The following is a 57671-nucleotide window of genomic DNA, read 5'->3' on the forward strand; positions in this document are numbered from 1 at the left end:
ACCGGTCCAACGCCCGCACTGTACGATCCGGCCAAGCCGCTCATGAAGTACGTGGCGTTCGCAGCCGGGGTCACCACGCCGCGACACGTGGTGGTGTCCAGCCTTGACGAGGTCACCGCTCGGGTCACGCATGCCGCCAACCCGCTCACGTTCCCGCTGTTCGTCAAACCGGCGCACGCCGGCGACAGTCGGGGCGTGGACGACGACTCGCGGGTGGCGACGCCGGCCGCGCTCACCTACGCGGTCTCCCGGCGTTTGGCCGAGTTTCCGACGTTGTTGGTTGAGGAGTACATCGATGGCCGGGAGTTCACGGTGCTGGTGGCTGCGACGGCCGATGGCGGCGTTCGTGCCTTTCGACCGGTCGAGTACGATTTCGGCGATGGCGTGCATTTCAAGACCTACGCGCTCAAGACGTCGGCCCTGCACCCAACCGCCAACCGCCCGGTCACCGACGAGGCCGTGGCCGCGCGCCTCGCCGATGCGGCCATAAGGATCTTTCGCGGCTTCAGCGGAGTCGGCTATGCGCGCCTTGATTTCCGCCAGGATGACGCCGGCGCCCTGCACTTCCTCGAGATCAACTTCACCTGCTCCGTGTTCTATCCCGAAGGGTTGGAAGGCTCGGCCGATCACATCCTTCGGTTCGACGGCATTGGCCCCGCCGCGTTTCTGGAGTTGATCACGGCCGAGGGGATGGCGCGGCACCGACGAAAGCAGCCGGTGACCGAAATGCGAGGCGACTCCATCGCCGGCTATGGTACGTTTGCGTTGCGGGACTTTGCGCCGGGCGATGTGGTGTTCGAGGGCGAGGAGCGTCCGTTCAACGTCGTCACCCTCCCCCACGTGCAACAGCACTGGACGGCCGAACAGCAACTGCAGTTTCGACGCTATGGCTATCCGCTCAGCCATTTCGTGTACGCGCTCTGGTCAGACGATCCCAATGCCTGGCGTCCGCAGAACCACTCATGTCTGCCCAATACCACCTTTCGCGGATTGGATGTGGTGGCCTTGCGCGCCATCGCCAATGGCGAGGAGTTGACGCTGGATTACAGTGCCGCGATGAATGAACTGAGCGAACCGTTTGACTGTCGCTGCGGGCTACCCAACTGTCGGGGGCGCATTGCCGGCACCCCCGGCAACTCCGTCACCGAACGAACCCGGCCCATCGGAACATGACCGACGCGCGGTCACCGATTCGGCGCGTATTGCGCGAGTATCGGTGGTCGCTGGCTTTCACCTACGCCTTGTTCGGCCTCGAAATGCTGGGCAGTCTGGCGCGACCGTACTTTCTGGGCGCCGCCGTGGACGGCCTGCTGGGCGGACAGTTCCTGGGACTGTTGCAGCTCGTGGCCGCGCATCTGGTCTGGCTGGTGGTCGGCGTGGCGCGTCACGCCTACGACACGCGCACCTTCGCCAGCGTCTACACCACCTTCATCACGCGATTGCTTGACCGCTCGGCATCGGGTGTCGATGTGTCCAGGCGGAGCGCGTATTCCTCGCTCTCACGCGACATCATCGAGTTCCTGCAGTACGATCTCGTCTACGTCATCGAGGCCGCCTATAACGTCTTCGGCTCGCTCATCATTCTCGCCTTCTACGATCGTCTGGTGGTCGGCATCTGCCTGGCCGCGCTGCTGCCGGTCGGAGCATTCAGTCTGCTCTACGGCAAGCGCACCGCCACACTCAACGCGCACAAGCATGATGAGCTTGAGCGACAGGTGGACATCATCACCTCGGAAGATCCGGTCCGCATCCGCGAGCACTACGATCACCTGCGGCACTGGCAGGTGAAACTGTCCAATCAGGAAGCATGGAATTTCGGCGCCAACGAACTCGTCGTGATCCTGGTGCTGGCGGCGTCCTTGTATGTATCGACGGTGCTTGGTGGCGCGGTGCATCAGGCCGGCGCGTTGATCGCGCTCTACAACTACGTCTTGCGCTTCACCACCGGGCTGGACACGATTCCCTATACCATTCAACGGGTGGCCGCGTTGCGCGACATCCTCCGTCGCGTCAATCGCGTGGACGCCCAGGTGAACAGATGATGGCATGCACTGCTGCCGGCGCCCTGAACATCCGAGCCGCAGCCATCGCCAGCGTGCTGGCGTGGAGCCTCACCGCCTGCGCGCACCAGCCATCGCCTGCGGCGGCGCCGTCAACCACACCCCCCGTCGTGGCCTCGCTGCTCGACACGCGCGCCGCACTCGGCGTGCCGACCGTCGACCTGGCGGCCGACACGGCGCGGCAGACCGTGGTCGACAAGGAATCGGGTCAGTACCTCGGGCATCCCACCACGGTCCTGCTCGAGGATGGTCGCACGATGCTGGTGGTCTATCCGCGCGGTCATGGCGCGGGCGCCATTCAGCTCAAGCGCAGCACCGACGGTGGACGCACCTGGAGTGCGCGTCTGGCCGTACCGGAGAACTGGGCAACGTCGAAAGAGACGCCAACCATCCACCGCGTGGTCGATCGGCAGGGCGTCAAGCGGCTCGTGTTGTTTTCAGGGCTGTATCCCATTCGGATGTCGGTCTCCAGTGACGACGGTGAGCATTGGTCGGCGCTTGAGCCGATCGGCGACTTTGGCGGCATCGTCGCCATGGCGTCCGTGGAGCGCCTGAACAACGGCGACTACCTCGCACTCTTTCACGATGACGGGCGCTTCATTGCCAACAGCGGCAAGAAGAGCGGGCCCTTTGTCGTGTATAAGACACTGTCGCATGATGGCGGGCTGCATTGGGACGCCCCCATCGCCATTGCTTCGCGCCCCGACATCGACCTGTGCGAACCGGGATTATTTCGCTCGCCCGACGGCAAGCGCCTGATGGTGTTGTTGCGCGAGAACCGGCGCGCCCTGCCGTCGCATCGTATCACGTCCGACGACGAAGGGGTTACCTGGAGTGCGCCCGTTCCGCTCTCACCGGCGTTGACCGGCGACCGGCACGTGGCCACCTATCTCCCCGACGGTCGGCTGTTCGTCACCTTTCGCGACATGGCCCCCGAGAGCCCAACCAAGGGCGACTGGGTGGCCTGGGTTGGCACGTATGACGAACTGCTGCGTTCTTCCTCCGCGGGGTTCCGTGTTCGATTGATGGACAACACCGACCAGTGGGACGCCGCGTATCCCGGTCTCGTTCGGCTACCCGACGGCAGCGTGGTGACCACCACCTACGGGCATTGGACTGCGGGTCAGCCACCCTGGATTGCCTCCATTCGATTGCAGCCTGCAGTACTCGATCGCACTTTGCGCCACCTTTTGCCTAATCGCTGAGATGAGAAAGGTCGTCGGGCTGCTGGCATTCGTGGTGGTGGCGTGGATGGTCCTCCGATCGCCGACCACCGCCGTCAACCCCTCCGGGGCGACTCCCGCCGCCGGGGCGTCCGGTCAGGCCCTGTCGCCGCAAACCCAGCCCACGGAGCAGCACTCAACTGTTGGGTTTCGGTCGCCGGCACGTCTTGAGGAGCATTTCCGGAAGCACGGTGCCGAATTTGGCCAGGTGTCTATTGACCAGTACCTCGCCAGGGCCCAGGCACTCCGTGACGCACCAGTAGGCGGCAACGTCCTCGAGGTAGTACGACCGTCAGACGGAGTGGTGTCGCGCTTTGACCGGGAAAGCGGTGCGTTTCTTGCCGCTGATGCGGACGGCACCATTCGCACATTTTTCAAGCCCAACGACGGCGAAGCCTATTTCCGGCGTCAGGTGAAACGCCGGCCGTCGCCATGAGTGACCTGTAATGAACGTGACCCGATGAACCACGCCCCGCACACCACTGTCCCGACCCTGCCAATGCTCGTTGAGCGGTGGGGTCAGGTCGTGGACGAAATCGAGCGCGGCTACACGCTCACGTTCGACGACTACCTCAACGACGTCGACCTGCGGCACCTCATCGCCCGCAGTATTCGAAACGTGCCGCCGGGCCTACGAGAGCAGTTGATCCCCCTGCGCGACGAGCTGACGGCGTTCGACACGCGCTTCGTAGCGGCCACCGAGCCCAGTGACGGGTGCATCTGGGGCGAGGCCAACGCCGAGGACGAAGGCTGGTCAGCGGATGGCGAATGGTGGTACTATAGGCAACCGATGGACCGTCCCGAGGACTGGTAACGAGGCATTCGCAATGATGTTTGACGCCGCGTGGCGAGAGACACGAAAGGATCAGGCCTTGGTGCGTTTCGAGCGTTTGCGTCTCCTCGGACACCGACGATACATGGTTCGCGAGTCGCTGCGGCAGGCTGTGGTATTCGCCATCGTGATGCTGGGGCTCCAGGCTTGGTGGATCTACTCGGAGGGTCGAGCGCTGCCATCGGTCACCCGAATTGTCATCATGGTGACCTACTTTCTCGGTGCCGGTCTGCTGGTTGGATTCTTCTCGTCCAGACTTCAGTGGCGCGTCTTGACGGCCATGGGGGAGAGTCGCCTGCATGGGGAAACCGTTGAGCAGCAGCGGGTCCGAAGTCGCGAAGCGACCGGTCGCCCGGTAATGATCTTTGGCATCATGGCAGCCATCGCCATGGGAACGCTCGCGGTAGTCGTCGCCCTGGAAACCGGAGAAATCTGGATGTGGCTGTGGGGCGCATGCTGCTTGGCAGGCGCCGTGTACTACGCCGTGGAACTCACCCGATTCGCGCCGCCCAGGGACGCATAGCTCCACCCGTTCCCTCCCCCCTTATCTTTCAGGGCTATGTCCCACAGCCCTGACCTTAACGAGCAAATCCGCCAGGCCACCGCGCTGCTCGAATCGCTGGCCAGCGACCGGGCCCGCCTCCTCGACGTCGCCGAGCCCGAGCGGACGCGCTTCCTGAAAGCGGCCGGCCAAGTGTCGCGCCCCGACGCCATCACGCGACGCCAGATGGTGAAGGCCACCAAGCGACATAAGAAGTCGGCGCGACACGAGCACATCCAGAACGCCGAGTCGCAGCTCAACAGCACCGGCATCCGGTCGCTGCGTCGGCAAACGGTGTTCACCACACCCAACTACCTGCTGCCCGGCAGCGACGATCAGGGCACCGTAGACGATCCGGATTTCCGTGAGGCGCTGGAGCCGCAGCACTGTTATGTGTGCAAGCAGTCGTTCAGCGTGCTGCACCACTTCTACGATCAGCTGTGCCCCACCTGCGCGGCCTTCAACTTCGCCAAGCGCAGTGAACTGGCCGATCTCACGGGTCGTGTGGCGCTGCTCACCGGCGGACGCGTCAAGATTGGCTATCAGGCCGGCATCAAGCTGCTACGGGCCGGCGCTCACCTCATTGTCACCACGCGCTTCCCGCGTGACTCCGCTGCGCGCTACGCCGCCGAAGCCGACTTCGAGCAATGGGGTCATCGGCTGGAAATATTCGGACTCGACCTGCGGCACACGCCCAGTGTCGAGTTGTTCTGTCATCAGTTGAACGAAACGCACGATCGGTTGGATTTCATCATCAACAACGCCTGTCAAACCGTGCGTCGTCCGCCCGAGTTTTATCGTCACATGATGGAACTCGAAACGGCCGCCATCGGCCATATGCCCGACCATGTGCGCAAACTGCTGGGCGCCTACGAAGGGGTGCGCGCATACAACATGCTGCCCGACAGCACGGATGCGTCCAGTACCGATGTGGGCGTGGTGGCCACCAAACGCCTGGCCGAAGTGGCGGGGCTCACGCATGCCGCCGAATTGTCACAGGTGGCGCTGCTGCCCGATGACGCCGCACCGCAGGCGCATCTGTTCCCGGAAGGACAGCTCGATCAGGACATGCAGCAGGTGGACCTGCGTGACCGCAACTCCTGGCGCATGCTGATGGCCGAAGTGCCATCGGTGGAACTGCTGGAAGTGCAGCTGGTGAACGCCGTCGCGCCGTTCCTGCTCAACGCGCGACTCAAGCCGCTCATGCTGCGCACGGCAAATCGGGACAAGCACATTGTGAACGTATCGGCCGTGGAAGGACAGTTCTATCGCAAGTTCAAGACCACGCGCCATCCACACACGAACATGGCGAAGGCTGCGCTCAACATGATGACGCGCACCGCGGCGGCCGACTATTTCACCGACGGCATCCACATGAATGCGGTGGACACCGGTTGGGTAACGGATGAAGATCCCGCTGAAATTGCCGCGCGGAAGGTGGCTGAACACCGGTTCCATCCGCCGCTGGATATCGTGGATGGGGCGGCGCGCATTGTGGACCCGATCATCGACGGGATCAACAGCGGCACGCACGTCTGGGGGAAGTTCCTCAAGGACTACCGGCCCACCGACTGGTAGACGCCACAGCGGCATCCAAGCCACCGAAGGAGGAACCGGGTCAGGGCGGGTGCAGAGGGGACGTGCTACGCGGTGAGTACCGCGCATCCCGCATTCTGCGCCCGTGCCAATGCGAACATTCCCGACGGCATGGCGATGGCGCCATTCACAAAACCGGCGCGGAGCGCGCGATGCACCGAGTCAGCCGACTCGCCGGCTTTGGCCGCCATCCGGTTGGCGAGATGTCCCAGCGCGAAATCACAGACAAGTATGATGGCGCCGCGCCGCACGATATCCGTCATCGACCCGGTGGCGGCCGGTTGTCCGTCGGGGACCGTCATCCACAGGTTGCGCCGTGAGGGCTGTTTCGTGAGCGGGTCCGTCACCTGGGCATCCGCGCCTATTTCGTAGCGATTCCAGATGGTGTCGTTCAGCGCCAGCGGAATAGCACGGGTACGAATATTGAGGACCACCTGCGCACGATGCTTGCCGACGCCATACACCGCGTTACAATTGTCGAGATAGCGCGTGGCTATCTGCAAACAGAACCCGTCAGCGATACCGGCGGAGTCAATGACCGCGCGATCACGGGTGTTCTCCACGCGCTTCACCCACGACAGATCCCATTCGCCGGACTCGCTCACCGTCGGCGGCACTCGCACCTCATGGCCAGCATCACCACCAAGCACCGCGGCGACACCCAACTGGCTGATCCGTCCAATGAATGCGCGCCGAGAATCGTGCGTCACCTCAGAACTCCAGCCCCTTCAAATAGTCGAAGTTCTGTTTCGCGCTGGCCATCTCGTCCGTCGGTCCCTCCTGCTCCACAAAGCAGGGCTTCTTGGCCAGATCCGGAATGGCCGCCAGAAACGCCTTCAGGTTGAACGTGCCAGTGGCGAGTTCCGTATCGCTCGACCGATCTGGCTTGACGTTCTTGAGATGGAAGCTCCAGCACATCGACCGGTGTCGCGACAGGAAATCCATCGGGTCGCCGCCGCCCATCAGCATGTTGCCGCAATCCAGCTGCAGTCGCACGTACTTGGGGTCGAGCGCGTTCGCGAACACTTCCAGCGGCACCTCGCCTTGCAGTTTGGCCTGATGATTGGGTTCGTTATGAAAGGCCAGCCAGATCCCGGCGCGACGCGCCACTTCGCCGGCGGAATTGAACCGGTTCGCCCACAGCTTCCAGGCGTCCAGTGACTTGTTGGTTTCCGCTGGCAGACTGGGCACGATCAGGTACTGGTGGCCCAGTTGCCGCGCCGTGTCGAGACTCTGCTCCCAGTCGGTGAGAATCGTCTCGGGCGCCATATGCGCCGACGGGGCCTTGAGTCCCTCTTTCTTGAGGGTGTCGCGCACTTCCTTCGTGCTGCGGCCGAAGTTCTTGAAGCTCCACAACAGCTCGACGTCGGTGTACCCGATGGCACGAAGGGCCGCCAGCGTCCGTTCCGGATCGGCCTTCATGGCCTTTCGCACGGCGTACAACTCAATGCCGATGCGATCGAGGCGATTGGGCAGGACAGAGGGCGTGGCCGCCCAAGCGAGGGACTTCTGTGCGGCCACCAGGCCAGCCGTGCCAGCCGTAAACGCGGCGAGGAATGAGCGTCTTTGCATGCCTCTACGCTACGGCTGGGCAGGCGCAATCGGCAAGCCTTTCTAGTTCAAACGGACCTGCGCCCCGGCGCGTATGTTGTTCAGTCGAGCCGGCACGGTGCCGGCCGCCCTCTGTTTTCGCCCCATTTCGGAGTTGGGCATGACCGCGTTCCCCTCCCCTCGCGTTGCGCGCCTCGTCGTCGTTCGGTTCGGCGCTTTGGCCGTCGCGGCGCTCTTCGGCGTCACGTCCACGGCCTCCGCGCAAGCCAACAGTGCCGCGCCCTCGTGGAATCCGCAGGAGATCCTGCGTACCGAACGATTCGTGAAGCCGCCCGAGAACATCGAGCGGATGATCATGGCGCCACGCGTTGACATCTCGTACACCAACCCGAGCCCCGATCGCAGCTGGTTCCTTCGGCAGTCCGGAACCGATCGCGGCGATATCAAGGCCTTCGGCAAGTCGCACATCTGGTTGGGTGGACTGCAGGTGGACACGCGCGCCAATCGCGCGCGATCGGTGACCACCGGCACGCGTACCGGGCTCACGCTGGTCAACCCGCGTACCGGGGCGTCAAAGTCGCTTGAGGTGCCCAAGGGCGCCACGGTGTCATCACCCATCTGGTCGCCAACCGGCACGCAGATCGCGTACATCGCCAATTTCGATGACGCCTCGTACGTGTACCTGGCCGATGTCGCAACCGGCAAGTCGACGCCGCTTGGCAAGGCCGTACTCAACGCCACCATGGTCACTGACATCGATTACACCGCCGATGGCAAGCAGATCATCGCGACGTTGGTGCCCGAAGGTCGGGGCGCCGCGCCGTCGCACGGCGACGGCAACATTGAAGACGGTCCGCAGGTGCGGCTGACCGAATCACGCGCGCTGCCACAGCCGTTTCACTTCAGCCTGTTGCAGGACCCGCATGACAAGGCACTCGTCACGTACTACACCACGGCGCAACTGGCGTCCATCGACGTCAAGTCGAAAGCCGTTCGGAAGATCGGGACGCCGCGCATGATCCGCGCGGTCGATGCCTCGCCCGACGGCGCGCACTTTCGCGTGACGGTCATGACCGAGCCGTTCTCGTACGTGGTGCCCGTGTCGAATTTCGGCTCCGTGCAGGAGCTGTGGGATGCCACCGGCAAAGTCGTCGCTACACTGGCGCGCACGCCGCTGCGCGAAGGCGCCACCGACGCTGGCGATGCGCCGGCCTTCGGGCGCGGCGGTGGAGCAGGAGCCGCAACGGATACCGGCAAGCGCAACATCCAGTGGAATCCGGTTGGCCCGGGTCTCGTGTATCTGCAATCCGTGTTTGCGGCCAACGGCGCGCCAGCGCCCGGACGCGGTGGAGCCAACGGGCGTGCCGGCGGTCCGGCCGGCGCCAACGCGCGTCCGCAGCCAACCAGCGTGCGCTATGTGAATTGGCTGCCGCCGTACGGCCCGACCGACACCAAGGTGCTGTACGAAGGTGGTCCGCAGCTCTCCACGGTCGCGTACAGCGCCGACGCAAAAACCATGTTCGTCAGTGACAGCGGCGCAGTCATCGCCATCAAGGACGGCAAGCGCCACAACCTTGGCCGAACCGTGACACTCGCCGCGGGCGGCGGCGGTTTCGGTGGTGGTGGGCGCGGTGGCGCCGGTGGCGGGAACGACACCGCGTCTGTTGGCGCACTGCTTACCAGACGTGGTCCCAACGGACAGTCATTCGTAGTGCTCGGCAAGGATGGCAAAACCGTGGCGCTGTCGGGGACCAAGGCGCCCGGAGCGAAGTGGAACACCGAGGCGCCACGGCCGTGGGTGGATCGTCTGGACATCGAATCCGGCGCGCGCACCCGCGTATTCGAAAGCCCGGCCAACGGCTACGACGAGTTCGTCACCACACTCGACGACGACCTCACGCAGTTCATCTACACCCACGAATCCCCCACCGTCATTGCCGACGCCTATCTGCGTGACGTGACGACGAACGCCAGCCGGAAGCTTACGGCCAACGTGGATGTCGGGCCCGAAGTCAGCGGCGCCCAGCTCAAGCGATTCCAGGTCACGCGCCCGCGCGACGGACTCAAATTCTGGGTTGAAGTCACCCTGCCGCGCGACTGGCAACCCGGGAAGCGTCTGCCGGGCGTCATCTGGTTCTATCCCCGCGAATACAACGGACAGACCGACTACGATCGGTCCCGCTTTGCCACCAACATCAACAAGTTCCCCGAGGTCCCGTCGGCGCGTCCCGCGTCATCCACCAAGTTGTGGGTATCGCAAGGATATGCCTTCATCGAGCCCGATATTCCGATTTTCGGCGACACCGGCAAGATGAACGACAACTACACGCGTGACCTCAAGGAGAACCTTGACGCGGTGCTGGATGCCGTCGTCGACATGGGCTTTGTGGATCGCGCCAAGATGGGCATCGGCGGTCACAGCTACGGTGCCTTCAGCACGGTGAATGCGCTGACGCTGGTGCCGTACTTCAAGGCGGGCATCGCCGGTGACGGCATGTACAACCGCACCCTCACACCGTTCGGTTTCCAGAGTGAGCGCCGCAACTTCTTCCAGGCGCAGGATACCTACCTCGACATGTCGCCCATGTTGCGGGCGGACAAGATCGCCGGGGCGTTGTTGATGTACCACGCCATTGAAGATCAGAACACCGGCACATCGCCCATCAGTTCGCAGCGCATGTATCTCGCGCTGCAGGGGCTGGGCAAACCGGCGGCCCTGTACATGTATCCGTACGAGGACCACAGCGTCGCCACCTATGCCAGCGATCTCGACCTGTGGGCGCGGTGGGTAGCGTGGATGGATACCTACGTGAAGGGCACCGGCTCGTCCGCCAAGGCAGTGGTGCCCTGACACGTCGCGCCCCATGGCGTCCCCGCGATTCTTCACGTCGGCCGCACAGTTCCGCGCCTGGTTGAAAGCCCACCACGACTCGTCCACCGAGCTCGTGGTGGGATTCTACCGCGTGAATTCCGGCCAGCCGCACATGACCTGGACCGAGGCGGTGCGTGAAGCGCTGTGTTTCGGATGGATTGACGGACTGGTGAAAAGCCTGGACGAGACCCGATACACACGCCGCTTTACCCCGCGAAAGGCACGCAGCGTATGGAGCGCGGTGAACATCCGGCACGTCCGGGAGCTGTTGGCGGAAGGCCGCATGGAGCCGGCCGGCATCGCCGCGTTCGAAGCGCGCCCGGACAGCCAGACGCACGGATACAGCCTGAAGACACGATCGACCGTGATGCCCGAGCCGTTCGCCGGCATCTTGCAGCGCCACCGATCCGCATCGAAGTTCTGGGAAAGCCAACCGGCGTCATATCGTCAGGCCACCGTATACTGGGTGGTCACGGCCAAGCAGGAGGCCACGCGACAACGCAGGCTGCAGTCCTTGATCGAGCACTCGACAAACGGCGAACGCATCCCGCAGTTCGTCAGTCCAACCGGGAAGTCCACCAACCGCAAACGAGGAACGTCCGCATGATTCACCTGTTCCGCACCATTCACATTGTTTCCGGCGTGATCTGGGTTGGCGGTGTGTTCTTCATGGCCATGTTCCTGCTGCCAAGCGCCAAGGCGGTCGGGCCGGCGGCCGGCCCCATGATGGTCCAATTGACGCAGGTACGTCAGTTCCCGCGATGGCTGCTCATCACGGGATTTCTCACGATTGCCGCCGGGCTCTGGTTGTACATGCTCGCAGGCGGCAGCGCACCTGGATGGATGGCCTCGGGACCGGCCAAGGTGTACGGGGTGGGCGCCGTGTTGGCCATCATCGCGTGGTTTATCGGCATGACGATGAGCATGCCGCTGGCCAAGAAGCTCGGCGCACTCAACGGGCGCATCGCGGCGTCTGGTGTACCGCCAACAGCGGACGAGAAGACGCAGATTGCCGCCATGCAGGCTCGATTGGGGATGTTGGCCGCGATTGCCGCGACGCTGCTGATTATCACCACGGCGACCATGGCAGTAGCCCGGTACGTCACCTGAACCGTGCAGGATGCCCATGCGCCGCCTAACTTGACGCGCATGGGCTCCTACGCGTTTTCCGATCTCGCGCTCTCCCGTCGGCTCGAGCGCGCCGAGGCGGCCGCCAACGCGTCGTTCGTCGATGCCCGCTCGCGGCTGGCACCATCGGTGGGTGCGACGTGGATTGATGTAGACGGCACCTGGGCGATGTTCGACGGTGTCGGTTCCCCGCTCACGCAGACATTCGGCTTCGGCGTGTTCAGCACACCGCTGGACGAACAACTGGATGTGATCGAGTCGTTCTATGCGACCAGACAGTGCGGCGTGATGCACGAAGTCAGTCCGTTGGCCGACGCATCCACGGTATCCCTGCTTGGCGCACGTGGCTACCTGCCACTTGAACTCTCCTCGGTCATGCATCGGCCAATCGACGCCTCGGTCGCGGGCGACTCGTCGTCCGACGTACACGTGCGCGTCACGACCGCCGACGAGGTCTCGGTCTGGGCGAATGCGTCGGCTCAGGGGTGGGGCGAATATCCGGAGTTCGGCGACTTCATGCGCGACATCGGCACGGTCATGGGCACCAGCCGCCACACCGTCTGCTTTCTGGCATGCATCGGCGACGCCATCGCCGCCACCGGCGCAATTGCCATGCATGACGGCGTCGCGCTGCTGGCTGGAGCCAGCACCATTCCCGCGTACCGCGGGCGTGGTGCGCAGAATGCGCTGTTACTGGCGCGCATGGCGTATGCGTCGGCACACGGGTGCGATCTGGCGCAAATGGTGGCGCAGCCGGGCAGTTCCTCGCAGCGGAATGCCGAACGACAGGGTTTTCGCATTGCCTACACGAGAATCAAATGGGGAAAGACATGACCAGAGTGCATGTGACATTGGGCGCGACGCTGATGATGGTGATGGCCGCCTGCGGCGCCGAACCGCCGAACGCGCAAGACAGTGCCGCGGCCGTGCCCGCCGTCGTCGTCGACACTCCGCGCGCCGAATCGCAACCGTATGTCTATGTCACGGAATACGGCATCGGCGATCTGCGCGCCGGCATGACGTTGGCCCAGGCGGCGCGCGCGGCCGCCGGCATTCGTCTCATTCCCGGCACCGATTCCACCGAGTGCAGCTACCTGGAGTGGACCAACGCGCCGGCCGGTGTGCTGGTGATGTTCGATGAGGGAACGGTGGCGCGTATCGACATCGATTCCGTTGGTGTGCGAACGCAGGCCGGCGCGCAGGTGGGCGATAGCGAGGCGCGGATCGATAGCCTGTATGCAGGCCGGGTGACGACCACACCCCACAAGTACGAGGACGGACACTATCTCACGGTGACGTCTTTGCGCGCGGCCGACTCGCTGTTCCGCACCGTGTTCGAAACGGTTGGCGGCAAGGTGACGCGGTTTCGGGTAGGTCGCACCCCGCAAGTCGAGTACGTCGAAGGGTGTTCTTGACCTGTGCCCGTGACGTCAATCGCGGCGCTGGTTTTTCGCGTCGCCCAGACTGACGATGCGGCATCAATTGCCGCGCTGCGCTCCGCATCAGCGCGCGCTGACCGAGCGGTTCGGCATCGGGCACTGGTCCGGTGAACCGTCGGAGCGGGCCGTGCTGGCCGGATTTCGACAGGCCACGGTGATCCTCGCCATCGACGACGGCGGCCTCGTCGCCACCATGCGCCTGTCCACGCGCAAGCCATGGGCCATCGATCGCACGTTGTTCACGCCAGTCCCGCGTCCACTATACCTCACCGACATGGCCGTGCGTCCGTCATTGCAGCGGCGCGGCATCGGGCGGGCCTGTCTGACGGAAGCCGAGCGTGTCGCCCGCGCATTTCCGGCGCAGGCGATCTGGCTTGATGCGTATGACGCCGAGGCCGGCGCGGCGGAGTTCTATGCATCCTGCGGCTATCGCGAATGCGGGCGACGCACGTACCGGGAGACGCCACTGGTCTACTTTGAGCGCGCCGTCGACTCGTACCTGGCGTTCAGTGACTTGCCGTCGCGCAGTTGAGCGATGGTCTTCGCCACGCGCGTGACTTTCGTGTCTTCCCGCTTGGCATCGGCAATCCACTCGCAGTATTCGCGACGATGACTGGGGCTCAGGGCATCGAACGCCGCCTTCGCGGGTTTTGACTTGGAAAAGGCCGCCGCCAGCTCGGGCGGCACCACCACGGGCTTGGGCGTCTTGGCGCGTGGAGGCTTGGCCACGGCGATACCGGCGTCGTTGAGTGCCATCGCCTTTCGGATGTATCCCGTGATGGTCTTTGGCGACGGCAAGTCCTTGACGCTGGTGATGCGTCCGAACTGCCCCATGGCCGCGTCCGTGTCGCTCGCTTCCAGAATCAGCGCGCCTTTCCAGAATCGAAACGCGCAATGCGCCTTGAATGCGGCCATGCTGCACATCATTCCGCCATAGTCAAAGTGCGGGAAGCTCCACTTTATCGTTTCCTGCACGTCCGGACACGCGGTGTGCACAAGAGCCCGCAGGTGTTCAAGGATGGGCTGGGCAAACGGGGCGGACGTGGCGATGTAGGTGTCGATGCGGGGGTCGCGCATGCTCATGGTGCTCCAGAACCAGCGAAGGGTGACTGTTTGAACCGCGTGCGATGAACGACGTGCTCACGGCTGACGCCAGACCGCATCGCCGCTGGCGTTGCCAACTTTGTCGACGGCATTGATCACGATGGCATTGGTGGCACCCCCAACGCCGGTGGATGGAATGAAATGCGTATTCTGCGAGCCCGGCGCCACGCGCTGTGACCACGCCGTGCCGTTTCTCCAGCGAATCAACCACCAGGACAACGGTTTGCCAGAGGTGGCGGTCACGTCCACCCGCAGGGACGATGACGATCCCGACGATTTGTCCACGGCAACCTGCGGCGTCGGTGGTGCCACGCCATCCAGCCATGGTGTTGCGGGAGGAAGAGCAGGCGCGGCAAAGGTCGATGTCGAGAGCGTCGTCGTCAGCGCCCCGTGGTTGTCCCTGATGGACGTGGTGTTGTACAACACGGTGCCGGTTGGACCGCCCGTGGTAGCGCTGCGTTGGCGTGCCAGCTGGATTTGCGATGCGATTTCGGTGGCCGGGAATGCGCTACTGCTGCCGTCGGCCACCCGGTACGCCGCCAGCCCGGGCCACAGATGCCGCTGTCGCGTGTTCTGTTGCGTCCACCAGTCCAGCAATGCCGGAAAGCTCTGGCCGGTGGAGGCGATGCTCCAGTACAGTTGGGGCGCAAAGTAGTCCACCCATCCCTGCTGCAACCAGAAACGCGAGTCGGCATAGATGCTGCCGTAGGCGTCCAGGCCCGTGATCCCCGCAGGATTGCCGGGTCGCCAGATCCCGAACGGGCTGATGCCGACCCGCACCGTGTTGCGCTGCGCATGCGCTTCGACATACAGGCGCTCGACAAAGCGATTCACGTTGGCGCGTCGCCAGTCGGCGCGCGACAGCGCTCCGCCGCCGGCCTGATAGCGCCCGTACGAGGCACTGTCGGGGAAGTCCAGATTCGGGCAGCGCGTGTCGGGATACGGATAGAAGAAGTCATCCACATGCACGGCATCCACGTCATAGCGGGCAATGACGTCACGTACCACGCTGATGGCCTGCTGCTGCACAGCGTCCTCGGCAGGATCGAACCAGAGCTGCGTGCAATAGGGGCGTGTCAATTCCGGTCGGCGTCGCGCAAAGTGCAGCGGGTCCAGTCGCGCGCTGTCGCTGAGATTCGCCGCGCGGAACGGATTGAACCACGCATGTAACTCCACACCGCGCGCATGCGCCTCATTCACCGCATAGGCCAGCGGATCCCACCCCGGATCGACGCCTTGCGTGCCGGTCAGTGACCGGGACCACGGCTCCAGTGTCGACGGGAAGATCGCATCGCCTGCCGCGCGGACCTGCAGGATGACCGCGTTGAGCCCCGTGCTGCGCGCCACATCAAGGATGGTCGCGAGTTCCGTCTGCTGTGCGGTGAGACTCATCCCGGTGCGCGACGGCCAATCGATGTTGGCGACGGTCGCCACCCACAAACCGCGGAACTCGCGATTGATGGCAGGGACGGTCAGCGTCGTGGGCGGAGGAATCACCACGGCGGTAGGTCCGTCACTGCGGCAGGCAGCACTGAACAACAGGGCGATGGCAACAACTGTCAGCTTCGACCGGCGCGGGTATCTCATCCCTTGAAACAAACACCGTTCGGCGTTCCCTTCCATAGTCCCTTCCCGACCGCCCCCCAACCCCGCCTTCCATGCTTCGCGCGACGCGACCACATTCGTCCCGACTCCGTTCCGTCACGTTGCTGGCCGCTGGCATCGCACTCCTCGCCGATGCGGGAACCGGTGGCGCGCAAGGACGCGGCGCTGTGTCAACCGTGGCTCGTCCGCAGGGCACTGCGCAACGGAACGGCTTTTCCACCAGCCGGCTGGCGCGCGTGGATTCGCTCCTCGAGCAGACGGTGCGAGAGAACCGCGTGACCGGCGCCGTGGCGCTGGTCTTGCGCGACGACCGGGTGGTGTATGAGCGCGCCGTGGGCTGGGCCGACAAGGAAGCTGGTCGCCGCATGACCACTGATGCGCTGTTCCGCATTGCGTCGCAAACCAAAGCGCTGACCAGTGTGGCCGCGCTGATGCTGGTCGAGGAAGGGCGACTGACATTGGCCGATCCGGTCAGTCGATTCATTCCGTCGTTCCAGCGCACGCAGGTGGCGACGCGTTCAGACACCGGCGCCGTGCTGGTGCCTGTCCGACGTGCCATCACCATTCGCGACTTGCTCACACATACCGCCGGCATTTCGTACGGCACCGAAGGGCTGGTGGCCGCGCGGTATCAAGCCAAGGCACTCGGGCCGGCGGCTGGCTACGGGTGGTACACCGCCGACAAGGACGAGTCCGTGTGTGAAACGATGGACCGTCTGGGCACCCTGCCGTTCGCCGCGCAGCCCGGTGAGGCCTTCGTGTACGGATACAATACCGATCTGCTCGGCTGCATCGTCGAGCGCGCCTCGGGCCAACCCCTCGATGCGTTTCTGCGCGATCGACTCACCGCGCCATTGGGGATGTCCAGCACATCCTTCTTTGTCGCCCCGTCCTCACGCGATCGATTGAGCGCAGTCTACATGAACGATTCCACCGGCCACTCTGTCCGTGCGCCAGACGGTGCCCGGGGACAGGGTCACTATGTCGACGGTCCACGTCGCAATTTCGCTGGCGGCGCCGGCCTGGTGTCCACCGCGCGCGACTACGCGCGATTTTTGCAGATGGTCGCGCATCGCGGACTGTGGAATGGACAGCAGCTCCTTGCACCGCACACCGTCCGACTCATGACCACGAACCAGGTGGGCACCCTGCATTCCTCGGCGGGACTCGGGTTTGGGTTGGGTTTCGAAACCACTGACCGATACGGTGCCAACGGTCTGGCCTCGGAGGGGGCCTTCGGCTGGGGTGGTGCGTACGGTTCGACCTATCTGGTTGATCCGGCGGAAGGACTCATCCTGGTGTTCATGATGCAGCAGCTCCCGAACAGCAGCGACGTCGCCGCTCGCTTCCGCACACTCGTCTATCAGGCCCTGACCGACTCGCGCCTCAAGTAGCACCGCTGGGCTTGAGCTCAAGCAGCTCACGCACACGCGCCGCCAGATCGCGTATGTCGTATGGCTTTTGCAGGAGCATGACCCCTTCATCGAGCACACCATGATGGGCGATCCCGTCGTCGGCGTAGCCGGACACGAACAGCACGCGCAGGTCCGGACGTTCGCGCACCAATTGCTCGGCGAGCGCCGGACCGCTCATGTGCGGCATCGCCACGTCGGTCACCAGGGCATGAATGCGTCCGCGCTCGGCGCGAGATACTGTCAATGCAGCGGCGCCGCTTTCGGCCTCGATGACCCGATAGCCTTGACGGCGAAGGGCAGTGGCGGTCACGCCGCGCACCGGTGCGTCATCGTCCACCACCAATACCGTTTCGTGCCCAGTGGGTGTGATCGAGGGTTTGCGCTGGCGGGACGGGACAACGGCATCCTCGGTGATGGGCAGCAACACGCGTACGCACGTCCCGGCGCCTGGTGTGCTGTCGATCAAGATCGTGCCACCGGCCTGCGACACGATGCCGTACGAGGTGGCCAGTCCAAGACCGGTGCCCTTGCCCAGCCCCTTGGTGGTGAAGAACGGTTCAAACGCGCGATCCCGCACATCGTCGGGCATGCCCGTACCGGTGTCCCGCACACTGATTTCGGCCAACGGTCCTGTTGGCAACATCAAACTGTCGGCACGGGTCGACAACTCCGGTTCAACACGGCGGGTCTGGATCACCAGCGTTCCACCATCGGGCATTGCATCGCGGGCATTGACCGCCAAGTTCACGAGCACCTGATCCAGTTGCGCCGGGTCGACCCGCACATGCGGCGGATCATCGGCCAGCACCAGCGTCAGCTCGATCGACTCGCCAACAAGTCTGCCGACCAGCGGCGGCACGCGCTTCGCAAGCGTGTTGAGGTCGATCACCTGCGGTGCCACAACCTGCTTGCGGGCAAATCCCAGCAACTGGCGTGTGAGGGCATTTCCGGATTCGGCCGCCGAGCGGATCTGTTGCACACCGTCGGCGTAGCGCACATCACCGCCCAGGTCCATGGACAGCAACTCGGCCTGTCCCATGATCACCGTGAGCAGGTTGTTGAAATCATGCGCAATGCCACCGGCCAGTCGTCCGACACTTTCGATGCGCTGCGCCTGCCGCAGGTCATCCTCAAGCGTCTTGCGGTCGGTGATGTCGATGAAGATGCCGTTCCACAGTACACTGCCCTCGTCCGGCCCGCGTTGCGGCACGGCGTGTCCGCTCACCCAGCGCCAGCTTCCGGTTGAATGCACGTCCTGAATCCGAAACTCGTGAATCCACGGGGCCAATGAGTGATAGGAATGCATCAGGGACTGCTTGGTTGGCGCTATGTCGTCCGGATGCACCAGCGTCCACGCCGACTCCACGGTATCCAGCAGTTGTCGGGCTGACCGCCCCAGCAACTGTTCACTGAAATGACTGACAAAGATGAACCGATCGCGCCCCTGTGCATCGATCACATACTGGTACACGATGCCGGGCATGGCATTGGTGATCTGCTCCAACTGGCGATCGCTCTCGCGCAACGCGTGTTCCGCCGCGAGCGCGTGACTGATATCGTTGACCGCGAACACCACACCCTGCATCTGCCCATCCGCGCCACGCAGCGGCGCGCCGTTGACCGACAAGGGCATGCGGCGTCCGTCGGGCCACACGATGGCCATGCGCACGTCAAACACGGCGGTGCCCGACGCCACCACGCGACGGAAGGGCTGCATCTCGCGTGACCACTCCCCGCCATCGAGGGCGGCTTGCCGCCACACCGGCTTCAGGTAGCTGCGGGAGGACGGCGACGCCTTCTTCAACTGGAGGATGCTCTCCGCCCGGCGGTTCGCAAACACTATGTCGCCATCGGTGTCGACCATCAACACGCCGGCCACACTGGTGGCCAGGATCCCGTCCAGCAGATCACGTTCCGCTCGCTGTCGTTCGGCCTCTCGTTTGCTGTCACCGACATCGCGAATGGACGCCAGCAATCGACCGCCTTGCAGCAACCGCGCCGAGATTTCGATGTCGATGATCGTGCCATCGGCGCGAAACGCCGTACGATCCGTGCGAATCGTCTGTCCCGCGAACAGCGCATTCAACTGCAGGGGCAAATGCGCCTGCGAATCGGGGGTGATGATCGAGTCCACCGTGCGACCGATCGCCGCGCCCTTCGAATACCCGAACAGCCGCTCGGCGCGCGCATTCACATAGGTGACGCGCATTTCACTATCGGTCAACGCAATGGCGTCGCTCGACTCGTCCAGCAGTTCGCGAACACTGGCGGCGGCGCGCTCAAGTCGTTCCTCGCGCTCGTACGTGGCCAGCCGACTGCGGCGAAACAGGCCGGACATGGCTGAGGCCACAATCAGCAGCGTCGTGTTGGCGGCAAGGCGCACCAGTTCGGGCGAAGTGTGCGGGAACATGGCGCCAACGGGAGGCACCAGATGCGCCAGGGCGATGCTGCCCAGCGCCGCGACCACGGTTGGGCCAAAGCCGCCGGCGACCAGGGCCACCATCGCAAAGCCCGAAATGAACGGGTAGTACGCGCCGGTGGCACGGTGGACGGCCGCGGTGACCAGCGCGCCAAGGATGGCAGCCACCACGGCCCCAGCGTACCATCGAATGCGCGTCGTGCGCGCCCGCATCCGCTCTAACGTATCGGTCGCCGCCGTGCGGCCCACGCCTGTCAGTGGCGGTAGTCCTTCGATCGTCTCGAGGACGTCGACGTGCGCTGATCCCATCGCGGACTCCGCCCCGCTGGCCCAACCCCTCCATCGCTCGCTGACACGCCCGTCACCTGCTTCGGTTACGGTGCGGCCACCGGCTTAGGGGACAGTATATCACAGTTTCATGCCAAATTCCCCCCACGTCGGATGCCAACCGCGACTCAACCGACGGATCCTCTTGCACCGGCGCGTCTGACGAGCCATGCTCGGCCTATCATGCGCATCGGAATCGACCTCGGTGGGACCAAAATCGAAGGCCTCGCGCTGGACGACGACGGCACGGAACGCGCCCGACGCCGCGTCCCCACACCGGGCGACTACCCTGGGACCGTCGGCGAGATCGCGGCGCTGGTGGAGGCACTCGAAATCGAGGTCGGCGCCACGACCACCGTCGGCATAGGGATTCCCGGCGCGGTGACGCCCTCCACGGGCCTCGTCAAAAACGCCAACTCGGTCTGGCTCATTGGACAGCCTCTGGCCCGTGATCTCGAACAGCGACTCCACCGTCCCATTCGTGTCGCCAACGACGCCGACTGTTTCGCACTCTCCGAAGCCACGGATGGCGCCGCCGCCGGCGCGGCAACCGTATTCGGCGTCATCCTCGGCACCGGCGTCGGGGGCGGCATCGTGGTCAACGGCCGGTGCCTCGAGGGCCCCAATCTCATTTGCGGCGAATGGGGTCACAATCCGTTGCCGTGGCCAAAGGCCGACGAGTTTGAGGGGCCGTCGTGCTATTGCGGCAAGCGAGGGTGCATCGAAGCCTGGCTGTCGGGACCGGGGTTTGAACGAGATTTCGCGACCCGCTGCGGCGTGACCCGCTCGGCGCGATCGGCCCGAGAGATTGTCGCGGCGGCGCACTCGGGTGAACCGCTCGCGCGGGAGACGTTGGAGCGTTATCACGATCGGCTGGCCCGGGCCCTCGCATCGATCATCAATGTGCTCGACCCCTGGGTGATCGTTCTGGGTGGCGGTATGTCGAATACACCGGACCTGAGCGCCGCCGTCACGCAGCGCCTGCCGCACTGGGTGTTTTCCGATCAGGTGGCCACGCGCGTTGTCCGGAATCAGCATGGTGATTCCAGCGGCGTCCGTGGCGCCGCCTGGTTGTGGCCGCCCGCCACGCCGCCGTGAGTTTCTTCATGACCGTGCGCTCGTGGCCGCACGTGCTGGAGTGGACGCTGGGCATTTCGGCGCTGCTCGCCATAGGCGGTGTGCTGGTGGCGCGCGTGCTGCGACGCGCCGGGCGCCGGACGCTGTTCCGACATCGCGGTCGCATCGATCGCTACAAGTTCACGCGGAAATCGTACGTCATCGCCCATGTGTTGCGTGAGCCCGACGTGGCGCACGCCGTGCGCGTGCACGCCGCGGAACACGGCGAAAGTGAAACGGTGACCTGGGAACGCGTGCACCGGTATCTCGACGAGATTGTCCCGTTCTTCAACATTCTCGCGTACTACCGGCTTGGCTACAACGCCAGCCGGTTCGTGCTGGGGCTGTTCTACAAGGTGTCGGTGGAATACGAGCGACCCGATCCGTTTCGCGGCCTGCCCCGCGACTCGGTGGTGATCTACCTGATGAATCACCGTTCCAACGCCGACTATGTGCTGGTGGCGTACGTGATGATGGGTGCGGTGTCCATCTCGTACGCGGTCGGCGAATGGGCGCGCGCGTTTCCGCTGGAATATCTGTTCAAGAGCTTCGGTTCGTACTTCATCCGACGCCGCTATCGTGAACCGCTGTACCATGCCGTCCTGCAAGCCTACGTCCAACTGATTACGCGCAATCAGGTCACGCAGGGCATCTTTCCCGAAGGCGGCCTGACGCGCGACGGTGCGCTGCGGCCGGCGAAGATCGGCCTGCTGGACTACGCCATCGGCGTAGCGCGCGACCCCGCCGTTCGTGCGCGCATGTACGTGGTGCCCGTCGGCATCAACTACGACCGCGTGTTGGAAGATCGCTCACTGCTGCGCGAATTGGAGTTGCATGCGCAGCGACCGGTCACGTCGCGACTGGCGCAGGTGCGCGAAGTGGGACGGTTCCTGTTCTGGAACGGCACCCGCGTGCTGACCGGACGCTGGCGCCGCTATGGACGCGCCGCCGTCACGATCGGCGCGCCAGTGGCGATTGATACCTGGCTCACCTCGTTGGAGCATGACGGAGTGTCCCTGTTCACGCTGCCTCGCGCCGACCGGTTGTCGCGACTGCAGGGCTTCTGCGATCAGGTTCTGGCCCGCATCGGCGCCATCATTCCCGTCACGCCGGTGCCATTGGCCTGCGCGGCGCTGCAGAGTTTCGATGCCGACTTCATTCCGCGCGCGCAACTGCTGGAACGCATGGAGGCCATGCGCGACGTGTTGCAGGAGCTGAATGGCCGAATTGTCCGCGCCGATGGCGATATCGCGGAGACCTTCGACCGAGCGTACCGGATGCTGCGCATGCGCCGCATCATCGCCCGCGCCGGCGACGGGTACCTGGTGCTCCCCAAGGGACGTGCGCTGATCACCTATTACGCCAACAGCATCGTGCCGCTGCTGGGGCCGTTCGCGGCCGGGGTCAAGGCGAGAGACCGCCTGCCAGTGGACGAGGCGATGTACTGAAAAGAGACGGGAGAAGGGGAGACGGGAGACGGGAGACGCGGCGAGACACAACTTGCCGGTTGGACGTCTCCCGTCTCCTGTCTCCAGTCTCCCTTCTTTTTTCACCTCCCCTGCGACTATGATTGAACCCTGCCCCCCTGTCCCTCCTGCTGGCCCATCGTATAACGGCTATTACCCCGGCCTTTGAAGCCGGTGATCTTGGTTCGATTCCAAGTGGGCCTATCCAGCTGTCGATTCCCGGTTTGCCCCGTCTGAAACGCCCCAAGTACTCCCGTCCCAGCCCTGAATTGGATAGCTTTAGGGGCTGCCGGGTGGTACTTCCAGTGGCGCCAGCACTTTTCAATTCGAGGGACGGAGCCGCCGCGCCCGCACGGGTACCGGCGACACTCCGCCCCCTTCGTTACGACCTCGACCCATCGAGACGTTCGCATGGACGCACAGACCAGCGCTCGCGGCTTCAAGATTCTCGCCGGCACTTCCAATCGGCCGCTGGCCGAGGAGGTGGCGAAGGTGCTGGGAGCGGAGCTGTGCAAGGTGACGTGCAGTCGTTTCGCCGACGGCGAGGTGTTTGTCCGCATCGACGAGAATATCCGTGGTGCCGACGTCTTTGTGGTCCAGTCCACCAATCCGCCGGCAGAAAACATGATGGAGCTGCTGCTCCTCATCGACGCCGCGCGACGCGCGTCGGCGGCTCGCGTAACCGCCGTCATGCCCTACTTCGGCTACGCGCGTCAGGACCGCAAGGATCAGCCGCGCGTGGCCATCGGCGCCAAGCTGGTGGCCAACATCATTGAAAAGGCCGGCGCCGATCGCGTCCTCGGGCTGGACCTGCACGCCCATCAGTTGCAGGGCTTCTTTGACGTCCCGGTCGACCATCTGTACGCCGCGCCGGTGTTCACGAACTACTTCCGCAAGAAGGAACTCCGGGACCTGTGCGTGGTCGCCCCCGATGTCGGGTCGGCCAAGATGGCGCGCGGATTTGCCAAGCGGTTGGATGCCACGTTTGCCATCATCGACAAACGGCGCCCCAAGGCCAACGTGGCCGAAGTGATGAATGTGGTCGGTGAAGTGGAGGGACGCGATTGTCTCATCCCCGACGACATGATCGACACCGCAGGCACCGTCTCCGAGGCCGCCCGCGCGCTCAAGAATCTCGGCGCCAACGACATCTACGTGTGCGCCACGCATGCCTTGTTTTCCGGTCCGGCAGTGGAACGCCTCAACGCCGCACCGATCACCGAAGTCGTGGTCACCGACACGATCAACCTGCCACCCGAGCGCCGCTTTGATTCACTGCGCGTGCTCTCGGTGGGCGAGTTGCTCGCGAAGGCGATCCGGTTCACACACGCCGATCAGTCGGTGAGTGTGTTGTTTGAGTGAAGAAGTACCTGGTACCTAGTACTTAGTACTTAGTACTTAGTCCTTGGTACTTGGTACTTGGTACTTGGTACTTGGTTCTTGGTTCTTAGTACTTGTCTCAGGCCGGGCCGACGGAAATCCCGTTACTCCCGTTCCGACTTTTCTCCAGGGTTCTATCATGGCTACTGTAGCACTTTCCGCGACCGTCCGTACCGAGAATGGCAAGGGCGCGGCGCGCAAGATTCGTCAGGCGGGCAACATTCCGTCGGTCATTTACGGACATGGTCGTGAGCCGCAGTCGCTGCTCACGAACGCGCGCGAAACCGAGCGCCTGCTCAAGGGCATCGCCACCAGCGCTACCGTCATTGAACTGAGCATCGAAGGCAAGGTGGCGCGCACGCTCATCCGCGAAATCCAGCGCCATCCGTTCAAGCGGCATATCATGCACATCGACTTCCAGGAACTGGTGGCCGGTGAGACCGTGTCGGTGCGCTGCCCCATCGCCTACGTCGGCGTGCCCGATGGCGTGCGGCATGAAGGCGGTCTGCTCGACCAGATCATGCATGAGCTCCACATCGAAGTCGATCCGTCCAACATCCCCAACCACATCGACGTCGATGTGTCGGGACTCAAGCTGGGCAAGTCGCTGCACGTGGGCGACCTGACCATGCCGGCTGGCATCAAGGTGATGGATGACGCCGATATGACCGTGTGCGTGGTGCAGGCGCCGAAGACCGCCACGGATGCGGTGGTGGCCGACGGCGCGCCCGAACCCGAACTCATTCGCAAGGTCAAGCCGGACGACGAGAAGTAAGTCCGGGCACCTGCCCATTCAGTCGTTCAACACGGGGCGCGGGATTCGCTCAGCATGGTCACACCACGCTGGCGCATTCCGCGCCCCGCTCGTCTCCCCCGCATGAAAGTCATTGTCGGACTCGGCAATCCCGGACGCGAGTACGAAGGCACCCGCCACAATGTCGGCTGGTGGCTGGTCGATCACCTTGCCCGTCGCTGGCACTTCGAGTCGTGGAAAAAGGACGGCGACAGCCTCTCGGCCACCGGCCTGGTTGGCACCAAAAAGGTCAAGCTCATGAAGCCGCAGACGTACATGAATCTCAGCGGCGGCGTGTTGCGACCGGTCTTGCGGCGTGACGGATTCGTCGTCGCGCAGGATCTCTTGATTATCGTCGACGAGTTGGCCGTTCCTGTCGGCGAGTTTCGGTTGCGCGCCGCCGGCAGCGCTGGCGGGCACAACGGGCTCAAGAGCGTCGAGGCGCACACCAAGACCCAGATGTACCCGCGGCTTCGTATTGGTATTCGCCCGGTGGATGAACGTCGCACCATCGGCGACATGGCCGATTTCGTGCTGCACACCATGCCGCGCGACGAGCGTGAGCTGGTGGAAGGGATTTTCGAAAAGGTGACGCAAGCCGTCGAGCTGTGGATTGCCGAGGGCACCGAGAAGGCCGTGAGCACGATGGGCCGCTAACCGGCTAGCCGAACGCGGGGGCCGTCGGCACCTTCTCGTCCCAGCCACGTGCCGCTGGCCCCACGCACGCGATTCCACACCGTACGCCAGGATACAGTCCCACATGCCCTTCAAACTCGTGCGTCGTGCGCTCGTTGGGAGCCTCGTCTGGGCCGCCGCGGCCTGTGGTGATCGCGGTGACGGTGACGTGGCCGCGCTCGGACAGCCAGTGGCGATTGAGACGCCGGCGCCGATGGGATCGAACACGCCGTCGCTGGTCACGCGACCAGACGGCACCACCCTATTGTCCTGGACCGAGCGACGCGCCGATTCCTCTATCGCGATTCGGGTGGCCGGCTTTCGCGCGGCGCAATGGGATACCACGCGCACGATTGGTGAGGGGCGACCGTTCTTTGTGAACTGGGCCGACTTCCCGTCGGTCACGGTGCTGGGCAACGGCGCGCTGGCCGCACACTGGCTGGAGCGTGAGGGCACCAGCAAGTATGCCTATGGCATTCGCGTGGTGCGTTCGAATGACAGCGGACGCACCTGGAGCGCACCCGTTACGCCGCACACCGACGGATTGCCGGCGGAGCATGGGTTTGTCACACTGTGGCCCGACGGCGTCGATGGGTTGGGTGTGGCGTGGCTTGACGGCCGCAAGAGCGCAATGCCCGACAGCGTCAAGGAAACCACCGTGCGCACGGCCGTGGTGGCCGCGGATGGGTCCCTGCAGCGTGAAGCACTACTGGATGCGCGAAGCTGCGACTGTTGCCAGGTGGTCAGTGCCGCCACGCGCAGCGGACATGTCGTGGTATACCGCAATCGATCGGCGGAGGAGATTCGCGACATCGTGGCGGTGCGCACGCAAGGCACTGGGTGGAGCGAGCCGGTCACGGTGCATGCCGACAACTGGCATTATCCAGGGTGTCCGGTGAATGGACCGTCGGTAGTGGCGCGAGGCGACACGGTGGTGGTGGCCTGGTTCACGGCCGCGAATGACACCGCACGCGTGCTGGTGGCGCGCAGTGTCGACGGGGGCGCCACGTTCGGGCCGCCCACGCGCGTGGACGATGGTGACCCACTGGGTCGCGTGGCGGTGGTGTTCGACCGTGCGGGCGATGCGGTCGTGGCGTGGATGGAACGGCGCACACCGGAAACCTCCGATGTCCGCGTGCGTAGAATTGCCGGTGGTCAACGGTCAGCGTCGCAAACGGTGACCACTACATCGGCCGCCCGACAGAGCGGATTCCCGCGCTTGGCGGTGGTAGCCGACACTTTGATGGTCGCCTGGACGGCCGTGGCGCCGTCGTTACAGGTTCGCATGGCGCAGCTTCAACTCTTCTCACACACCCCACGATGAAACGTTTCGCCGTCTTCTCTGGCGTACTCGTAGTGCCCGTGCTGCTTGGTGCACAGGACGCCCCCAAGCCGCAAACAGTGGGCGCCGCGCCGGCCCCTGTCACCACGTTGCCGCTCAAGCTCGCGCCCAAGCCCACCAAGGCCGCCATCACCGCTGAAGACCTCATGACGCGGTTGTACGTCTTTGCCGACGACTCCATGATGGGTCGCGAAGCGGGGACCCTGGGCAGCGTCAAGGCCACCGACTATCTGGCGGCGGAAGCCAAGCGCATCGGACTGATTCCCGCCGGTGATAATGGCACCTACTTCCAGACGTTGCCGCTCAAGCAGCGCAAGGTCGATCCCATGAGCACGTTCATGGCCGGCACCGCGCCACTCGCGTTTGGCAAGGACTGGGCCGTGGGTGGGCAATCGACGTTCAACAAGGAGAATCTGGAAACGGTGTACGGTGGCGTGTACGGCGACACGGTCAACCGCATCACATCGGAACAGGCGGCCGGTAAACTGGTGGTGATGTCGGTGCCACTGACGGGTCCCGCCATCAATGGCGCCGTGCAATCACCCGAGTCACCGGTGCCGGCCAGCGCCGCCGCCGTGGCGTTGCTCTTGCCGGGGCAAGTCATGCCGCAGGTGGCAGCCTATATGCATCGTGCCGGCATCACGGTGGCAGACGGTCCACCCGAGCCACTGCGCGTGTTCCTCGCCGCCGGTGCCGCCAGCATGATCTTCACCAAGGCGCTCAACGAACTGGTGATTGGTGACGCGGGGGCCAAGGTCGCGATGAACGCCATCGTCACTATGACCGACAACGAATTCCCGGCGCGCAATGTCGTGGGCATCCTGCCCGGCAGCGACCCGGTGCTCAAGAATCAGTACGTCGCCGTGGGCGCGCACAGCGATCATGAAGGCATGTCGCGCACCGCCCTCGCGCACGACTCCATGCTGGTGTTCAATCGCATCGTGCGACCGGGTGGCGCCGAAGACGGGGGCAAGAAGGCCACTCCCGAGCAGGTGACGCAGATCAACGCCGAGCTGGTGGAACTGCGCAAGAAGACCCCGGCGCGCAGCGACTCGGTTTTCAACGGCGCGGACGACGACGGTTCCGGTTCAGTAGCGGTGCTGGAGATTGCCGAGTCGATGGCAGCGGCGAAAACCAAACCCAAGCGCTCAACCTTGTTCGTCTGGCACGTGGGCGAGGAGAAAGGGCTGTGGGGCTCGCACTTCTTCACCGAACACTCCACCGTCCCGCGCGACTCGATCGTGGCGCAGCTGAACATGGACATGGTGGGTCGTGGCGCGCCATCAGACCAGACGGGCATGACCAAGGACGGAAAGGAACTGCGCGGTGGCCCCGACTATCTGCAGTTGGTCGGTTCGCGTCGCCTTTCCACCGAGCTGGGCGACATGGTCGATCGCATCAACACGGGCAAGAAGCACGGCTTCACGTTCGATTACGCGATGGATGCGAACGACCACCCGATGAACATCTACTGCCGCAGCGATCACTACGAGTACGCCAAGTTCGGCATTCCGGTCACCTTCTTCACCACCGGCGGCCACTCGGCCTATCACCAGCTCACCGACGAGCCGCAGTACATCGACTATCCGCACATGACGCGCGTGGCAAAGCTGGTGGCCGATATCGCACTGGAACTGGGCAATGGCGCCAAGCGGCCATTGGTGGACAAGCCGCTGCTGGATCCCAAGGGAACGTGTAAGCAGTAGTACCGAGGACCGAGGACCGAGTACCAAGTACCGAGTACCTGGTACCTGGTACTTGGTACTTGGTACTTGGTAATTGGTCCTTGGTCCTTGGTCCTCAGTACTGAGTTAGTCCCACCCTCATCACTTCGTCCACCGTTTCGACACTCAGTGCAAGTGACGTGACGGTGGTCGACTGGATGCGTCGCAACTGTCGATACCCGATGGTCGTGCCGGTCGCAATGACGGATGGTGATGCCCCGCCGCTGGACAGCGACCACTTCGACACCCGCTGTCCCTTGGCGATGTCCTCGCGCAGGTCAATCACCGACACCGACTGCGGTGTCGGGAAGCGCAGGGTCAGTACGCCTGACGTCTTGCCGGTGGTGCGCCACGTGGTGCGTTCGTGCGGCACCTCGCGGGCGAACATCGCGTCCAGTGCCGCGCGCATGCCGACCAGTCGCGCCACGTCGGTGTCGTGCAGCAGTCCGTCGCGCGTGGGTGGCACGTTCAGCAGCAGTTTCGAGTTGCGCCCCACGCTGGTGAAGTACAGTCCCACCAGATTGTCCACCGTGCGCACGCGCGTGTCCTCGGCGGGGTGATAAAACCAGCCCGGTCGAATCGACACGTCGGTCTCGCCCGGACGCCACACCGATCCGTCGGCGTGTCCTTCCTGCAGCGCGCGAATCACGTTGTCGCCGCTGGCCCCGATGTACGGCACCGATTCCGGCCGAATCGTGCTCCAGTTGGTTTCGCCGGCCACACCGCTTTCGTTGCCGATCCAGCGCACATCCGGACCCGCGTCCGAGAACATCACGGCACCGGGCTGCAGCGTGCGCACCAGCGCCCAGTTGCGCGGCCAGTCGTACACCTGACGCTTGCCGTTGGGCCCTTCCCCATTGGCACCGTCAAACCACACTTCGCTGATCGTGCCGTAACGCGTGAGCAGTTCAGTGAGTTGCGCCACGTAGACGTCGTTGTAGCGGGTTGAATCGCCGTAGGCGGGATGATTGCGGTCCCACGGAGAGCAGTAGAGACCCGCCTTGAGTCCCTCGGCGCGACAGGCCTCCACAAACTCCCGCACCACATCGCCCTTCCCGTCTTTCCACGGACTCGAGGCCACGGAATGGGTGGTGGTGGCGGTGGGCCACAGGCAGAAGCCGTCGTGGTGCTTGGCGGTAAGGATCATCGCCTTGGCACCGGCAGCCTTGGCGGCCCGCGCCCACTGCCGCGCATCGAGGCGCGAAGGATTGAAGCTGGACGGCGATTCCTTGCCGTCCCCCCATTCGCGATCGCTGAAGGTATTGACCCCGAAATGCAGGAACAGCGCCAGTTCATCCCGTTGCCAGGCCAATTGCGCCGCGGACGGTCGAGGCCGGTCGGGGGCGACGCCCGTCTCCGTCCACGAATGGGCCAGCAGGCGAGACGGACCAAGGCCGACCACCGCCGCCGACCCGGCCAGTCCGATGGCCAGGTCTTTGAGGAGGGCGCGCCGATCCGGCGAGTCGGGGTTCGATGATGGAGTGCTCATCCGGCTACGCTATCGCCTGAGGCACCACTTCGCACCTCATTTTCGGGACTTTGGGCGATTTCGCGCGCGGGGACCAATCGCGCTCGGCCCGTTTGGCGACTATCATTGCCATCAGTTTCGCCCACCCGTGACGCGGGACATGTCGGAAGGCCGATTGGAATGCCACCAGCCGCCCCGTCACCGCAATTCCTCCGACTCTCACTCCATGTTCGAGAATCTTCCGCTGCTCGCGTTCGGCGCGGGCTTGGTTGGCCTGATCGTGACCTTCGTGACTTTTGCCGGCGTGAAGCGCCAGCCGGCCGGCACGCAAGCGATGCAGGATCTGGCTCACGAAATTCACGTCGGCGCCATGGCGTTTCTGCGCGCCGAGTACGTGGTGCTCATCCCCTTCATGCTGGTGGTCGCGGGTCTGCTGGGCTGGACCATCGGCGTCAAGACCGGCATCGCCTACGTGATCGGCGGCTGCATGTCGATTGCCAGCGGCTGGATTGGCATGCAGGGCGCCACGGCCGCCAATGTGCGCACGGCTGAAGCGGCGCGCTCGAGCGGTCAGGCAGCGGCGTTGCGCATTGCCTTCGGTGGCGGTTCCATCATGGGACTCGCCGTGGCGTCGCTGGGGCTGGCCGGTGTGGCCGCGGTATTTGCGTTCCTGGCCAAGACCGAGATGACCGGCGACGCGAAGATGTTTTCTGAGATCATTTCCGGCTTTGCCATGGGCGCCTCGTCGATCGCGCTGTTTGCGCGCGTGGGTGGCGGCATCTTCACGAAAGCCGCGGACGTCGGCGCGGATCTCGTGGGCAAGGTTGAAGCGGGCATTCCCGAGGACGACCCGCGCAATCCGGCTACGATCGCCGATAACGTGGGTGACAATGTCGGTGACGTCGCCGGTCTTGGCGCGGACATCTTCGAGAGCTATGTCGGTGGCATCATCGCCGCGATTGCCCTGGCCGCGACCAGTACGCTCATCCCCGACACCTCGCGACTCGACGCCATGTTGTTGCCGGTGGCCTACACGGCCGCGGGGCTGGTGGCGTCGCTGATCGGCATCTTCATGATGCGCATCCTGGCCAAGGGCAATCCGGCCAGCGCGCTGCGACTGGTCACGTTCATCGCGGCCGGCCTGTTCCTCGTGTTCGCGTATTTCCTCACCTCGATGTTCCCGCTCAACATGACCAGCGACACCGGCGCGATGTTCCCGGTCCTGGGACCGTTCTGGGCGGTGGTTGCCGGTACAGTGGCGGGTATCTCGATTGGACTGGTCACCGAGTACTACACGGCCGCGGGCCCGGTCCGCCGCATTGCCGAAGCGTCCCAAACCGGTCCGGCCACGAACATCATTGCGGGATTGGCCGTCGGCATGGAAAGCTGCGTCGTGCCGGTTGTACTCATTTGCGGCGCGATCTATGTGTCATACTTCACGTCGGGCCTGTACGGCATCGCCATTGCTTCCGTTGGTATGCTGGCGACAGTTGGCGTCACGATGTCGGTGGATGCGTACGGACCAATTTCCGATAACGCCGGCGGCATCGCCGAGATGAGTCATCTCGGTCCGGAAGTCCGCAAGATCACCGACGGCCTGGACGCGCTGGGCAACACCACGGCCGCCATCGGCAAGGGTTTTGCCATTGGTTCCGCTGCGCTCACCGCACTCGCGCTGTTCTCGGCATACGCCTCGGCGGTGAATCTGACCACGCTCAACCTGGTCGATCCGATGGTCGTGATCGGCATGTTCATCGGCGGCGTGGTGCCCTTCTTTGTGGGCGCAACCACGATGACCGCGGTTGGTCGCGCAGCACAGGGGATGGTGGAAGAAGTGCGCCGTCAGTTCCGCGAGATCCCGGGCCTGCTGGAAGGCAAGCCGGGTGTGAAGCCGGACTCGGCGCGCTGCGTGGAGATCTCCACCAAGGCCGCCATTCGCGAGATGATTCTTCCCGGTTTGGTTGCCGTGTTGCTTCCCGTCCTGGTGGGCAAGTTCATCGGCGTGAAAGCGCTGGGTGGCCTGCTGGCCGGTGCCACGGTAACCGGTGTGATGATGGCGCTGTTCATGGCCAACGCCGGCGGCGCGTGGGACAACGCCAAGAAGATGATTGAAGGCGGCATCCTGGGCGGCAAAGGCTCCGATCCGCACAAAGCGGCCGTTGTGGGTGACACCGTCGGCGACCCGTTCAAGGACACCAGCGGCCCGGCCATGAACATCCTCATCAAGCTCATGTCGGTGGTGAGCCTGGTGCTGGCGCCGTGGTTTTTGAGGTAGGTAAGTACTTAGTACCAAGTACTTAGTACCAAGTACCAAGTACCAGGTACTGAGTACTGAGTACTGAGTACTGAGTACTGAGTTCTGAGTACTGAGTTCTGAGTTCTCAGTCGCCCAGCGTGCGCGCGCGTGCATGCTGGGCGCAGACCCACCTTTGCAGGCTCTTGGTCATGCGACTGACAGCCGCGGCCTCGGCGGCGAGAACGTTGTAGACGGCAGGCTCGAGAAGCGCAACTTTTCTGGCGTGCGACAGTCGACTCTGTGTCTCGGTCGCGGAGCCGATGGCAATCCTGAGGAAGCGCGCATACTGCGGCCATGTTCCCGACCCCGCGCCCTCAGCGATGTTCGCGGCTATGGAGACGGCGTTATCCCGAAGCTGCCCGCGCAGCTTAATGTCTTGTCGCCATCGCCGTGTGTCCGTGGCAAGGTAGATATCCACTGCAAGCGCCTCGGCACGTTGCCACGCGGTCGACTTCGTGAAGTCATGGAATTCGTGTACGATCATGAGCCCACGATATCACCGTCGGCCGCCATACGCGTCACCCCAATCCCCCAACCCACTACATTTCACTGCATAGACCAAGTACCAAGTACTAGGTACTAGGTACTAGGTACCTAGTACTAAGTACTAAGTACTAGGTACTCAGTTCCCCCCCTTCGTCCCTTCTCCGTGCTCCGTCTCGGTATCGTTGGCCTTCCCAACGTCGGCAAGTCCACGCTGTTCAATGCGCTCACGTCGGCCAAGGCGGAAGCGGCCAACTATCCGTTCTGCACGGTCGATCCGAACATCGGCATGGTGGAGGTGCCGGACGAACGGCTGGCCAAGCTGACCGAGATCGTACAGCCCAAACGCGTCGTGCCGGCGGTCGTGGAGTTCGTCGACATCGCGGGACTGGTGAAGGGCGCGTCGCAGGGTGAGGGGCTGGGGAACAAGTTCCTGCAGAACATCCGCGAGACCGATGCCATCGTGCATGTGGTTCGCTGCTTCGAAGATCCCGATGTCACGCATGTCATGGGGTCACCCGATCCCGCGCGTGACAAGGAGATCATCGAGCTCGAACTGGCCCTGAGCGATCTGGCGACCGTCGAGAAACGCCTGGACAAAGTGAAGCGCGCGGCGAAGTCGAACGACAAGGACGCGGTGGCGGAGTTGCCGGGGCTTGAAGCGGCGTTTGCCGCACTGTCCGATGGCAAGCCGCTGTGGCGGGCCGGTCTGGCACCGGCGGCAATGGCCAGCCTGAAAGGGCTGCAACTGCTCACGGCCAAGCCGGTGTTGTATGCGGCCAATGTGACGGACGCCGAACTGTCGGGCGAGGAAGGGCCGTACCTCAAGGCGTTGCGCGCGGCGGTGGCCGGTGAACATGCCGAGGTGGTGCCGCTCTCGGCGAAGATTGAGGCGGAGCTTTCGGAATTGCCGCCGGAAGAGCGCTCGGAATTTCTCGAATCACTGGGTATCGAATCGGCAGGACTCGATCGACTGATCCGCGCCGGGTACCACCTGCTGGGTTTGCAGACGTACTTCACGGCGGGCGTTCAGGAAGTGCGCGCCTGGACCATCCATCAGGGTGACACGGCACCGGTCGCGGCGGGCGTCATCCACACCGACTTCGAAAAGGGATTCATCCGGGCCGAGACCATCGCCTACGACGATTTCGTGCTGCATCAGGGCTCGAAGAACGCCCGTACCAAGGGCGCGCTGCGATCGGAAGGCAAGGACTATGTGGTGAAGGACGGTGACGTCCTCAACTTCCTGTTCAACGTCTGAGTTCAGGTTCCACGTGCCTCCCACCAGCCGTCGTGTGATCCATTCCGGACATTGGGGTGTAGTAGCGCGAATGCCCCGAGCCATCCACCGACTCCTCGCAGGAGCCCTGCTGTTGCTGGGTGCCTCGTCCCCGGCAGCTGCCAGACAGTCAACCGACGCGCCGCCCATCGCCGCTGCCTCGCCTCGCCTGCCGTCCGAAGCGGCCACCGTGCCGTTTCACGTGGGTGAAAAGCTGGAGTACGACGTGAAGTTCGGCTCCATCAAAGTGGGCAGCGGCAGCATGGAAGTCCGCGATTTTGCGGACGTGCGTGGCACGACCACCTGGCACACCGTATTCCTGATTTCAGGCGGCATTCCATTCTACCGCGTCAACGACCGATATGAGTCGTGGTTTGACGTCGTCACGCTCAGCACACGCCGCTACCACCAGGATATCGACGAGGGGAGTTACGAACCCAAGCGGCACTACGAGTTCTTCACCGAACGCGGGATGTATCAGGAGAACGACAAGCCCGAGCTACCCACGGTGGCCCTGCCGTTGGACGACGGGTCGTTTTTGTACTTCGTGCGCACCATCCCGCTGGAAGTCGGCAAGGAATACAGCCTGTCGCGCTACTTCAAGCCCGACGCCAACCCAGTGGTCATCAAGGTGCTGCGCCGCGAGACCGTCAAGGTGCCGGCCGGGACATTCAACACCGTGGTGCTGCAGCCCACATTCAAGTCCAAGGGACTGTTCGGCGAAGGGGGCAAGGCCGAAGTGTGGGTCACCGACGATGATCGGCGCATGATGGTGCAGATGAAGTCGAGGCTCAGCGTCGGTTCCATCAACCTGTCGCTGCGCAACCACAACACCAAGGCGCCCAAGTAACCTTCACGCCAATGGCGTGATGCACTCCGCATCGTCGGTGCGCGGGCTGTTGACCCGCGTGCTCACCGGCCACGCCAGCATGGGCCCCGCATACGGTTGCACGAGGGACTGCGCGACGGCCGGTCGGGTGGACGGATCCAGCCACGCCTCGTAGTGGTCCGGGGGCATGATCACCGGCATGCGATCATGAATGGGCGCCATCACGGCATTCGGCTCCGTGGTGATGATCGCACACGTGATGAGCGGCTCGGCACCGGGATCGTGCTTCGGCGTCCACTGTTCCCAGATGGCGCCAAAGGCGAACGGCTCATCGTCCGGCAGACGGATACACCACGGTTGTTTGACTTTCTGCCCCGCGATCACCTGCCACTCATAGAACAGATCGACGGGCATGAGACCGCGACGTTGCCGGAAGGCGGCGCGAAAGGACGGCTTGGTGGCCACCGTGTCGCCGCGAGCATTCGCCAGTCGGTTGCCGATGGAGGGATCATCAGCCCAGAACGGCACCAATCCCCATCGCGCCAACAGCGCGTCGCGGCCACCTGACGTTTCGCGCACCAACGGCACCGGTTGCGATGGCGTGAGGTTGAATCGCGCCGTCAACAGGGGTAGCGCCGCGCCAAACGGCAGTGTGCCCAATCGAGCCGGGTTTCCGAATCCATAGCGTCCGCACATGGCGTGGATCTGCACTGCGCGGCGCGCCATGGCAAGTCCACTGCCGTTTGCCAGGGAACGAGCGCTGGGCGCGCCAGCGCGTGATGTACGTCACGGACTCGCGGATCCACTGTCATGCCGGTGGTCGGCGGTCGCCTGTCGTACGAACGTCGTCACCTCGTGAATGCACGCCGCCGCCAACGCGCCAACAGCGTTCCCGTGCCCTTCACCAGGAGATCTCCAATGCACCTGCGTCTCGTTCATTCGACGCCTCGCCTCACGCGGCGGCGCGGCGCACGGCGCCGTCAGGAGCGTCCGTCGCTGGCCGTCGCGGTTGCCCGCTCGTTGGCCCTTGCCCTGTTCATCATGTTGACGATGCTGTCGCAGGTCGCGCGCGGACAAGGTGCGCCACCGGCCGCCGCTGCGAAGGGCTCCCCATCGACTGGCTCGGCATCGACCGGCTCGGCATCGACCGGCTCGGCATCGACCGGCTCGGCATCGACGGCTGCGTCGCACGGCGAACCGGGCGTGGGCAGCGCGCTGCGCCGATCGGCCGATCGTCATGGGCTCTGGGGATCGCTGGGGATCGGGCGCGCGACGGCGGGCCTGCACTGTGACGCCTGCGTGCGCGAGACCACGCGCGCGTACGCGGTGCACGGGACCCTTGGCGTGCGACTGTCGTCACGTTTTCTGGTGGGTGCCGAAACGTTTGCGTGGCTGGACGTGATTGGCGGAGGCGTCGATCGCATCGCGCGCGGCACGTATCTGGTGGCGCGCACCTATCCGTTCGAGGGATCGCCGCTGTTCCTGCATGGCGGACTGGGTGTGGCCAGCTTCCAGGTGAACGACGGCACCGTGGCGTTCACCACGCGCTCGCCGTCGCTGTCCATCGCGGCCGGCTACGACTGGCGTGTTGGCGAATTCACCGTCACGCCAACGCTCACCGCGTTGACCTCCACCGGTGGACGACTCAATAGCGATCGCACCGGCAACGCCGTCACCAGCAATGCGCGACTGGGGATGTTGCGCACGTCGGTGGCGCTGTCGTGGTTTCGCTGATGCGCGCCGCGCTGATCGCATCGGTCTGCGTGTTGGGCGTGTGGGCCTGCGCGGACGCCCCCATGACCGCCGTCACTCCCGAGGCGCTGGCCGCCGCGCCGGCGTCGCGCGCGTTCGGCATCTGGACACCCGGCAAGACCGACACCTGTTCGCCCGACGTGCACAATCGCTACGCCACCATTGGTCCCGACGGCAAGAAGTACCCCACCTGGCATCCTCCCGTCGATCCGCTCTCCGGCTGCGTGTTCGGTCATGAGCACGGCCGGGATCCGCACGGATCGGATTTGTACCGCGACGTGGGTGACCTGCCCTTCGCGTATGCCAACGAACAACTCGACGCCGCCAATCTCGGCATGACACGACATGAGGACCACGTCGGTCACAAGGTGGAGTGGGAGAATGACGTGCGCATCCGGCCGGGCGGGAATGCCGGCGCCGCGTTTGAAGTGGTGTGCGATGTGCTCGTCAAGCTGCATCAGGGCACGCACTCCAAGGACGCGTTCACGAACAACCTGCACGAACTGATCTATCACATCAAATGCAACGACCGCACGGAAATGCACGTGACGATCATGAGCGCGATCGGTCGACCGGGTGAATTCGTGAGTGCCTGCGGAGGCACCGTGCAGGCCGGCACGGCCTCGCCGCCCAATGCGCCAACCGGCGGCGGCCATCGACGCATTCCCGATGCGAACTGCATTCTGTCGCGCATTCTGGTGGGTCCGGGACAACGCTCCGATTTCGGCGTCCTGCATGAAAGCTGGGAAACATCCAACGAGGTGAGAACCGCTGACGGCCAGCGACTGGCGGCGTTCAATCCGTACTTCCAGGTGTTTCGGCCCAGTCGCTATTTCGATCCGGCCGTGGTCGGCGTGGTGGGTCGGCCGACCGCCCTGTGCGCGATGGCCATCGGTGATCGACAGGCGCGCAGTTCGGAGTGCGATGGCCTCACGTCACCCGTGAATGGGTCACTGCTGAGTGTGGACTTCGACGACCCGCGCTCCGGGTTCAATGGCTCCCGTCGGCAGGTGGACATCAACGACAACGTGCTGACCAACGGCGGCGGCCCGACCATCTGGTACTCGGACCCTTTCGGACGAAATGCCCGGACCACGCCGTTTCCGGGGAGCATCCGACAGATGATCGCGTCGGTGAACAACGACTACGGCGTGGGGGTGAACGGTCCGGTGATTGGCGGGGACCGGGTCTACGGCGGGACGGGGACCAGGGCGCCAAACTGAGGTTGCCCCGTCCCTCCCCCTCAGGTATCCTTCATGGCTCTACGGGTCGGACATCTCGTTCGGCCCACCCTCCTCCTGCGGACCGGCACTGCGGGGGGCACTTCAGACCACAGGGAGAAATAGCCGAGTGGCAAAACTCAAGATCCGCCGCCTTCCAACGCGGCGCTATGAGGCCGTCTACATCTTCGAATCAGCACTCGAAGATGCGGCCATCGCCGAAAAGCTCGACAAGCTGCATGCGCTGCTTGGGGTGACCGAGCCGATTGAATACGAGCACTGGGCGCGTCGCGCCCTGGCGTACAAGATCGGTCGTCACGAGAACGGCTACTACGTTATCGCGCACTATACCATCGATCCGAAAGTCCTTCCGGAATTCGAGCGCGCGCTGAAGCTGGATGACACGGTCATCCGCTACCTGATCACGCTGCACGAGCACGAGCTCGGTGCGCCGAAGCTGACCGATGAAGAACTCGCGTCGCGTCGCCGCATGATTGATGATGACGATGACGACGAGGAATAGCTGATGCGCCGACAGAAGAAGCCCTGCCCGGTCACGGAAGCAGGCATTCGCTACGTGGACTACAAGGACGACCGTCTCCTCGCCCGCTTTATCACGGACTACGGCAAGATCCTGCCCAGCCGGTTGAGCGGTGTTGACGCGCGCCATCAGCGTCAGCTGTCGCGCGCGATCAAGAAGGCGCGTTTCCTGGCGCTGTTGCCGTACGTGAAGGGACAGACGGGCTGATATGACCGGAGCGGTCGCGCCGGATTCCGCCGCGACGGCTCCCAGGGAGCGCGGGTGGCGGTGGTTTGTGCTGGCGCTACTGCTGATGGTGGTGGTGACGGCGGCACCCGGTTGGACGCCGGCATTGGCACTGCTGGGTGGAACGGTGCGGTTGCTGTTGCCCATCGAGCAGTTCGCCCTGTTGGTGCTGGTCGCGATCGCCTCGTGCTCGGTGGTCGGCTGGTGGGCGGGTGGACGGTTCTCGGTCGCGGTGCTGTGGGTGGCCATGTCGGTGTGGGTGGTGTGGAAGTTGCCACTGCCCTTCGCCGGCTACGGTGCATTCCTCCGTGGCTGGTCCCTCAGCATCGGCGCATCGTTTGGACTGATTTGTTTGACCACGCGGGCGCGTCCGTTTCTCGGTCGCGCCCTGGCGGCCACGGCTCTTGCGGCCATGGTGACCATCGCGGGGCTTGTCACTCGAGCCCCTGCGGCGGGGGCGTTCGACGCGGCGACGCGGATGCTCGGCACCGAGTATCAGCGGCGCGTGCAGGAATCGTTGGACACGTGGAAGGCGCGTACCGAGTCGGTGGCGTGGCGTGCCTTTGTGGGTCAGGCGCCAGCGGCAGCCGCGCGAGCGGAGCAGATGGCGACGACGCTCGGATCGCTGGGCGATGCCGGCCCGTCGCGGTCCAACGGCGGTTTGACGGCGCGGGGGCCGTTGCTGATGCTGGCACCGGCGCTGTTGTGTTTGGAGTCGTTGTTGGCGCTCGGCCTTGGCTGGGCGGCCTATCATCGGCTGTCGAGAATTCGCATCGGGCCTCCGCTCGCCGCGCTTCGCGATCTCCGGTTCAACGATCAGCTGGTGTGGGGCCTGGTGGTGGGAGCGACGTTGATGCTCCTGCCGACACTCGCCGAGTGGCGGGCTGCCGGCGCCAACCTCATTTGTTTTTTCGGTACCCTGTACGCCCTTCGGGGGGTCGGCGTACTGACGTGGTGGATCCCTGATCGCGCGGCGGCACTGGTGCCGCTCGCGCTGGTGGTTCTGGTTCCTCTCCTCGGTCCGGTCGTGGTGCTGGCAGCGGTGCTGGCCACTACGTTCGCACTGGGACTAGGCGATACTTGGCGCGATTTCCGTGCCGGTGCTCAAGCGCGCCGGCCTGGATCGCTCCGCTGACCCGGAGTTTCTCATGGAAGTCATTCTTCGCAACGCCGTCGACAAGCTGGGGCATCCGGGTGACATCGTGACCGTGTCGCCTGGCTATGCTCGCAACTACCTCCTTCCCCGTGGCTTCGCGTTTGAGGCCACCGCCGGCAATCGGAAGCGCATCGCGCTCGAGAAGAGCCGTCTTGAGGCGCTCGAGAACGAGCGGATCGCGGCCGCCCAGACCATTGCCGACAAGCTCGGCGAAGTCTCGGTGACCTTTGCCGCCCGAGTCGGCGATGAAGGCAAGCTGTTCGGCTCGGTCACCACGGCCGACATCGCGCACCAGCTGGAGCTGCAGGGCTACAAGGTCGAAAAGCGCCAGATCGAGCTCAATGAGCCGATCAAGGCGCTGGGTGTCTATCGTGTGGGCGTCCGCCTGCACGCCGACGTGAAGCCCGAAATCAAGGTGTGGGTCATCAAGCAGTAAGGTCCGACCAACCGCAGGAATACGACCGGGGGTGCGCAGAAATGGCACCCCCGGTTGTCATTCCCCCCCTGTCCAGCACCCTGTGCACCGCGCAACCTTCAGGGAGCGCGTGGGTACCGCCACGGTGGAACCGTGACCCCGCCTCCTCTCTTCACTTCGTAGATGCCTGAACGTCCCATCAGTCCCGGCGATTCCATCGCGCGCCGCGCGGCCGTGCTCGCCGCGGATCTCAAGGCCACCGACATTGTGGTGCTGGATCTGCGGGGTGTGACGGACATGACCGACTTCTTTGTTATTGCCAGTGGCACCTCCGACACGCATGTCCGGGCAATCGCCGATCACATACAGGCAGGGCTGAAGGCCTCTGGCGTGTCTACCAGTGTGACGGAGGGGCTCACGGACGGCCGGTGGGCGGTTCTGGACTATCTGGACTGCATCATCCACGTCTTTCACCCGACGTTGCGGCAATACTATCAACTCGAGCGGTTATGGGGCGACGCGAAGCCCGTGGCGCTCGAGGCAGGATCTCATCGTCCCGAATTCTCTCGCGCCGCACGATAGTCGGCCGGAGCAGTTCGAGGGCTTCATCAGGGGGAGTCCGGTGATCTCGACCGCACGATGCTTCACCCGCCGCAGGGCTCGGCTGGCAGTGGGACTGGCGGCGCTCATCAGCGCCGCCGGTGCCACACCGCTGGCCGCGCAAGGCTACTTCGGCCAGAACCAGGTGCAGTACGACCGGCTGCGCTGGAAGGTGATCGAGACCGAGCATTTCCTGGTGCACTACTATCCGGAAATCGGCGACGTGGCGCCCGACGCGGCGCGCATGGCCGAACGGTCGTATGCGCGCCTGTCGCGGCTGATGTCCCATCAGTTCCGCGAGAAGAAGCCCATCATGCTGTTCGGCTCCACGGGCGATTTTGCGCAGAGCAACGTGTTCGGCGATCTGGGCGAGGGCACCGGCGGTGTCACCGATCCCCTGCGACAGCGCATGGCGCAGTTCTTCACCGGCGACTGGGCCAGTTTCGAGCACGTGCTGCAGCACGAAATGGTGCACGTGTTCCAGTTCGACATCTTTTCGCGCGGGCGCGCGGGCGCCGGACTGCAGAATCTGGCGCAGGTCAATCCGCCGCTGTGGTTCATGGAAGGGCTGGCCGAGTACTTCTCCATTGGCGACAAGCATCCGTGGACCGATGCCTGGGTGCGCGACGCCGTGGTCAACGGCACGTTGCCCAGCATCCAGCAAATGATGGAACGCCCCGACAAATACTTCCCGTATCGCTACGGGTTGTCGGTGTGGCAGTACGTCGGCGCGCGATGGGGCGACGAGGTGATCGGCGAGGTCATGAACGCGGTCCCGTCACTGGGCATCGATCGGGCGTTTCGCCGAGAGATCGGGATGTCGCTGGATGAACTCAGCAACGAGTGGAAGCAGGCGATGCAATCGAAGTACCTGCCCGTGGTGGCGGAGCTCGACCGTCCACGCTCGTTTGCCGAACCGCTGTTGTCACAACGCCGGTCGAAGAGCATTGCCAACCTGTTCGTCGCGCCGTCGCTCTCGCCCGACGGCAAATACATCACGTACATCGCCTACGGCAGCCTGCTGCGCGGCGAGGTGTTCCCCGATCTGTATCTGGCCGACGCCGAAACCGGCAAGCGTCTCGCGCGCCTGGTCAAGACCACCACGAATCCCGATTTCGAACAGCTGCGGTTCATCTACTCGCAGCCGGAGTTCTCACCGGACGGGAAGACGCTGGCCTTCACCGGCCAACGCGGTGGACGCGACGTGCTGTATCTGCTGGACGTGAAATCACGCAAGGTGACCAAGCGATTCGATCTGCCGCTCGATCAGATCTCCAGCCCCAGCTTCTCACCGGACGGGCGTCGCATCGCGTTCAGCGGCATGCATCAGGGGATGAGCGATCTCTACACGGTGTCGCTCGATCAACCGGGATTCCAACAACTGACGAAGGATTCGTACGGCGATCTGCAGCCACAGTGGTCACCGGACGGCCAGGCCATTGCGTTTGCCAGTGATCGCGGCGAAGAGACTGATTTCGGCATTCTGAAGGTGGGCAAGCTCAAGATCTCGGTGCTCGACCTCGCCAGCAACAAGGTGACGGTGCTCCCCAATCAGGCGGGCTTGAACATCAACCCGCAGTGGGCGCCGGACGGCCGCTCCATCGCCTATCTCACCGATCGCACGGGCATCTCCAACCTGTTCCTGTACGACCTGGACGCGAAGGAGCAGTACCAGTTGACGAACGTGCTGGGCGCCATCAACGCGGTGGCCGAACTCTCTCCCGCCATTTCGTGGGCGCACGGTGCCGACGTGCTGGCATTCGTGTACTACGAAAAGGGCGAGCACGCCATCTGGCGCGTGAAGAATCCGCGCGCGCTCAAGAAGGCACCGTTCCGTGAACCGGTGGTGGTGGCGCAGGCGGGCGTCGCACCGAGCGCGACACCGGCGTCAGGCGCGACGACCGCCACGTCCGCAGCGGCCAGCCTGACCGCGCACCTGCGCATCGGCAGTGTGCGCGACACGACAAAGTCGCGGCAGTCATTCTATCGACCGCAGAACTCGAATGCCCGCGTGTCGGCCGAACTGCCGGTATCCGCCGTCGTGCGGGCCTCGGAAACCGTCAGTGTGCGCGCCCTGATGGACAGCTTTGATTTCAATCTTCCGGACACCACGCGCTTTCGTGATTCGAAGTACAAGACGCGCTTCTCACCGGAATACGTGGCGCAACCGTCCATCGGCTATCAGCAGGGTGGTTTCGGGCAGGGCACATTCGGCGGCACGACCATCATTCTCAGCGATCTGCTGGGTGATCACCGGCTCGCGTTGTCGGGGGCCATCAATGGCCAGTTGAGTGACGCCCAGGTGTTCGTGGGCTACACGAGCATGGGCCGGCGCCTGCAATACGCCACCGGCCTCACCCAACAGCCCATCTATCTGCTGTCGAACTACAACGAGACGCCGGTTGGCAACAACCAGTTCGTGCAGTCGCAGGAAATCGTGCGACTGGTGTTGCGCGAGGTGTTCCTGTCGGGGCTGTATCCGCTCAATCGTTTCACGCGGTTCGAGTTGGGGGCGCGTTTTCAGAATATCGACCAGCAGGTGTTCCCGATCTCGCGCACCGTCGACTACAACTACGGGGTGGCCAGCGGCTACCAGCGCGGTGACACGCGCAACGTGGCATCGGCCAACACCATCTCGCCGTATCTGGCGTGGATCACCGACAACACGCTGTTCGGATACACCGGCCCGATTTCAGGCACGCGCGCGCGATTGCAGGTGGATCCCAGCGTCGGCACCTGGCGGTGGACGGAGTATCTCGTGGACGTCCGCCACTACACACCGTTGCTGTTCAACTATATCACGTTTGCCACGCGTGTCGTTGGCAGCATGGCCGTGGGGCGCGACGAACTGCGATTCCCCAAGTGGCTGGCGCGTCCGGATTTCATTCGCGGCTACAACCGCGACAACTTTGGCGCCGTGCAGTGCAGCGGACTCCCCACGGATGACGGCTCGCAGTGCAACACGGTGGAGACCATCGGCAGCCGGGTCGCTTTCGCGAACGCAGAACTGCGCTTCCCGATCGTTCGCCAGTTGGGTTCCAAACTCCCCATCGGCTTGCCGCCGCTGGACGGGTTGCTGTTCTACGATGCCGGTGTCGCGTGGTCCGCCGGACAAACGGTGCTGGCCAAGGAACCCAGCAACTACGACTTCAGCAAGCAGCGGGCCCTGCTGCAGAGCTACGGATTCGGGTTCCGTCTCAACCTGTTCAACATCGCCATCGTGCGGTGGGACTGGGCCGTGCCGGTGAACCGCCCGGGCCAGAAGGGATTCGGGACGTGGTTCTTCGGAGCAAGTTACTGAAAACAGTACTAAGTACTAAGTACTAGGTACCGAGTACTAAGTACTGAGTACTCAGTATTTCGTACTCCCCACCGCACATCCCAGCCACTTCCCCCCTGGCGTGCAGTCGGGGAACGATTGTTTGGGCGGCACCAGCGCACGGACGCTGTCCGCTTCACGCGTGCGCTGCTGGCCGGTTAGGGCGTCGGCCAGTGAGCGTCGTACGCGTGGCAGCATCGAATCGAGATCGTGGGTGACCGGCAGGGCGGCCAGGCTCTGGCGGAATTCCTGTTCCGCATCGCTCCAGCGGCCTTGCTGCAAATGCGTGAGCCCCAGATAAAAGTGGCTGAACACCACGGCCACCGGCACTTGTTGACTGTTCGTGCGTTGTTGCGCCAGATGCCCGACGCTATCGGCCACGTCCCACTCGCGGCGAGCCCAAGCGGCTTCCATGCGCATCATCGCATATCCCGTCAGTTCCTCGGCGGCGATATCGGGCAGCGACGAAACGATGTCCCACGAGCGGATGGCCAGCACCTGCTGCCCGTCACGATCGCCGCGGGCGCCGGCAATACTCGCGGCCTTGGCCGTGAGTGCGGCAATCGCCAGCGAGGTGTCGCCGTAGGCCCGGCGGAATCCCGGCATGACGCGCTGCAGCAGCGAGTCGGCCTGCGCCACCTGACCCAGCACCAACAATCCCTCGATTTCACACCCGGTGGCGAACAGACGTTCGAGTGACACTTGCGCCTGCATCTGGTCGGTGAAGGCCGCGATCCGACGGCAGCGCTGCACGTATTCACGCGGGTCACGGCGCAACCATGATGACGTCTGCGCCAGCGTCGCCTCGGCCCGGGCGCGCGACATCGACACCGGTGCGGCGCGCGACTTGTCGTACTCCAGGGCGGCCTTGGCGATAGAGTCGGCTTCGCGCACCGCACCGGTGGCCAGGCGAACATTGGCCAATGCGGCCATGGCTTTGACATGCAGTTCAGGCTCGTCGAGGGCGCGTCCTTCCAGGGCGATGAGCGCTTCACGCAACGTGGGCTCGGCGCGTCGCGGGCCTTCCAGCCGGAACTCCGCGATGGCGAGTTCGAGACTCGCGGCGGCAAACTCCGTGGTGCGCACCCCATACGCCTGACGGGAAAGCTGCTGCGCGGAATCGAGCACGTCCACCGCCTCGCGCACGCGGCCCTGCGCAGTGAAGTTCGCGCCGATTGCCGTGTACAGTCGCGCGCGAATGCGCGCATCACCGGGGAACTGACGCGGCACTTGCCGCAGCGCGCTATCGAGCAACTGCGCGACGGTACCACGCGGACCCACGCGCACCAGCGGATCGCTGGACGAGGCGTCCGGTCCCGCGACCAGGCGCGCCATGAAGTCGGCAGCGCGTTCCGATCGTTCGGCCTCCAGCTGTCGCGCGCGCGACTGTCCGGCAATCGTGACCAGGCTGCCCACCAGCACCGTCGCGATGGTCGTGACCGATGCCACCAGTGCGCGACGTCGTCGCACGAAGGCGCGCGCACGATAGGACAGCGTGTCCGGTCGGGCGAGCACCCGGTCGCGCCGGAGATAGCGCAGCACATCGTCGGACAGTGCGGCGGCGGAGACATAGCGCCTCTCCGGTTCGTGGCGCATCGCCATGCGGACAATCGCTTCAAGTTCGCCGGTCAACGCGCGACGCAACTTGTCGTTGTCGGCGAATCCACGGACACGCGCCACCTCCTGACGCGCATCCGGACTCAGCGTGGTCGCGAGATCTCCCGGTTCGGCGCCTGTCAACAACAAGTACAGCAGCACGCCCAGCGCGTAGACATCAGTGAGCGTGGAGACGACACCACCCGCCAGTTGCTCCGGCGCCGCAAATGCGCGCGTAAACGGTGACAGCCCCGCTTCCGTGAGCGTCCCTTCACCGCGCGGATCGTCCAGCAGCTTGGCCACGCCAAAGTCGAGCAGCTTGACGGTGCCGTCGGTGGTGACGAACACGTTGGTCGGCTTGATGTCGCGGTGCACGACCAGATGGCGGTGCGCGAATTGCACGGCGGAGCACACCTGACGAAACAGATCGAGTCGTGCCGGCAGGCTGAGGTGGTGATCGTCACAGTAGCGATCGATGGGCACGCCATCGACGAATTCCATGGCCAGCCACGGTGTGCCTTCCACCGTCGAACCACCGTCCAGCAACTGGGCAATGTTGGGATGCTGCAGACCGGCCAGGATCTGACGTTCCGATCGAAAGCGTTGCAGCAACACGTCGCTGTCGGCCCCGCGCCAGATCGTCTTGATGGCGACCCGCTGCTGATAGCTGTCGTCAACGCGCACGGACTCGTATACCGCGCCCATCCCGCCGCGCCCGACCTGTCGGACAATTTCGTACGGCCCCAGTCGGCGTCCCACCAACGACGCCGACACCACCGGCTCCGCCACGGGCAGCGCATTCGGTTCGAATCGATCGACCACCGCATCGGCCGCGATCAGCAGCGAACGGACCTCCTCACGGATGGTCGAAGGGAGGGATTCATCCGCGAGCACGCGGTCCCGCTCGTCCTGGTCGGCCGCCTCGAGCCGAGTCCAGAGCGCCTTGACCGCCGCCCAGTCTGACTCGGATGCTGGCGGGGGCGAGGGATGGGATGGCATGCGGGGGAATATGACGCCTGCGGCTCCCGGAGTTAGGGCAAAGGGTGGTGATCGGACTCACCAGAGCCGATCACCGCCCCGGCCGATGGTTGGGAGTTCCCCCTCCCCGCCCCCCCCGCGCGGGGGTAGTTTTCCACCGTGCGCACGCTCATCGCGTCGGCGCTCTTGGCTCTCGCGTGCGGCTGTGCTGATCGCCCGTCCCGCCCCTCCGGAGCAGACGCCACTCCCAGTATCCCCGGTGGTCCCGATCCCGTCGTGCTGCGCGTTGCGCGGGACGGCGGTATTCTGACGGCCTATCGCTACCCCGCCTTGGACTCCGTGCTGTGGAAATCGGGGTCGCGCGCCCCGGCTCTCGCTGCGGTCATCGCCTTTGGCGCCGAGGACGGATATCTGGCGGCGATGGATGCGCAGCGGGCTCCGGTACGCGTCGACCTGCGATTGGGCGTGGTCACCAGCAGTCGCGATTCCGGTCAACTGGTCCTTTCGTCGTCCGATGGTGCGGCGATTTATGCACTGACGCGGGCGGGTGAGATCACACGATTCACCCCCTCCGGTGGCGACTGGAAGTTCAAGCCGACGTTGCCGGCGTCGGCCCTGTTTGCGCAGGCCGACGGATCGCTCATCGTCGCCGGCGCGAGTGGATCGAAGGCGGTAGTGTGGCGCATTCGTCCCCCCGGCCAGGAGATCGTCGATACGATCTCCTTCGACGTCGGGGGCAAGGCCGGTGCCAACGCGGCGATGATCGCCGCCACGGCGGGCAGTCTGGGAGATCGGATATTCTTCGGCGCCAACGAATCGGTGATCGCCGTGCGGTCACGGGATATGCAAAAGGCGCTCGAAATTGATTTGGGGGACCCTGTGCGCGCCCTCGTGGCGACACCCAGTGGCGATCGGCTGTTTGCGGCGCTCGACGACAATCGGTCGGTGCGCATCATCGATCGGTTTGAAGAACGCGTGACCGGCAAGATCAAGTTGCCGGCAGCACCGACCGCCCTGCGCATGGACCCACTCGGGCGCATGTTGCTGGCGCGGGGACCGGCCGATTCCGTGTATGTCGTGAGTCTTGCCGACGATGGGGTTCGCGGCACCGTCCGCTCGGCGTGGCGCGCGGATTTGCCCATGGTGCTGGCCGACGGTGCGATTGCCATGGCCCGGGGAGGCGATGTGGTGATCACCAAGGCACCCACATTGGACGATGGCCGCAGCATTGCCCGTGGCGCACAGGATTTCTGGCATAGCTTCCGCTGGAACGGCTTCCGCCCGCGGGCGGCCGGACTCGATCAGCCGGTGCAATTCCGCACGTCGGCACCGCGCGATTCCACCGACTTGGTGGATACGGCGTCGGTGACGAAGCTGGACAGTGCCATGCAGGCCTCGTTCACGGTATCCTTCGCCGCCGTCCAGAACGAGAAGACGGCGCGTGATCTCGTCTCACGCATTCGAGTCGATGGGCAGGCGCCGCGCATCACCACGTCAGAACGCAACGGGACCACGTTGTATCGGGTGGTCATGGGACCGTATCCTACCCGAGCCGAAGCCGACCGGGTGGGTAGGGCGTCCGGTCAGAGCTACTGGATTTTTGAGGGAACGCCATGACCGGTATTCCGGCCGTACTGCCTACATCCTGGGAAAACGAAGGGCAACGGCTTTCGCCGCTGCTCGACAACGTCTGTGCGGCCGTGGTGGCCGGAACCGATGCGAACGTTGCGGCGGCGTTGGCGATTGGTATCGCGCGGGCGCAGGGGGCACGTCGTCGCGTGGCGATTGCCGATCTGGTTGGTGAATGTGCGCCACTGGAAGCGCTCAATCGCAGCGATGATCCGCACGGCATTTCCGACAGCTTTCTGTATGGGGTGTCACTCAACCGCATTGCCCGGCAGGTCAACGCGGCGGGCAGCGTATTCCTGATGCCCAGCGGCACCGAAGCGGTGGCCCTTGAGGCGGTCTACGCGAACGACAGATGGCGTCGGCTGGCCGCAGGATTTCATCAGGTGGGGGCACTGCTGCTGGTCGTTGCCGTGCCGGGCACACCGGGATTTGCTGAGCTGTGCGGCTACGTGGGTTCGTTGCTGCCGGTTGGTGACACCACCTTCCCCATGCCACCAGGCGTGGCGATCATCGCTCCGCCTCCACCGCCAGCACCGCCACCACCACCGGCACCGCCTCGGGAAAAGGCGGCGCGCGCCCGACAGGCCGCAGTGGAAAGCAACGATGGTCGACGCCGCAAGGTGATTGCCACGATCGTCGCACTCGGCGCAATCGGCATTGCCATTGGCGCGTTCTGGTCGGAGATCGTGACGCGACTGCCGGCACCGGTCGCCGGCTGGTTTGCGCGTCCGACCGCCGACACCAGCACGATGCTCGTCAAACCCACGCCGATGGATACGGTGAGCCGAGCCGACAGTGCCGTGCTCGACTCGGCCGGCCGCGCCGCCCTTGCGACCGGAATCGCGGGAGACAGCACGATGCCAATGGGTGGCCCTATTCCGGACATCGCGAATCCGGCGGATTCGGCGATCGCCGCGCGCTACGCCATCTTCTACTCGTCGGCCAACACGCGGCGAGAAGCACTGGCCGATACCCGATTGACGACGCAGCCTGCACTGGCTGTGGCACCCGTGATGCTCGATGGCGCCGCGTGGTTCCGGGTGTTCATCGGAGCATCGGCCGATCGGGATGGCGCCAACATTTTGCTGGCCCAGTTACGCGCCGCCAAGATCCTCAGTGGCGGCAATGTGACCGTGGTGCCCTTTGCCTTGCGACTGGAGGGTGGCGTGTCGGCAACAACAGTTGCGACGCGTCTGGCCGACTACGGCAAGCGCGGCATTCTGGCATATGCGCTGCAGCAGGGCAACGGCAGCGCGACACTGTACACCGGCGCGTTCGAATCGCCTGGTCAGGCAACGACGTTGGCGGATTCATTGCGCACACTGGGGATCACACCGGTGTTGGCTTACCGAACAGGGAGAGCGTTCTAGTGCGGTTGACGAAGCTGGAAGTTCACGGGTTCAAGGCGTTTGCGGATCATACCGAGTTCCTGTTCGAACGCGGCGTGACGGCAATTGTGGGCCCGAATGGCAGTGGAAAGTCCAACGTGTCCGATGCGGTGCGCTGGGTGCTGGGCGAGCAGCGCGCCCGCGCGATGCGTGGCGCCAAGATGGAAGACGTCATCTTCCATGGATCGTCGGCGCGAAAAGCGGTGAACATGGCGGAAGTCTCACTGCACTTCGAGAACAACGACGGCGAGTTGCCCGTCCCGTTCAAGGAAGTGGTGTTGACACGCCGGTTGCTACGTTCGGGCGAAAGCGAATACCTGCTCAATCGCGCGCCATGCCGATTGCGCGACATCCAGGATCTGGTGCGCGGGACCGGACTCGGTGCCGACTCGGGCGTGGTCATCGAAAGCCGCATGATCGATGCCCTGCTGTCCGATCGTCCCGACGACCGTCGTGAGTTGTTCGAAGAGGCGGCCGGCGTGGGTCTGTATCGCGATCGACGTCGCAGCGCGGAGCGGCGCCTGGACGAAACCACCGTGGATCTGGCCCGACTCGACGACCTGATTTCCGAAGTGCAGAGTCAGGTGCGGTCGCTGGCGCGTCAGCGTCGCCGTGCCGAGCGTCATGCCGAACTGACGGCGCGACGCTTTCAGGTGGAGCTGTCGCTGGCCACACGCGAGATGGCGGCGTGGCACGATGAGTTGGCCGCTCTGGAAGGCCGACTGGTGGAACTGTCGGCTGGTGTGCCCGACGCGGACGCGTCGATTCATACGGCGGAGTCGGCACGGGAAGTGGCGCACAGTGCGCGCGCCACCGCCGAAGGCAGTCGCGTGGAGTTGGCGCGACTGGCGGCGGAGCAGCGCGAGAAATCGCAGCGATTGGAGCGCGAACTGGCCGTGGCCGAGGAGCGCCAGCGCAGCACCATGCAGCGCCGCGAACGCGCCGAGGAGGAGCGTCGCGAGAACGAGGCCTTCGGTCGCCGCTTGCGCGATGATCGCGAGCGAGCCGCGACCGACAAGAGCACGCTCGAGCGCGAATTATCCGACGCCGGCGAGGCGCTGGAACAGCGGGTGGCCGCAGAACAAACCACGCGCGAAGCCGTACAACGCGCGCGGGCGGTGGTGGATCAGTTGGAGCGTCAGGTGCGTGATCATCGCGACCAGGCCCGTCGACTGGAACTGGATCGCGAAGGCGCGGGTCGTGAACACGCCGAGACGCAGCAACGGCGCGAAGCGCTGGAAATCGAGCGGCAACAGTTGGCCGATGCGCTGACGTCGGCCGAGCGCGAGTTGTTGGCGGCACGCGAGCAGATTCACGTGACCGCCGGTCATCTACGTGATGCGCAGATGGCGTTGGAAGGCGCGCGTTTGGCGGCCGCGACGGCGCGTACCGCCGATGCGGAGTCGCGCAGCGCGTTTGCCGCCGCGGTAGCGGCACACACTGCCCTGGAGGGACGTCGCCACGCGCTGGAAGGGCTGGAGCGTGAGCGCGTGGGGTTGGCACCGTCGGCCGCCAAGTTGCTCAAGGAACGCGAACGATTTGGCGACGGCGCGGTGCTGGGGCCGCTCACCGACTTCGTCACCGCCGACGGCGAAGCGGCGAAGCTGGTGGAGCGCTATCTGGGCGCCACGATGCACGCGATTGTCGTGCGTGACGCCGATGCCGCGCGCGCCGTGCGGCGGTGGCATACCGAAACGCAACCGGGACCGCTGCTGCTGTTGCCGCTGGATGTCGTGTCAGAAATGAGTGCCGAGGCCGACACACTGTCCAGCAGTGTGCAGGCCAGCGGACCGGCCGCGCGTTGGGTGCGGGCCTTGCTGGGCAAAGTGCGGGCGCTGGATGGCGGTGAGGCGTTTGTCGATGATCGCGGCGCGGTGTTCCTGCCCGGAACCTCGTCGGGCGTGGGACCGCTGCAGCGCCGGGCGGAGCTCACGCGGCTGGAAGCCGACATGGCCATGGCCGATACCACGCGCGCCGCGGCGGTGATGGCGGCCGACGCCGCGCGTCTGGCGCTTGGCGAAGCCGAGCGCGCCCAGCAGGCGGCGGTTGATGCGTCGAATCGGGCGCAGCAGGAATCGCGACGCGCTGACGAAGTGCACAATGAAGTGGAACGTCGTCGCGAACGCGCTGATCGCGAGTTGCAGCAATCGAGCGCCCTGGCCGAACGTCTGGTGACGCGACTGAGCGAACTGGACGCACGCGCGCAGCAGTTGTCGGAACAGGCCGCGGCGCTGGGAGTGCGGGCGGGCGAAGCCGATACCGATATCGCCGACGCACGCGCGCACCTCACCGAGGCGGAGAAGGAACAGGAGCAGGCGCGCGATGCGCGCGCCACGTGGCAGGTGGCCCAGGCGCAGGCGCAGGCGCGACTGTCGGTGGCCATCGATCGCGAGAAGCGACTGCTGGAAGAAGACTCCACCGCCGCCGCGCGCATGGAGTCGCTGGCGCACGAGCTCTCGTCGTTGTCGGACGCCGATCAGCAACTGGCCGAGCAACTCGCGGCCTGGCGCACCGAACTCGAAACCGAGCAGAAATCACTGGCCGACGCCGATGGCCGGCTGGCCGATGCCGAGCGGGCCGTGGCCGCGGCCACCGTGGCCCTCGATGCCGCGGAAGCGCAGTTGGATGAGGCGCGTCGTCGGGCCAGCGCGTTGGGCGAACAGTTGCACGGCGCGCAATTGCGTCACACGGAACTGGCCGGACGCCGCGAGGCCATTCGCCAGCGTCTGGAAACCGAATGGCGACGGTCGCTGGAAGACCTGATGTCGGGGTTCGTGGAACTCGATCTCGAAACCGACCTGCTGCGCACCGAGGCGCAGCAGTTGCGCGAGTCGCTGGACGAACTCGGTCCGGTCAATCCGCTCGCCATCGAGGAACACGAGGAGGAGCAGCGTCGTCTGGAATTCCTCACCAGCCAGCGCAACGACCTCGTGTCCGCCAAGCAATCGCTGCATCAGGCGATTCGCGAGATTGACAGCACGGCGCGCGAACTGTTTCTCGCCACGTTCTCGCAGGTGCGCGAGAACTTCCGTCAGATCTTCCTCACGCTCTTTGGCGGCGGCGAGTGCGACTTGCGCCTGGAGAACCCCGACGCGCCGCTGGATTGCGACATCGAGATTCACGCGTCGCCGCGCGGCAAGAAGACGCAGCGCATTCACCTGCTGTCCAGCGGCGAGCGCGCGCTGGTGGCGTTGTCGCTGCTCTTCGGCATCTTCCTCACCAAGCCCAGCCCGTTCTGTCTGCTGGACGAAGTGGATGCGCCGCTGGATGACCAGAACATCGGCCGCTTCGTGAAGATGCTCAACCAGTTCAAGTCGCGCACCCAGTTCATTGTGATCACGCACAATCCGCGCACCACCACCGAGGCGGCGGACGCCGTGTACGGCGTGACCATGCAGGAGCCGGGTGTGTCGTCCATCGTGGCGGTGCGCTTGCGCGGCGGCGCGGTGCTGGACGAAGGTGCCGCCGACGCGTCAACGTCGGACGCGCCGTCGTCGCCAGATGGTGGCGACGAACCGGTGCCTGACGACAACCCGGTAACCGCGCCCACCTCGGCGTGAGGCGCGTTCTCGGCGCCGGGATTGCGGCGTGGGTGGCGGTCGGACTGCTGACGCAGACGGCCGCCGCGCAGGCCGTGTTGCTGGATGGACCGGACGGCCCGACTCTGCCGTCCATCACCCCGGCCTTCACGCTGCGCGCGTTCGGCTTTGCCGACGTGCGTCCCATGCGCGTGACCATTCAGATTGCCACGTCCACCGACTTCACCAGCGGGGTGCTGGTGGATTCCACCTTCACCACCAGTGACACGATTGCCACCGTACAAGTGGTGCGACCGCTGGCCAGCGACGCGCGCGTGTACTGGCGCGCGCGTGTGGAGGGGACTGACGGGAGAACGGCGGAATCGGCGCGCGTGGGCCCGCGCACCGTGCCCACCTGGCTGAGCCTGGTCACGCCGAATTCCCCCACGGGCAATGTGTTCGACATTCGTCGACCGTTGTTGGTCTGGCACAGCGCGCGCGTGACGCCGCTGTTGGGCGCGTGGAAGTACGATGTCGAGATCACGACCTCGGGACGTCCGGAACAGGGCGTGTCCGGGATCCGAGATACCACCTATCGCGCCACCGCGGACTTGCAGGCGAACACCTCGTACCGTTGGAGTGTGCGCGCGACGCTCGACAACGGGGCGACGGCCACGGCCAGCAGCGCCGGGTCGTTCCTGATTATCGACCAACCGCTGCCCGCCACCACACTGCTGTATCAGAATTTCCCCAATCCGTTTCCGTCCCCCGTAGCGTTCGCCACCTGCATCTGGTTTGACGTGGCCGAACCGGGCGCGCGCATTGCACTGGATGTCACCGACCTGCGCGGCAATCTGGTGCGCACGCTGATTCCGGGCGCCGACGGGCAGCAGGATTTTCGCGCGGGTCAATACGGGCGCGGAATTCCGGGAGCGAGCAGCAATTGCGACAATCGCTTTGTCTGGGACGGCACTGGCAACGACAGGCGCACGGTGGCACCGGGCGTGTACCTGTTGCGCTTTCGGGCCGGCCGCGGCGCCTTCACGTTTATTCGCATGCTGTTCCTTGGCCGTTAACCGCCGCCCTCCCGTGACCCCATGCGCCTGACCACCATCGGCACCGGAACGGCTGCCCCGCATCCCACGCGCGCGGCACCCGCGCATCTCGTGAACGCCGGCAGCGTGTCGCTGCTGTTGGATTGCGGTGCCGGGGCCGCGCACCGCATGGCCGCGCTGGGCCTCAACTGGTCGGCCATCACGCATGTGGCGCTCACGCATTTTCATCCCGATCACGTGAGCGACGTGGTCATGCTGGTGATGGGGTGGCGCTGGGGGCAGTTGCCCGCACGGTCCGAACCGGTCACCATCTACGGGCCCGTGGGCACGGGAGCGTTGCTGGAGAGTCTGGCGGCCATATACGGGGCATGGCTGCTGGCACCGGGGTTTCCACTCACCATTCGCGAGGTGGCCCGGGACGAGGTCATTCGACTGCCCGACGGCGTGCAACTGACGGCGTTCCCGGTACCACATACGGCGGAGAGCATGGCATATTCCGTCACGCAGGATGGGAAGCGCCTGGTGTACACCGGTGACACGGGGTACGACGAGGCGTTGGCCGATTGGTCGGCGGGCTGTGACGTGCTGCTGACCGAATGCTCGCTGCCCGACGGGATGGCCATTCGTGAGCATCTCACGCCGCGGCAGGCCGGTGCCATCGCCGCACGGGCTCACGCCAAACGCCTGGTGCTGACGCACTTTTATCAGCCCGTCGAGACCGTTGATATCATCGCCGAAGTTGCCGAACACTATGCCGGCCCGGTGGTCCTTGCGACCGACGGCTGGTTCATCGATTTCTGAGGACGTGCCATGCTGGTCGTGATGCAGCCCAATGCAAGCGCCGCCGATATCGATCGCGTGTGCGACGAGATCGTGCGTCAGGGTTTCAAGCCGCTCCCTCTGCCGGGCTCCACGCGCACGGCCATCGGCCTCCTGGGCGACGACTCCAAGATCGACTGGTCGTACATCGAAGGGCTGCCGTCAGTGGCCAGCGTGCTCATCGTCCAGAAGCCGTATCGCCAGGCGGCGCGTGAGTGGAAGACCGAAAACACCATCGTGGAAATCGCGCCGGGCGTGCGTGTTGGCGGCGATGAGATCGTCGTGTTTGCCGGCCCCTGCTCTGTAGAAAGCGAAGAGCAAATCATGGAAGCGGCGCGCGCCGTGCGCGCCGGCGGGGCGACGGCGCTGCGTGGTGGCGCGTTCAAGCCGCGTTCATCGCCGTATGCGTTTCAGGGCATGGGCAAGAAGGGACTCGAATTGCTGGCCATGGCGCGCGCGGAAACGGGGCTGGCCATTGTCACGGAAGCGATGGACGAAACCGGCGCCGATCTTGTGGCCGAGTACGCCGACTGCATCCAGATCGGTGCGCGGAACATGCAGAACTATTCGCTGCTGCGTCATGTCGGCAAAATCGGCAAGCCGGTGCTGCTCAAGCGCGGCATGGCGGCCACCATCAACGACCTGCTGCTCAGCGCCGAGTACATTTTGGCCGAAGGGAATCCCAATGTGATTCTCTGCGAGCGTGGTGTGCGCACATTCGATTCGGCCACGCGCAACCTGTTCGATCTGACCGCCATCCCGGTGGTGCACAAACTCTCGCATCTGCCCATTGTGGCCGATCCCAGCCACGGTACGGGGCTGCGCGACAAGGTGACGCCGATGGCGCGCGCGGCCGTCGCGGCCGGCGCCGATGGCATTCTGGTGGAAGTGCATCCGCATCCGGACCGGGCGCTGTCCGACGGGGCACAATCGCTGTACCCCGAGCAGTTCATGCAGTTGGTGAAAGAACTGCATGCCATTGCCAACGCCATCGGGCGCACCATCGCACCAACCCCCGACATCGCGTCCGCGCGAGTTTGACCCACGTCACGTGGCGCGGGGCACATTGCCCCGGGCGACGGGTACCTCTTGGCATGCCTACTCGACTCGACTCCCGCGCGACCCGCGTTGCGGTGTTGTGCAGTGCGTTGGTGGCCTCCGCAGCCAGCCAGTCACTGCGCGCGCAATCGCCGGCGGAATCAGCGTACGACCGTGTGGCCAGGGCGTGGATATCGCACGAAACGCTCGAAGCCCAATTCGAGCAGCGCATCACCAATCCCCTGCTCGGCCGCACCGCGACGTCGCGCGGCACGTTTCTGCAGCACAAGCCGGGGCGTGTGAGCATCACGTTCTCCGATCCGATGGGCGACCGCATTGTGGGCGATGGCCAATCGCTCTGGGTGTATCTCCCCAGTAGCGCACCCGGTCAGGTCATGAAGTTACCGGCCGATGCTGATGGGGCCGTAGTGGTTGACCTGCTGGGCCAACTGCTGGATGCGCCCAAGCGCACGTTCACCATTACCGGCGGCGAGTCCACCACGATCGAGGGCCGGGCCACCAAACGCGTGATGCTGGTGCCGCGCGTGGAAGGTCGTGTGCCGTTCCAGAAAGCCACGTTGTGGCTGGACGACAAGGATCCGCGTCCGGTGCGCGTGCAGGTCACCGATGTGCAAGGCGTGGAGCGCATGATCACCCTGACCACGTGGATTCCCAACGCCGTGCTGCCGCCCAATGCCTTTGTGTTCAAGGCGCCCAAGGGCGTGAAGGTGATCACCAAAATCCCCGGCGTCTGACCGTCGCGTCCTACCGGGGTGCGACGGCGGTGACGCTGGTGAACACCTGACGCGGCTGTCTGGCCGCCTGCAAGATCTGCATGGATCGCTGAATGGCCGGATCGTCTTGCGCGCGCCGCAGGAATTCCGCGTCCGGTCCAAAGGCCACACGCGTCATTTCGTAGCCCAGCGAGCGCGCCACCCACGGCGATGCGTTGTCGAAGATGCTGCGATCGGGCGCCACCTGATGCGTCACCAACGACTGATACACCGCGTCGAGCATCTCGCGCGTGACCGGATCGTTGGGTGATTTCATTCGTGGCTTGAGCGCAGTCGCTTCTTTCGCCAGCGCATCGCGATAGTCGGCCAGTCGCTTCCCCATCGCGCGCGCCAGAATCTGCACCGGGATTGGGGTGATGGAATCGCCCACCTGCACATCGGGCGTGATGCCGCCACCGCCCAGCACCGTGCGGCCGTCGTCGGTACGGAACCTCGGCCGCAGCGTATCGCTGGGCAGCGCCACCCCGTTGGACTCGGCGTCGTCGTCATCCGGGTCGCGCGGACGCGGCTTGCTGATGCTGCGACCGACCGGCGTGAACCAGCGCGCGGTGGTCAGGCGCAGTGCGCCGCCGGACGCCAGCGGATACACGTTCTGTGCACTGCCCTTGCCGTACGACGTCATGCCGACGATGACGGCGCGGTCGTGATCCTGCAACGCGCCCGCC

The 57671-nt window shown here is 64.6% G+C and carries 49 protein-coding genes and 1 tRNA gene (2 of these 50 running past the window's edge); 40 read left to right on the plus strand and 10 right to left on the minus strand.

The window, feature by feature from the left end; genetic code table 11:
* The 7 genes in view from IPP90_11040 to IPP90_11070 are tightly spaced (at most 36 nt apart) and all read left to right on the plus strand, a layout consistent with a single transcriptional unit that may run on beyond the window.
* Positions 1–1173 carry the 3' portion of an SET domain-containing protein-lysine N-methyltransferase gene (locus IPP90_11040; protein ID MBL0171247.1) on the plus strand. It extends 276 nt beyond the left edge of the window, so 1173 of the gene's 1449 nt are visible here — the last part of the coding sequence; its start codon lies beyond the left edge, outside the window; its stop codon occupies positions 1171–1173.
* On the plus strand, positions 1170–2042 hold the full coding sequence (locus tag IPP90_11045; GenBank protein MBL0171248.1) for a hypothetical protein: 873 nt from the start codon (positions 1170–1172) through the stop codon (positions 2040–2042). Before IPP90_11040 ends, IPP90_11045 begins: the two co-directional genes overlap by 4 nt.
* Positions 2042–3265 carry an exo-alpha-sialidase gene (locus IPP90_11050; GenBank protein ID MBL0171249.1) on the plus strand — a complete coding sequence of 408 codons (1224 nt, stop codon included), beginning with the start codon at positions 2042–2044 and terminating at the stop codon, positions 3263–3265. Before IPP90_11045 ends, IPP90_11050 begins: the two co-directional genes overlap by 1 nt.
* Position 3266: 1 nt before the next feature.
* Positions 3267–3719 carry a hypothetical protein gene (locus IPP90_11055; GenBank protein ID MBL0171250.1) on the plus strand — a complete coding sequence of 151 codons (453 nt, stop codon included), beginning with the start codon at positions 3267–3269 and terminating at the stop codon, positions 3717–3719.
* Positions 3720–3743: 24 nt separating this feature from the next.
* Entirely contained in the window at positions 3744–4097 is a 354-nt protein-coding gene (locus tag IPP90_11060) for a hypothetical protein (GenBank protein ID MBL0171251.1), read from the plus strand.
* A 13-nt stretch (positions 4098–4110) separates the two neighbouring features.
* Positions 4111–4638 carry a hypothetical protein gene (locus tag IPP90_11065; protein ID MBL0171252.1) on the plus strand — a complete coding sequence of 176 codons (528 nt, stop codon included), beginning with the start codon at positions 4111–4113 and terminating at the stop codon, positions 4636–4638.
* 36 nt (positions 4639–4674) lie between these two features.
* Entirely contained in the window at positions 4675–6234 is a 1560-nt protein-coding gene (locus IPP90_11070) for an SDR family oxidoreductase (protein ID MBL0171253.1), read from the plus strand.
* 65 nt (positions 6235–6299) lie between these two features.
* Here IPP90_11070 and IPP90_11075 read toward each other — a convergent pair whose 3' ends face one another.
* Both IPP90_11075 and IPP90_11080 read right to left on the minus strand, forming a co-directional pair.
* On the minus strand, positions 6300–6962 hold the full coding sequence (locus IPP90_11075; GenBank protein ID MBL0171254.1) for a hypothetical protein: 663 nt from the start codon (positions 6960–6962) through the stop codon (positions 6300–6302).
* Position 6963: 1 nt separating this feature from the next.
* A complete protein-coding gene (locus IPP90_11080; GenBank protein MBL0171255.1) occupies positions 6964–7824 on the minus strand; it encodes a sugar phosphate isomerase/epimerase in 861 nt (286 codons plus the stop codon).
* A 73-nt stretch (positions 7825–7897) separates the two neighbouring features.
* On the opposite strand from IPP90_11080, the gene IPP90_11085 reads away from it, so the two are divergent.
* Genes IPP90_11085 through IPP90_11110 form a run of 6 tightly spaced genes read left to right on the plus strand, consistent with a single transcriptional unit; the run spans position 7898 to position 13774 of the window.
* Positions 7898–10654, plus strand: a complete 2757-nt coding sequence (locus tag IPP90_11085; protein MBL0171256.1) for a S9 family peptidase — start codon at positions 7898–7900, stop codon at positions 10652–10654.
* Positions 10655–10667: 13 nt separating this feature from the next.
* Entirely contained in the window at positions 10668–11282 is a 615-nt protein-coding gene (locus IPP90_11090; protein MBL0171257.1) for a YdeI/OmpD-associated family protein, read from the plus strand.
* Positions 11279–11785: a hypothetical protein gene (locus tag IPP90_11095; GenBank protein MBL0171258.1), complete on the plus strand. Its 507-nt coding sequence runs from the start codon at positions 11279–11281 to the stop codon at positions 11783–11785. Before IPP90_11090 ends, IPP90_11095 begins: the two co-directional genes overlap by 4 nt.
* 39 nt (positions 11786–11824) lie before the next feature.
* A complete protein-coding gene (locus tag IPP90_11100) occupies positions 11825–12637 on the plus strand; it encodes a hypothetical protein (GenBank protein MBL0171259.1) in 813 nt (270 codons plus the stop codon).
* Positions 12634–13218: a hypothetical protein gene (locus tag IPP90_11105; protein MBL0171260.1), complete on the plus strand. Its 585-nt coding sequence runs from the start codon at positions 12634–12636 to the stop codon at positions 13216–13218. Before IPP90_11100 ends, IPP90_11105 begins: the two co-directional genes overlap by 4 nt.
* 55 nt (positions 13219–13273) lie before the next feature.
* A complete protein-coding gene (locus IPP90_11110; protein ID MBL0171261.1) occupies positions 13274–13774 on the plus strand; it encodes a GNAT family N-acetyltransferase in 501 nt (166 codons plus the stop codon).
* Here IPP90_11110 and IPP90_11115 read toward each other — a convergent pair.
* Both IPP90_11115 and IPP90_11120 read right to left on the minus strand, forming a co-directional pair.
* Positions 13714–14325, minus strand: a complete 612-nt coding sequence (locus IPP90_11115; protein MBL0171262.1) for a YdeI/OmpD-associated family protein — start codon at positions 14323–14325, stop codon at positions 13714–13716. The genes IPP90_11110 and IPP90_11115 overlap by 61 nt on opposite strands.
* 57 nt (positions 14326–14382) lie before the next feature.
* On the minus strand, positions 14383–15933 hold the full coding sequence (locus tag IPP90_11120; protein MBL0171263.1) for a family 10 glycosylhydrolase: 1551 nt from the start codon (positions 15931–15933) through the stop codon (positions 14383–14385).
* Between the two features lie 71 nt (positions 15934–16004).
* Between IPP90_11120 and IPP90_11125 the strand changes: the two genes are divergently transcribed.
* Positions 16005–17345 carry a beta-lactamase family protein gene (locus IPP90_11125; protein ID MBL0171264.1) on the plus strand — a complete coding sequence of 447 codons (1341 nt, stop codon included), beginning with the start codon at positions 16005–16007 and terminating at the stop codon, positions 17343–17345.
* Here the strand turns inward: IPP90_11125 and IPP90_11130 are convergent.
* The gene (locus IPP90_11130; protein ID MBL0171265.1) at positions 17338–20094 is read right to left on the minus strand and encodes a PAS domain S-box protein; all 2757 of its coding nucleotides are present in this window, start codon (positions 20092–20094) and stop codon (positions 17338–17340) included. The genes IPP90_11125 and IPP90_11130 overlap by 8 nt on opposite strands.
* Before the next feature lie 201 nt (positions 20095–20295).
* Between IPP90_11130 and IPP90_11135 the strand changes: the two genes are divergently transcribed.
* From IPP90_11135 to IPP90_11170, 8 genes are all read left to right on the plus strand, one after another.
* Positions 20296–21210: an ROK family protein gene (locus IPP90_11135; protein ID MBL0171266.1), complete on the plus strand. Its 915-nt coding sequence runs from the start codon at positions 20296–20298 to the stop codon at positions 21208–21210.
* A gap of 8 nt (positions 21211–21218) precedes the next feature.
* Positions 21219–22676, plus strand: coding sequence for a 1-acyl-sn-glycerol-3-phosphate acyltransferase (locus IPP90_11140; GenBank protein ID MBL0171267.1), 1458 nt, complete (start codon positions 21219–21221; stop codon positions 22674–22676).
* A gap of 150 nt (positions 22677–22826) precedes the next feature.
* Positions 22827–22902 (plus strand) — tRNA-Gln (locus tag IPP90_11145).
* A gap of 203 nt (positions 22903–23105) precedes the next feature.
* A complete protein-coding gene (locus IPP90_11150) occupies positions 23106–24056 on the plus strand; it encodes a ribose-phosphate pyrophosphokinase (GenBank protein MBL0171268.1) in 951 nt (316 codons plus the stop codon).
* Between the two features lie 157 nt (positions 24057–24213).
* Positions 24214–24849, plus strand: a complete 636-nt coding sequence (locus tag IPP90_11155; GenBank protein ID MBL0171269.1) for a 50S ribosomal protein L25 — start codon at positions 24214–24216, stop codon at positions 24847–24849.
* A gap of 54 nt (positions 24850–24903) precedes the next feature.
* Positions 24904–25524 (plus strand): aminoacyl-tRNA hydrolase, encoded by a 621-nt coding sequence (locus IPP90_11160; protein ID MBL0171270.1) that lies wholly within the window; start codon positions 24904–24906, stop codon positions 25522–25524.
* Between the two features lie 103 nt (positions 25525–25627).
* Positions 25628–26866, plus strand: a complete 1239-nt coding sequence (locus IPP90_11165) for an exo-alpha-sialidase (protein ID MBL0171271.1) — start codon at positions 25628–25630, stop codon at positions 26864–26866.
* Positions 26863–28590: a M28 family peptidase gene (locus IPP90_11170; protein ID MBL0171272.1), complete on the plus strand. Its 1728-nt coding sequence runs from the start codon at positions 26863–26865 to the stop codon at positions 28588–28590. The genes IPP90_11165 and IPP90_11170 overlap by 4 nt, the downstream gene beginning before the upstream one ends.
* 94 nt (positions 28591–28684) lie before the next feature.
* On the opposite strand, the gene IPP90_11175 is transcribed toward IPP90_11170, so the two are convergent.
* Entirely contained in the window at positions 28685–30097 is a 1413-nt protein-coding gene (locus IPP90_11175; protein ID MBL0171273.1) for an alpha-L-fucosidase, read from the minus strand.
* A gap of 205 nt (positions 30098–30302) precedes the next feature.
* Here IPP90_11175 and IPP90_11180 point away from each other — a divergent pair, with 205 nt between their 5' ends.
* Positions 30303–32351, plus strand: a complete 2049-nt coding sequence (locus tag IPP90_11180) for a sodium-translocating pyrophosphatase (protein MBL0171274.1) — start codon at positions 30303–30305, stop codon at positions 32349–32351.
* Between the two features lie 106 nt (positions 32352–32457).
* Here the strand turns inward: IPP90_11180 and IPP90_11185 are convergent, their stop codons facing one another.
* The gene (locus IPP90_11185; protein MBL0171275.1) at positions 32458–32856 is read right to left on the minus strand and encodes a four helix bundle protein; all 399 of its coding nucleotides are present in this window, start codon (positions 32854–32856) and stop codon (positions 32458–32460) included.
* A gap of 165 nt (positions 32857–33021) precedes the next feature.
* Between IPP90_11185 and ychF the strand changes: the two genes are divergently transcribed.
* Together ychF and IPP90_11195 are read left to right on the plus strand one after the other, a co-directional pair.
* Positions 33022–34116, plus strand: a complete 1095-nt coding sequence (gene ychF, locus IPP90_11190; protein MBL0171276.1) for a redox-regulated ATPase YchF — start codon at positions 33022–33024, stop codon at positions 34114–34116.
* Between the two features lie 70 nt (positions 34117–34186).
* Entirely contained in the window at positions 34187–34984 is a 798-nt protein-coding gene (locus tag IPP90_11195) for a DUF3108 domain-containing protein (protein ID MBL0171277.1), read from the plus strand.
* A gap of 3 nt (positions 34985–34987) precedes the next feature.
* Here the strand turns inward: IPP90_11195 and IPP90_11200 are convergent, their stop codons facing one another.
* Positions 34988–35659 carry an SOS response-associated peptidase gene (locus IPP90_11200; protein MBL0171278.1) on the minus strand — a complete coding sequence of 224 codons (672 nt, stop codon included), beginning with the start codon at positions 35657–35659 and terminating at the stop codon, positions 34988–34990.
* A 222-nt stretch (positions 35660–35881) separates the two neighbouring features.
* Between IPP90_11200 and IPP90_11205 the strand changes: the two genes are divergently transcribed.
* The 8 genes from IPP90_11205 to IPP90_11240 all read left to right on the plus strand — a co-directional run bounded on the left by IPP90_11205 (position 35882) and on the right by IPP90_11240 (position 44173).
* Positions 35882–36697, plus strand: coding sequence for a hypothetical protein (locus IPP90_11205; protein MBL0171279.1), 816 nt, complete (start codon positions 35882–35884; stop codon positions 36695–36697).
* On the plus strand, positions 36697–37938 hold the full coding sequence (locus IPP90_11210; protein ID MBL0171280.1) for a hypothetical protein: 1242 nt from the start codon (positions 36697–36699) through the stop codon (positions 37936–37938). Before IPP90_11205 ends, IPP90_11210 begins: the two co-directional genes overlap by 1 nt.
* Before the next feature lie 127 nt (positions 37939–38065).
* Entirely contained in the window at positions 38066–38458 is a 393-nt protein-coding gene (gene rpsF, locus IPP90_11215; protein MBL0171281.1) for a 30S ribosomal protein S6, read from the plus strand.
* A 3-nt stretch (positions 38459–38461) separates the two neighbouring features.
* Positions 38462–38683: a 30S ribosomal protein S18 gene (locus tag IPP90_11220; GenBank protein MBL0171282.1), complete on the plus strand. Its 222-nt coding sequence runs from the start codon at positions 38462–38464 to the stop codon at positions 38681–38683.
* Position 38684: 1 nt separating this feature from the next.
* Positions 38685–39836 carry a DUF2232 domain-containing protein gene (locus tag IPP90_11225; protein ID MBL0171283.1) on the plus strand — a complete coding sequence of 384 codons (1152 nt, stop codon included), beginning with the start codon at positions 38685–38687 and terminating at the stop codon, positions 39834–39836.
* A gap of 13 nt (positions 39837–39849) precedes the next feature.
* Positions 39850–40293 (plus strand): 50S ribosomal protein L9, encoded by a 444-nt coding sequence (locus IPP90_11230; GenBank protein ID MBL0171284.1) that lies wholly within the window; start codon positions 39850–39852, stop codon positions 40291–40293.
* A gap of 162 nt (positions 40294–40455) precedes the next feature.
* Entirely contained in the window at positions 40456–40854 is a 399-nt protein-coding gene (gene rsfS, locus IPP90_11235) for a ribosome silencing factor (GenBank protein ID MBL0171285.1), read from the plus strand.
* A 40-nt stretch (positions 40855–40894) separates the two neighbouring features.
* Positions 40895–44173 (plus strand): PD40 domain-containing protein, encoded by a 3279-nt coding sequence (locus IPP90_11240; GenBank protein ID MBL0171286.1) that lies wholly within the window; start codon positions 40895–40897, stop codon positions 44171–44173.
* A 51-nt stretch (positions 44174–44224) separates the two neighbouring features.
* On the opposite strand, the gene IPP90_11245 is transcribed toward IPP90_11240, so the two are convergent.
* The gene (locus tag IPP90_11245) at positions 44225–46786 is read right to left on the minus strand and encodes a serine/threonine protein kinase (GenBank protein MBL0171287.1); all 2562 of its coding nucleotides are present in this window, start codon (positions 46784–46786) and stop codon (positions 44225–44227) included.
* 138 nt (positions 46787–46924) lie between these two features.
* Here IPP90_11245 and IPP90_11250 point away from each other — a divergent pair, with 138 nt between their 5' ends.
* From IPP90_11250 to IPP90_11280, 7 genes are read left to right on the plus strand one after another with little or no spacing between them, the layout of a single operon-like run.
* Positions 46925–48382, plus strand: a complete 1458-nt coding sequence (locus IPP90_11250; protein ID MBL0171288.1) for an SPOR domain-containing protein — start codon at positions 46925–46927, stop codon at positions 48380–48382.
* Positions 48379–49764: a hypothetical protein gene (locus IPP90_11255; protein ID MBL0171289.1), complete on the plus strand. Its 1386-nt coding sequence runs from the start codon at positions 48379–48381 to the stop codon at positions 49762–49764. The genes IPP90_11250 and IPP90_11255 overlap by 4 nt, the downstream gene beginning before the upstream one ends.
* A complete protein-coding gene (gene smc, locus IPP90_11260) occupies positions 49764–53342 on the plus strand; it encodes a chromosome segregation protein SMC (GenBank protein ID MBL0171290.1) in 3579 nt (1192 codons plus the stop codon). The genes IPP90_11255 and smc overlap by 1 nt, the downstream gene beginning before the upstream one ends.
* Positions 53339–54376, plus strand: coding sequence for a hypothetical protein (locus IPP90_11265; protein MBL0171291.1), 1038 nt, complete (start codon positions 53339–53341; stop codon positions 54374–54376). Before smc ends, IPP90_11265 begins: the two co-directional genes overlap by 4 nt.
* Before the next feature lie 21 nt (positions 54377–54397).
* Positions 54398–55156 (plus strand): ribonuclease Z, encoded by a 759-nt coding sequence (locus IPP90_11270; protein MBL0171292.1) that lies wholly within the window; start codon positions 54398–54400, stop codon positions 55154–55156.
* 9 nt (positions 55157–55165) lie between these two features.
* Positions 55166–56215, plus strand: coding sequence for a 3-deoxy-7-phosphoheptulonate synthase (gene aroF, locus IPP90_11275; GenBank protein ID MBL0171293.1), 1050 nt, complete (start codon positions 55166–55168; stop codon positions 56213–56215).
* A gap of 53 nt (positions 56216–56268) precedes the next feature.
* On the plus strand, positions 56269–56967 hold the full coding sequence (locus IPP90_11280) for an outer membrane lipoprotein carrier protein LolA (protein MBL0171294.1): 699 nt from the start codon (positions 56269–56271) through the stop codon (positions 56965–56967).
* 10 nt (positions 56968–56977) lie between these two features.
* Here IPP90_11280 and IPP90_11285 read toward each other — a convergent pair whose 3' ends face one another.
* Positions 56978–57671 carry the 3' end of a S41 family peptidase gene (locus tag IPP90_11285; GenBank protein ID MBL0171295.1) on the minus strand. 941 nt of this gene lie beyond the right edge of the window, so the window shows 694 of its 1635 coding nt (coding positions 942–1635); the start codon falls outside the window, past its right edge; its stop codon occupies positions 56978–56980.

The sequence above is a fragment of the Gemmatimonadaceae bacterium genome (assembly GCA_016720905.1).
Lineage (GTDB): Bacteria > Gemmatimonadota > Gemmatimonadetes > Gemmatimonadales > Gemmatimonadaceae > Gemmatimonas.

Bases quoted from the DNA above. Each gene is read 5' to 3' on its own strand.
- IPP90_11045 (MBL0171248.1), top strand. From the start codon at position 1,170: ATGACCGACGCGCGGTCACCGATTCGGCGCGTATTGCGCGAGTATCGG.
- IPP90_11050 (MBL0171249.1), top strand. From the start codon at position 2,042: ATGGCATGCACTGCTGCCGGCGCCCTGAACATCCGAGCCGCAGCCATC.
- IPP90_11055 (MBL0171250.1), top strand. From the start codon at position 3,267: ATGAGAAAGGTCGTCGGGCTGCTGGCATTCGTGGTGGTGGCGTGGATG.
- IPP90_11060 (MBL0171251.1), top strand. From the start codon at position 3,744: ATGAACCACGCCCCGCACACCACTGTCCCGACCCTGCCAATGCTCGTT.
- IPP90_11065 (MBL0171252.1), top strand. From the start codon at position 4,111: ATGATGTTTGACGCCGCGTGGCGAGAGACACGAAAGGATCAGGCCTTG.
- IPP90_11070 (MBL0171253.1), top strand. From the start codon at position 4,675: ATGTCCCACAGCCCTGACCTTAACGAGCAAATCCGCCAGGCCACCGCG.
- IPP90_11080 (MBL0171255.1), bottom strand. From the start codon at position 7,824: ATGCAAAGACGCTCATTCCTCGCCGCGTTTACGGCTGGCACGGCTGGC.
- IPP90_11085 (MBL0171256.1), top strand. From the start codon at position 7,898: ATGTTGTTCAGTCGAGCCGGCACGGTGCCGGCCGCCCTCTGTTTTCGC.
- IPP90_11090 (MBL0171257.1), top strand. From the start codon at position 10,668: ATGGCGTCCCCGCGATTCTTCACGTCGGCCGCACAGTTCCGCGCCTGG.
- IPP90_11095 (MBL0171258.1), top strand. From the start codon at position 11,279: ATGATTCACCTGTTCCGCACCATTCACATTGTTTCCGGCGTGATCTGG.
- IPP90_11100 (MBL0171259.1), top strand. From the start codon at position 11,825: ATGGGCTCCTACGCGTTTTCCGATCTCGCGCTCTCCCGTCGGCTCGAG.
- IPP90_11105 (MBL0171260.1), top strand. From the start codon at position 12,634: ATGACCAGAGTGCATGTGACATTGGGCGCGACGCTGATGATGGTGATG.
- IPP90_11110 (MBL0171261.1), top strand. From the start codon at position 13,274: ATGCGGCATCAATTGCCGCGCTGCGCTCCGCATCAGCGCGCGCTGACC.
- IPP90_11115 (MBL0171262.1), bottom strand. From the start codon at position 14,325: ATGAGCATGCGCGACCCCCGCATCGACACCTACATCGCCACGTCCGCC.
- IPP90_11120 (MBL0171263.1), bottom strand. From the start codon at position 15,933: ATGAGATACCCGCGCCGGTCGAAGCTGACAGTTGTTGCCATCGCCCTG.
- IPP90_11125 (MBL0171264.1), top strand. From the start codon at position 16,005: ATGCTTCGCGCGACGCGACCACATTCGTCCCGACTCCGTTCCGTCACG.
- IPP90_11130 (MBL0171265.1), bottom strand. From the start codon at position 20,094: ATGGGATCAGCGCACGTCGACGTCCTCGAGACGATCGAAGGACTACCG.
- IPP90_11135 (MBL0171266.1), top strand. From the start codon at position 20,296: ATGCGCATCGGAATCGACCTCGGTGGGACCAAAATCGAAGGCCTCGCG.
- IPP90_11140 (MBL0171267.1), top strand. From the start codon at position 21,219: ATGACCGTGCGCTCGTGGCCGCACGTGCTGGAGTGGACGCTGGGCATT.
- IPP90_11150 (MBL0171268.1), top strand. From the start codon at position 23,106: ATGGACGCACAGACCAGCGCTCGCGGCTTCAAGATTCTCGCCGGCACT.
- IPP90_11155 (MBL0171269.1), top strand. From the start codon at position 24,214: ATGGCTACTGTAGCACTTTCCGCGACCGTCCGTACCGAGAATGGCAAG.
- IPP90_11160 (MBL0171270.1), top strand. From the start codon at position 24,904: ATGGTCACACCACGCTGGCGCATTCCGCGCCCCGCTCGTCTCCCCCGC.
- IPP90_11165 (MBL0171271.1), top strand. From the start codon at position 25,628: ATGCCCTTCAAACTCGTGCGTCGTGCGCTCGTTGGGAGCCTCGTCTGG.
- IPP90_11170 (MBL0171272.1), top strand. From the start codon at position 26,863: ATGAAACGTTTCGCCGTCTTCTCTGGCGTACTCGTAGTGCCCGTGCTG.
- IPP90_11175 (MBL0171273.1), bottom strand. From the start codon at position 30,097: ATGAGCACTCCATCATCGAACCCCGACTCGCCGGATCGGCGCGCCCTC.
- IPP90_11180 (MBL0171274.1), top strand. From the start codon at position 30,303: ATGTTCGAGAATCTTCCGCTGCTCGCGTTCGGCGCGGGCTTGGTTGGC.
- IPP90_11185 (MBL0171275.1), bottom strand. From the start codon at position 32,856: ATGATCGTACACGAATTCCATGACTTCACGAAGTCGACCGCGTGGCAA.
- IPP90_11195 (MBL0171277.1), top strand. From the start codon at position 34,187: ATGCCCCGAGCCATCCACCGACTCCTCGCAGGAGCCCTGCTGTTGCTG.
- IPP90_11200 (MBL0171278.1), bottom strand. From the start codon at position 35,659: ATGTGCGGACGCTATGGATTCGGAAACCCGGCTCGATTGGGCACACTG.
- IPP90_11205 (MBL0171279.1), top strand. From the start codon at position 35,882: ATGCACCTGCGTCTCGTTCATTCGACGCCTCGCCTCACGCGGCGGCGC.
- IPP90_11210 (MBL0171280.1), top strand. From the start codon at position 36,697: ATGCGCGCCGCGCTGATCGCATCGGTCTGCGTGTTGGGCGTGTGGGCC.
- IPP90_11220 (MBL0171282.1), top strand. From the start codon at position 38,462: ATGCGCCGACAGAAGAAGCCCTGCCCGGTCACGGAAGCAGGCATTCGC.
- IPP90_11225 (MBL0171283.1), top strand. From the start codon at position 38,685: ATGACCGGAGCGGTCGCGCCGGATTCCGCCGCGACGGCTCCCAGGGAG.
- IPP90_11230 (MBL0171284.1), top strand. From the start codon at position 39,850: ATGGAAGTCATTCTTCGCAACGCCGTCGACAAGCTGGGGCATCCGGGT.
- rsfS (MBL0171285.1), top strand. From the start codon at position 40,456: ATGCCTGAACGTCCCATCAGTCCCGGCGATTCCATCGCGCGCCGCGCG.
- IPP90_11245 (MBL0171287.1), bottom strand. From the start codon at position 46,786: ATGCCATCCCATCCCTCGCCCCCGCCAGCATCCGAGTCAGACTGGGCG.
- IPP90_11255 (MBL0171289.1), top strand. From the start codon at position 48,379: ATGACCGGTATTCCGGCCGTACTGCCTACATCCTGGGAAAACGAAGGG.
- IPP90_11270 (MBL0171292.1), top strand. From the start codon at position 54,398: ATGCGCCTGACCACCATCGGCACCGGAACGGCTGCCCCGCATCCCACG.
- aroF (MBL0171293.1), top strand. From the start codon at position 55,166: ATGCTGGTCGTGATGCAGCCCAATGCAAGCGCCGCCGATATCGATCGC.
- IPP90_11280 (MBL0171294.1), top strand. From the start codon at position 56,269: ATGCCTACTCGACTCGACTCCCGCGCGACCCGCGTTGCGGTGTTGTGC.